Here is a 57,671-nt window from a genome sequence, read left to right on the forward strand (position 1 = left end):
ACATTGTCAATGCAACAGAAGCAGGGACAACCATTGCAGTCACTGGAACGGTAGGCGGAGATTTCAATACCGGCGACACGGTAACCTTAGTAATCAATGGAAACAACTACACCGGTACCGTAGATGCGAGTGGAAACTACAGCATCAATGTACCAGGGTCAGACTTAGCTGCTGACACAGACACGACAGTAGAAGCAAGTGTAAGTTCAATTGATAGTGATGGGAATAGAGGATCTGCTTTGAATACTCATAAATACTATTTACAAGACACGGATAATGATGGCATATCAGATGTTGTAGATGTAGATGATGATAATGATGGGATTCCAGATGTTGAAGAGGGAGATGGTTTAGTAGATACTGATGGTGATGGAATTCCAGATTCATTAGACCTAGATTCTGATAATGATGGTATTAATGATGTAATAGAAGGAGGAAATGGAGATTTAGATACCAACGAAGACGGTGTTATAGACTCTGGCGATTCAGGGTATACAGATGCTAATGGAGATGGACAAGCTGATGATTCTGTAGATGATGATGAAGAGCCAGATACGGATGGCGACGGTACTCCAGATTATCAAGATTTAGATAGTGATAATGACGGTATTAATGATGTTATTGAGGGAGGAAATGAAAGTTCCGATACTAATGGTGATGGAGTTATAGATTCTAATGATATGGGAGGTTCAGATTCTGATGAAGATGGAATTTCTGATAGTGTTGATGGAGATATAAATAATTTTGGTGAGGGAGGTAATGGAGATGATACTCCAGTAGATACAGATGGAGATGGTGTTCCTAACTATCAAGATTTAGATAGCGATAATGATGGAGTAAATGATGTTGTAGAAGGAGGGAATTTAGATGAAGATGGAGATGGACAAGTAGAAAACCCTTTAGATGATTCAGACGGAGATGGAATTTCTGATAGTGTTGATGGTTTAGATGGTTTTGGAGATGCTAATAATCCAGATAATAACTCTAGCCCTACAGATCCAAACGATGGAGGTAACGGAGTGATAGATGGAGAAGATACAGATGGAGATGGAATACCTGACATTATAGATGGTTTTGATGGGTTTGGGGATGCAATCAATGATGACACTTGTGTGAAAGTAAACAACTTAATGAGTCCTAATGGAGATGAAGCAAACAGTTACTTACACATTGATTGTATTGAAAATTTCCCAAATAATACTCTTGAAATTTTTAATAGATGGGGTAATACAGTATATAAAACTGAAGGATATAACAATAGCAGTGTTGTGTTTAGAGGAATTTCCGAAGGAAGAGCTAATATAAATGTAGGCGATAAATTGCCAGTTGGAACATACTTCTATATTTTAGATCTTGGAAATGGAAGTAAAGTTAAAAAAGGCTGGATTTACATTAATAGATAATCTGGATTTATAAAAAAGACTGATGAATAAAAGTATTAATCAAATGAAATTATATTTAAGTTTAATTATAATATGTACAATGAGTATTTGTATAACTACAAGTATTCATGCGCAACAAGATCCTCAGTACACACAGTATATGTACAATACAATGAATGTAAACCCTGCTTATGCAGGGTCTAGAGGGCATACAGTAATTACTGCATTAGGTAGAATGCAATGGGTAGGTTTTGAGGGAGCTCCCAATACTCAAAACTTATCATACGATACTCCTTTAGGATATTCTGGGTTAGGATTAGGGGTTAACTTAATGAATGACCAAGTAGGACCATCTAGTGAAATATATTTAGACGCTAATGTATCTTACAATATACAAACAGGTGCAGAAGGTAATTTAGCCTTTGGTTTACGTTTAGGAGGAAGGTTATTAAATATAGATTGGTCAAAAGGAACTTATAAAGATGATGAAGTTGTTTTTCAAGATAATATTAATAAGTTCTTACCAACTGTTGGAGCAGGTATTTATTATCATCAACCACAATGGTATGTTGGATTATCGGTACCTAATATTTTAAGAATGGAACATTACGATGCTGAAACTCCAGGAGAAGTAGCAGTAGAAAGAATGCACTTTTTCTTAATTGCAGGATATGTTTTCGATATAAATGAAGACTTAAAGTTTAAACCAGCAGCTTTGTTAAAAGGAGTTTCAGGGGCACCTCTATCATTAGATATTTCAGCTAATTTACTATTTAATGAGAAGTTTAGAGTTGGAGCTTCTTGGAGATGGGATGATTCTGTAAGTGCACTTTTAGGTTTTCAAGCAACAGACTCTTTACTTATAGGGTATTCATATGATTTAACAACATCAAACTATAATGTAACAAATTCTGGGACACACGAAATTATGCTACAGTATGAAATCTTTAAGGATATTAAATATAGGTCACCGAGATTCTTTTAAAAAGAGAGAAATGAAATTAAAAAAGATACTAACATTAACAATATTGTTAATGCTTACTGCAGTTGGATTTAGCCAAAGTAGAAAAGTAGCAGATCGTTATTTTGAAGAATTCTCTTATGTCCAATCGGCCAAATTATATAAAGATTTAGTATTAATTAAAGGAGATAGCTCTCAACATGTGTTAACTAGGTTAGCTGAGTCTTACTATAATAATTCAAATACAGAAGAAGCAGAAATATGGTATCAAAAACTTATTTCAAATTTTAATGAAAAAGTAGAAGAAAAACATTTGTTTAAATATGCTCAAGCTTTGAGGAGTAATGGAAAGTATAAAAAATCAGATTCTATATTTTTAAGATTAACTCAAGCTCAAAAAAGTAGTTTAAATAAGGAACTTAAAAAAGAAAACTATTTGTTAGACTACACTAATAAAGAGAAAAGAATAGGAGTAAGGAACTTAGCAATAAATACACCCTATTCAGAATTTGGAGGGTTTTTATTGAATGGAAAAGCATATTTCTCATCATCTGTAGCTAATGATTCAAAAAAACAAAAATTATATAAGTGGAATAATCAACCATTTTTAAATATTTATAAGGCAGAAGAAAGTATACAAACATTAGAAGGTAGTAAGCAAGACACTATCTTAGTTTTAGGAAACGTTCAAAAGCTAGGAGAGCCAATAGCTTCTGAATTACATGAGTCGACCCCTGTTTTTACAAAAGATGGAAAAACCATTTACTTTACAAGAAATAATTCTGAAGGAAAGAAAGTAAAGAGAAGTAAGAAAAACATATCTAATTTAAAAATTTATAAAGCCAGTTATATTAATGGTTATTGGGTTAACGTTAAAGAGCTACCATTTAATAAAGATGAATATTCAACAGGTCATCCAGCTTTAAGTCCAGATGAAAAAACATTATACTTTGTTTCTAATATGCCAGGAGGATATGGGCAGTCTGACATTTATAAAGTAGAAATAAAAGGAAATGATGAGTATGGAGAACCAGTAAATTTAGGAAGTGACATAAATACATCAGAGAAAGAAGTCTTTCCGTATGTAGGAAATGATAATGTATTATATTTTTCATCTAACGGGCATTTAGGTTTAGGACTGCTTGATATTTTTCAAGCAAAGATTAAAGAGGATGGTACATTTTTATCACCTGAAAACTTAGGGTATCCATTCAATAGTAAAAAAGACGACTTTTCATTTTTTATAAGTGAAAATGGAAAAAGAGGTTTCTTTTCGTCAAATAGAGAAAAAGGAAAAGGAGATGATGATATTTATAGCTTCTTTATTTATACGGACCCACCAATTTGTACACAAATTGTTAAAGGAGTAATAGAAAACAATAAAACAAATACTCCGGTAGATGCGGTTGTAGTAAAACTAATTAATAAAGAAAAAGAAGTTATAGCAGAAACAATTTCTGATAGTTCAGGTAACTATACTTTCAAAGATGTGCCATGTAATAATACCTATACAGTTACAGCAACTAAATTAGATCATAGATCAAATAGAAGTATAGTTCGAACTAATAATAAGAGAAATAAAGAAATTATAGCAAACTTAAAGTTAACACCATTAATAATAGGAAACCAAATAGTTATAAAACCTATTTATTTTGATTATGATAAGTATGATATTAGGGAGGATGCAGAGTATGAGTTAGAAAATATTGTAACAGTAATGACTAATCATCCTGAGTTAGTGATAAAAATAGAGTCACATACAGATAGTCGAGGTAGAAGAGATTACAATAGGTTTTTGTCAGATAAAAGAGCAAAATCTACGAGAGATTACATATTATCAAGAGGAATTGCAAGTAATAGAATTGAAAGTGCTATAGGTTATGGTGAAGACAACCCTTTAAATGATTGTGTAGACGGAAAAAAGTGTACTGAAGAAGAATATCAATTAAACAGACGTTCATATTTTTATATAGTAGAAGGGAGTGAATCTATAGAAATAAGACAGGAACAAGAAAAGAAAAGGATCAATAGAAGATTTACGACAAGAAAAAGTAATTTTTTAGAGTTTTTAAGCAAAAACTTAAAAAAAACTGATAGAAGCTTAAGACCAGAGGATAATAAATGTTTTAAAGAAAAAGATAGTGATTGTCAAAAGTTAAACAAAAACGTAAAATTAAACTATAAAAAATAAAATTTTATTTGAATAGTTGTAAAATCAACAAATAAAAAACTCCTTTAAATAAAGGAGTTTTTTATTTATACTGACATAATAATATATCGAAAATTAAGTTATAGAGTTACATTAACTTATTATCATTTATTATTAATTATGAAAAAATTATTTATTCCTTTAGCGGTATTGGCTTTAACAATGTCGTCTTGTGTATCAAAAAAGAAGTATGTAGAACTTGAACAAAAGTATAATGATACTAGAGGAAATTTACAAAAGACAACTCTAGAAAAAGAGCAATTAGAAGCTAAGTTTGCTAAAATAGAAAAGAGAGTTGATGATTACAATGAAAAAATTAACTCATTAAAGAGTGTAAACGAAACACTTCATGAAGAAAATAACATTAAGCTAGATATGGTTGGAAAATCAGCTGTAATCTCAAACTCTGTAAAAGAAAAAATGAGAGAAACGCTTAAAAATGTTGATCCAGCTGAGTTAGCTAATGTTAAAACGTTAAAAGACTCCATGAATGTAGCTATTGCTCACAACTTAAAAAAATCTATCAATACTTCAGAGTTAGAAAATGATGAAGATGTAAATATTGACATTGATCAAACAGTTGTGATGATTTCTGTTTCAGACAAAATGTTATTTAATACAGCTAGTTATAGAGTTAAAAAAAATGCACATAAATTAATAAAAAAATTAGCTGATGTGATTAACTCTGAACCAAGCATGGATGTTATGATAGAAGGTCATACAGACTCAAGACCTATTAGTAATGCAGTTGTACAAGATAACTGGGATTTAAGTGTTAAAAGAGCAACATCTATCGTTAGGCTTTTAGAGAAAAAATACAACGTTGATCCAAGTAGATTAATAGCTTCTGGTAGAGGTAGTTCTGTGCCACTTGTTGAAAATAACTCGGCTAGTAATAGAGCTAGAAATAGAAGAACTAGAATTGTAATTTTACCAAACTTAGATAAGTTTTTTGGTTTGTTAGCAACAGAAGAAAACATTAAGCTTTAATAAGAAAAAAAGACAAAAAAGTAAGCCAGCATTATTGCTGGCTTTTTTTATGCTCATTACTACCCCTTAATAACTTACCTATAAGTTCTATTAAATAATTAGAGAAAGTATGAAAACCTTCATTTATGCTTTAAAACAGGTAAAAGAAAAAGGTGTATATAAAGTAATTTTCTAATAAAGGATTAAAAAGAGGAAAACTCTACCTTAATAGGAGTAAAGGTATATAGGTGTTATAGTGAGATAAAAAAAATTAAAAGAGGAGAGTATTCTAGTAAATTTAAAAATTTTAAAAGAAATAAAACTAAAAAAAGCTTCTAATTATATAATTAGAAGCTTTTTTAAACACTTTTAAGAGTTATTTTATACCTTATTCATGAAGTTTAAAGTTAACAGGAATGTAGTACTCAACATTAGCTGTTTTTCCATTATGTTCTCCAGGAACGAATTTAGGTAACTTAGAAACCATTCTCTTAGCTTCTTGTTCTAATAAGTGACCATCTTTAGGTCCTTTCATTTTTATGTTAGTTACCTCTCCTTTTTTATCTATGATAAAGCGAACCCATACTCTACCTTCAATATTTTGTTCTGCAGCTGCTGCAGGGTAGTTAAAGTTTCTTTGAATATGACTAACCATTCTTTCATTGAAACAGGTTAATTTTTGCATATCAGGAACTTTTGTACAAGCTTTGAATTGAGGAATACTTTGTACCTCTACAAATTTTACAAAATCAGTAATAGTTTTTTCTTTTACTACATTAGAACTTTTTTTAGCTACGACTTTACTTGTTGTACTAGATGAAGAATTATTTGATGCTCCTGGAGCCTTGAAAGTGATAGGAACTCCGTACTTTACTTTAACAGTCCTACCATTATGTTTACCAGGAATAAAGTTTGGAAGGTTATTAATTATTCTTTCAGCTTCTTTTTCTAAAGACTCTCCACCTTTTGGCCCACGTAGTAAGATATCTTCAACATTTCCTTGCTCATTGATTGTAAATTGAACTAAAACTCTTCCTTGTATACCAGCTTCAATGGCGTCTTGAGGGTAGTTGAAATTTTTAATAATATGTTTAGTCATATTTGTTTCAAAACACTTTGCTTGCTTTATTAAAGGAACATTGTTACACTTACTAAACAATGGAATTTCTTCAACTAAATTAAAAGGTACTTTTTCAATAGTTGAAGAATTATCTTCTAACTCAAGTTTACCAATTAACAAAGACTTCTTTTTAATATCAGCTACTTTTTGTGAAGAATTAATACCTCCACCTATAGCAGAAACAGCCTCTTTGTTCTTACGAACAACACGTCTTCTGGTTGAGACTTCAATAGAAAGTTGTTTTTTTGCACCACTCTCGGTGTCTTCAATTGCACATTTTGTGATACTGTTTGGATCAGCGATTTGTTCATCTGGAGTAGTACATACTTCTTGTCCTACAGCCGCTAAAGAAAGTAGCATAGCAGCTACTACTAAGGGGAATTTTTTAATCATGTGTGCTCTATTTTTAAGTGTTTGGTTTAGTTATTAACACGTTAACTAACGCTGTAAATATAAGTAAAAAATAGAATATAGCAAATTATTTTATAATCTTGACCAAAAGATAGTTCCTTTAAAAAGAAAATATAAAGTTATGGAACTTTAAAAATTATAGGTAAAGCATATTTTACATTAACCGAGCTACCTTTATGACTTCCAGGAATAAATTTAGGGAGCAGTGAAATTAATCTTTCTGCTTCTTTTTTTAGAAGTGCACTGTTTTTAGGTCCTTTCTTTTTTATGTCAATTACTTTTCCTTGCTTATCAATAGTAAATTGAACTAAAATTTTACCTTCAATTTTTTTTCGCAAGGCCTCTTTTGGATAATCAAAATTTCTAACAATATGTTTAATCATTTCTTTTTCAAAACACTTAGATTGTTGTAGAATTGGAGTCTTTTTACACTCATTAAACAAAGGAATTTGTTCAACTAGATGAAAAGGAATTTTATCTAAAGAAGTTAAAATATCTTCTTTTAAGTTTAGTTTTTCTACAAGAGAATTTTTACTTTTTATTTCTTCTACTTTATTTGATTTTGCTGAAATAGTATTTGTTTTTCTAAGTTTACGATGTCTTTTTCTTGTCGAAATTTCTTTAGTTTTTTCAGTTTCTAGAGCTTCTTTTACATCTTCTATAGAGCACTTAGTAATACTAATGGTATTTAAATCTTGGATATTTTCATTTGGGGTTTCACATTTTTCTTGAGCATAAGAAAATGATATTGAAAATAAAAAAAAGGTAAAGATATGTTTCATTTGTGTGTGTTAAAGAGGAATTTTTAAGGAGCACGAAAATAAAATTATCTGAAAACCTAGATAAATATTTTATATTAATTTAAGATTAAATTTATAGGAAAAGAGTATGTAACATCAACAGGAATTCCTTTTTCCTTACCTGATTCTAACTGAGGTAACTTGTTAATAATTCGGTTGATTTCGTTGGTAATAATATCACTTGGTTTAGAGCTTACTACTTGAATGTTTTTTGGTAATCCATATATATCTATTGTGAATTGAATCAAAATTCTGCCACGTATACCTTCTTCTGAAAAGACTTCAGGATAATAATTTTTAGAAAAATGTTTTTGCATATTGTCTTTAAAACATTTTTTTGCATTTTCGTTAGAACTATTTTTACACTTAGGAAATAAAGGAACTTGCTCAACAACAGAAAATAAAATTTCTTTAGTTTGAGATTTTAAAGAATTTTGTATTGATAAGTCATTGTTTGTAGTAATAATAGAAACTTTTGAAGAAGCATTTAAGCTTGATTGATTTTTTTGAGTAATCTTTCTTACTTTTTTTATTCTGTTTCTAGCAGTTAGTGTTTGAGTTGTTTTTTTTCTAGGAATTTGATTTTCTTTACCAATTTCACATTTATCCATACTAATAATATTTAAATCAATAGTATTATCTTCAGGCGTAGTACATACTTCTTGAGCTTCGAGTGTAATTGAGATGAAAAGAAAAAATGTTAAAAAAAGGAAAGTTGTTTTCATAAGGCTTAAGAGCTTGTTTGATGACGTAAAAATCATTCTTTTTTACTCTTTTGTTCTTAAGTAATTATGATATATCTATTAAGTAATATGTTCTTTAATGTTATGAATATTAAGTAAATATTAAGTGAAATGAGATAATAAAAAAGCCTTCATAAATTTATGAAGGCTTTACTTACTTGTATAATAAATTGTAAGCTATTACTTTACATTCATTAACTCAACATCAAAAATTAAAGTAGCGTTCGGAGGAATTACACCACCAGCACCTTGTGCACCATATGCTAAGTCAGATGGAATTACTAAACGAGCTTTGTCGCCCACTTTTAACAACTGAATACCTTCATCCCAACCAGGAATTACCTGACCAACACCAATAGCAAAATCGATAGGTTGTTTGCGCTTATATGATGAATCAAATACAGTTCCATCTAATAACTGACCTTTATAGTGTACAGAAACCATAGCTCCTTTAGTAGCTTGTTTTCCGTCTCCATTTTGTAAGATCTTATAACGTAAACCGCTTGGAGTTTCGTCATATCCTGCTGCTACTTGATCTAATAACTCTTTTTGTTTAGCTTTTGCTTCAGCTTCACGTTTTTCACGAGCTCCTTCAAAAGTTCTAAAAGCTTCTACAGCATTAAAAGCTTCAGCATCACTACCAACACGAATAATTTCTACATCCATAGTATCGTCTTGAGCAATTGCATCAACAACGTCTTGTCCTTCAATAACACTACCAAAAACAGTGTGTTTACCGTCTAACCAAGGAGTAGCAACATGTGTAATAAAAAATTGAGAACCATTGGTTCCAGGACCTGCATTTGCCATAGATAATTTTCCTGGAGCATCGTGTTTTAATTCAGGGTGAATTTCGTCATCAAATTTATAACCAGGGTTTCCTGTTCCTGTTCCTTGAGGACATCCTCCTTGAATCATAAAATCAGCAATTACACGGTGGAATTTTAATCCGTTATAATAAGGAGTTCCTTGTGGTTTCGCTGAGTTTTCTAAATTTCCTTCTGCTAAAGCAACAAAGTTACCTACAGTTCCAGGAGTTTTTTCGTATTCTAAGTTTACTAAAATTTCACCTTTTGGAGTGGTGAACTTTGCATAAATTCCGTTATCCATTTTTCTCTTGTTTATTTATATATGTGTGATTCTAGTGTCCAAAATTTAAGGGAAAAAAGAATCTTTTTATTAAAATAGCTAAATCATTGTTTTTCTTAGCAATGACAAAGTTAATTTTTTACAGATAAAGTTGAAAGGTTAAAGCTTAAACCTATGTTAATATTGTTAGAGTTAACATTTCCAAAAGGAGAGTAATATCTACCTCCAGATGCAATTATAGAAACCTGATTTACGATATCATAACTCAATCCAAGAGTAGGACGAATAATGATTCCTTCGTCAGTATCTACACCAGCACCTCCACCAGCACCTGCCATAACTTCTATAAATCCACGCATTTTGTTGTTAAAAAAATACGGACTATATATACCACCACCGACTAATCCGTGAGCATATCCACCCGAACGACCGTCATATGCAAAACCAGCTTCTCCAGCAATGTATAGCGAATGATTTAAATCATAGTTAACTTTAAAACCAATTAATTGTAAATCAATTTCAGTAGCGTCGTAAATATCATCTGTTTTAGCAACATCAAAATAACTTTGATTTTGAACTTCAAAACGTAACCCTTTTGTAAGATAAGTACTGCTCTCTTCGGAAGATGTTCCGCCGTTAAATCCGAAGTACTTTAAACCAAATCCGAAAGTATAGGCTTCTAAATCACCAGCAATGGCACGATAATATCCACCATGACCACTAATAGCAATGTTTTTAAATAGTTTTAAGTCAATTCCTGCAGAAGGGTAGATCATTAACCCACCTTCAGGAGCTACACGACCACCAGCAGCACCAATACCTAATTTTCCGAAAATATTAACGTATTTTGATTGATATGGATGATACCCCGCACCAATAAATAAATCCATAAAGCCAGCGCGTAGCCCCCTGTAAATTGCATCGGTGTGAGCAAATAGAAAAGTATTTTCGTTCAAATATTTCTGATACTCAAATCCAAGTACATATAGTAATTCATTTAGGTCATCCCCATTATCTTTTTTCGAATTACCAATAGGTTTAAAGAAATCAAAACGAATTTGTTGTGCATTTTTAACCACTGGTTTACTCCAAAAACTATCTGGAGAAAGATTGTCTGCTACAAATTTTTGATGCGCTTTATCATAATCAGTAAAACGTAAAATACTTGGTATCTCTACAAAGAAAGAAACGGAATTACTTTTAATTTCTCCTGATAAAAAGTTAACATGACTGTATTGTATTCCGAAGGAGTAATCGTTCTTTTTGTACTGTAATCCGATATTCGGATTGATAAAACCGCCATCGTTTATCAAGTAACGATATCCGCCGCCGCCGCCAAAATGGAAGTTAGCATCAATATATAAGTTTTTGTATAGTTGTTTATTTATTCCTAATTCAGCACCTAAGGTAAATAATCCTCCTTGGTCTCCTGTTACTGCAAAATGAAATCCAGCACCTCCGTATAACCAGTTATTAATAGGGATTTGATAGTGCAAACCAGTCAAACCCATCGTTGGTTTTAAGTCAGTAAACTTATCCGAAGGCATTTCAACAGGAATAAAATTCAAACGAACTTTATTGTGTAATTCTTTTCCTTGTAAACTCGATAAATCCTCTTGACTATAAGTTATAAAAGAGAAAAGAGAGAATAGAAAAGAGAATATGTAGGGTTTGTTAAAACTCACTAGTGAAATGTAATTTTACTGTTGGATATTTGCTTTGTGTCATTTGAATTGTAAACGGAGAATCAGCTAAAAACACTAGTTGACCTTGTTTGTCTTTAGCTAAATAACGTTGTTTTACACGTTTAAACTCTTTGAATTCTTCATTTTTAGGGTCTTCTGGTTCAACCCAACAAGCTTTGTGTACTGCAATATTTTCATACGAACATTTAGCACCATATTCATGCTCTAAACGATACTGAATTACCTCGTATTGTAGAGCTCCAACTGTACCAATAATTCTTCGACCGTTCATATCTAAGGTAAATAACTGAGCAACTCCTTCATCCATTAACTGGTCTAAACCTTTATAAAGTTGTTTAGCTTTCATTGGGTCGGCATTATTTACATAACGGAAATGCTCAGGAGAGAAACTAGGAATTCCTTTAAAGTTTAATTGTTCTCCTTCGGTTAACGTATCGCCAATTTTAAAGTTTCCAGTATCGTGCAAACCAACAATGTCTCCAGGAAAAGACTCTTCAACAATTTCCTTCTTTTCAGCAAAAAAGGCATTCGGACTAGAGAATTTTACTTTTTTACCGTTACGAACGTGTAAGTAAGGGGTATTTCTTTTAAAAGTTCCTGATACAATCTTTACGAAAGCTAAACGATCACGGTGTTTAGGATCCATGTTTGCATGAATCTTAAATACAAACCCTGTCAATTTTTCTTCTTTAGAATCAACCAAGCGTTCTTCAGCTTGTTTTGGTTGAGGATTTGGAGCAATATCAATAAAACAATCTAACAATTCTTTTACACCAAAGTTATTTAAAGCAGAACCAAAGAAGACAGGCTGTAAATCTCCATTAACGTAAGCTTCTTGGTTAAAGTCTGGATATACTTCATTTACTAATTCCAATTCTTCACGAAGTGTATTTGCAGAATTTTCTCCAACAATTTTATCTAGTTCAGGGTTGTCTATATTATCAAATTCAACACCTTCTGAGATGGTTTGTTTATTGTCTCCAGAAAAAATGTTTAGTTTCTTTTCCCAAATGTTGTAAATTCCTTTAAAATCGTATCCCATTCCAATAGGGAAACTTAAAGGAGTTACTTTTAAACCTAGTTTTTGCTCAACTTCATCTAATAGATCAAAAGCATCTTTTCCTTCACGATCCAACTTGTTAATGAAAACAATCATTGGAATTTTTCGCATACGACAAACCTCTACTAACTTTTCGGTTTGTTCCTCAACCCCTTTTGCGACATCAATAACTACAATAACACTATCTACCGCAGTTAAGGTTCTAAAGGTGTCCTCAGCAAAATCTTTGTGACCAGGGGTATCAAGAATATTGATTTTTTTGTCTTTATAAATAAAAGCTAATACAGAGGTAGCAACAGAGATACCACGTTGGCGTTCAATCTCCATAAAATCAGAAGTAGCTCCTTTTTTAATTTTATTATTTTTTACCGCACCAGCTTCTTGAATCGCTCCACCAAAAAGTAATAATTTTTCAGTTAAGGTGGTTTTACCTGCATCTGGGTGTGATATAATTCCAAATGTACGTCTCTTCTGTATTTCTTCTAAAAAACTCATCTATAAATTTTAAGGTTGCAAAGATACATTTTAAAGCGAACTGTTCAAAAGGTTTTAATTGTTGAACTGGTCGCAATTTTGTAAGTTTGCTTTTCGTAAATTTTCTAGATGAAAGAGCAAGTAATTTTAGTTGATCAGCAAGATAATCCGATAGGATTAATGGAAAAAATTGAAGCACATGAAAAAGCTTTACTACACAGGGCTTTTTCGGTATTTGTTTTTAATAATAAAAAAGAATTGATGTTACAACAACGTGCTGCTGAAAAATATCACTCCCCTTTGTTATGGACAAATACTTGTTGTTCACACCAAAGAGATGGAGAATCGAACATTGAAGCTGGGAAACGTAGATTACAGGAAGAAATGGGATTTTCATGTGAGTTAGAAGAAGTATTCTCTTTTATTTATAAAGCTCCGTTTGATAATGGCCTAACAGAGCATGAATACGATCATGTAATGATTGGTCGATTTAACGACGAACCTATTGTAAACCCTGAAGAAGTGGCGTCATATAAATGGATGCCTTTAGAGGAGGTGAAAAATGATATAGATAATCATCCAGAAAAGTATACAGCTTGGTTTAAAATAATTTTTAAAGAATCGTACGATAAAATATCTAAGTATATTTAATTATGCCTAAAGTAACAGTTCACAGAAAAGCACATTTTAATGCAGCACATAGGTTATTTAACCCTAAATGGTCTGATGAGAAAAATTACGAGGTTTTTGGTAAGTGTAGTAACCCTAACTACCACGGTCATAATTATGAGCTAATTGTTTCATTAACTGGTGAGATAGATCAAGAAACAGGATATGTATATGATTTAGGTAAGCTGAAAGATTTAATTAAGTCGAAGGTTGAAGATCTATTGGATCATAAAAACTTAAATATTGAAGTAAAGGAGTTTAAAAATGTTAATCCTACAGTAGAAAACATATCAGTAGTAATTTATAATAAGTTACGTGTAAGTATTCCAGAAAAATTAGACTTAGCAATTACATTATATGAAACTTCAAGAAACTACGTAACTTATAGAGGTACATAATTTATGATAAACCAATTACTAAGATTTACTCCAATTTTAAAGCAAAAGGTTTGGGGAGGAAAAAAACTAAACCTACTACTTCATAAAAACTCAGACGGATCCAATATTGGAGAGAGTTGGGAAATTTCAGATGTTGATGGAGATGAATCGGTTGTTAGTAATGGTAACCTTAAAGGAAGAACATTAAGAAGTCTTTTAAAAGAGTATAAGCACGATTTAGTAGGTGAATATGTATATGAAACTTTTGGAGAGCAGTTTCCATTATTAATAAAATTTATTGATGCAAAAGAGGTTTTAAGTATTCAAGTACATCCTGATGATAAATTAGCAGAACTTCAAGAGTCTTTTGGGAAGACAGAGATGTGGTATGTAATGCAAGCCGATAATGAAGCTAATATTATTATAGGTTTTAAAGAAAACTCTAATAAAGAAGAATACGTATATCACCTAAATAACAAGACGCTCTTAAGTATTTTAAATGTAGATAAAGTGTCCAAAGGAGATGTTTATTTTGTGCCACCAGGAAGAGTACACGCTATTGGTGCTGGTTTACTGATTGCTGAAATTCAACAAACCTCAGACATAACTTACCGTATTTACGATTGGGATAGAAAAGATATAGACGGTAATTACCGAGAACTCCATACTGAAAAAGCATTAGAAGCTATTGATTTCTCAGCTAAAAGTTCCTATAAAACAACTTATAAGAAACAAAAAAATATAGCGAATAAAGTTGTTGCATGCCCTTATTTTACAACAAATATATTACCAGTGGAGGGAAAAAAAGAAATAGATTTATCTAAAAAAGATTGCTTCGTAATTTATATGTGCGTAGAAGGGGAGGTAACATTCTTTTATGAAAGTCAACAAGAAGTTGTAAGAAAAGGAGAAACAATCTTGGTACCAGCATGTATTGATAAAGTGGAAATTTTATCAGAAAATCCTTCAGAACTATTAGAAACGTATATAAAATAAGCTTAAGAGAAAAAAATCTCCTAAGCTTATAAACAAACCAAACTAACTTAACGATTGCTTAATTGATTGTAAAATCAATTTTTAGGAATAATTAAGACGCTTTTTTAATTGTATAGCCAAAAGTAGCTGTACATATAATATTTTGTTTCTTTTCTTCTTTTTTAGATACTGTTATATTGAAAATAATCTCAGTATCACTCAATTTTTTAATATTGTTTTTGATAACAAGTTTATCATTAAGGTATGCGTTGCCTAACAGATCAAACTCGATACTGTTAAAACTAAAATTAGAAGAGTCTGGATAAAAGCCTAAAGAAGTATTCGCGCTAGATTCAATTTTATCGTATAAAACTGAAGTTTTTAACACTTTGTTTTTGCTAACCTGCTTTTTGTTAACTATAAATTGATTTGGCTGACTGTTTGATGTGATATTTAATGTTTTCATGATAATTTTAAGGATTAAGTATTAGTAATTCCGGATCTCTGTAAAATGGATTTTGTACTGAGTACATTACAGTTGAGGCTACATGTTTTCTAATTGAGTTTCGATACTTAAAAGTGTTCATAATGTTTAAAATTTAAAATATTAGTAAATAAAAAAGGTGCTTTTTTAAAAAAGCACCTTTGGTTAAATTTATATTAAAATTGATTGTTTAAAATCGATGTTTAAATCTGTTTCTTTGGGTGCTTTTAGTTACATATACATATTGTTTATGCATGCGGGCAGTACACATAATCGAATTGATTGTGTTAAAAATAAACGTGTATGTACCTAAAAGCGTCTTCATAATGACTCAAAAGTAGTAAAAGTTTTTAATAATTGAACAAAACTAAAAAGTATTTAATGTTAAAGTTTTATCAATGTGAGTATTATCAGTTTTTATGATGGCAGTTTAAATACGTATCTTTGATACGTAAACACTTATGATTATTTATGAAGATAATAGCAATGATACCTGCACGTTATAGTGCATCACGTTTTCCAGGGAAATTGATGAAAGATTTAGGAGGAAAACCTGTAATTGTAAGAACCTATGAAGCAGCTGTAAAAGCAAACCTTTTTGATGAGGTATATGTGGTAACCGATTCCGAAGTAATTTACAACTCTATAGAAAAAGTAGGAGGTAAGGTTTTAATGAGTCAAAAAGAACATGAATGTGGCTCTGATAGAATTGCAGAAGCAGTTGAAAATTTAGATGTAGACATTGTGGTAAATGTACAAGGAGACGAACCTTTTATTGATACAGTTTCCTTATCAAAACTAATTAGTGTTTTTAAATCTGATATTCAAAAAGAAATAGATTTAGCATCACTAAAAGTAAAAATGACGAATAAAGAAGATATTCAAAATCCAAATAACGTTAAGGTAATTACTGATACAAATGATTTTGCTATTTATTTTTCAAGAAGTATAATTCCATATCATCGAGATAAAGAAGTTCCTGTAAACTATTATAAGCACAAAGGAGTTTATGCGTTCAGAAAAGAAGCGTTAATTGATTTTTATCATACCCCTATGACACCAATAGAGGCTGCTGAAAAAATTGAATGTATTCGTTATTTAGAAGTAGGAAAAAAAATAAAGATGATAGAAACTTCAGTGGAGAGTATTGGTATTGATACTCCTGAAGATTTAGAGAAAGCTATAAAACAACTAGAAAATGAATAATATTAAAATAATATCTTTTGATGCAGATGATACACTTTGGGTAAACGAGACTTACTTTCGTGATGCTGAAGATGATTTTGCTCGATTATTGTCCGATTATGAAACAGAGAATAAAATCCATCAAGAGTTATTTAAAAAAGAAATAGAAAATCTTAAAATATACGGGTACGGAGTAAAAGGTTTTATGCTGTCAATGGTTGAATGTGCGCTAGAAATTTCTAACTATAAAATTAGTCCTAAAAAAATGGAAGAAATTCTTGAAATAGGAAAAGATATGTTAGAAAAACCAATAGAACTCCTAGATGGGGTAGAAGAGGTGTTGCAAGAATTACATGGAAAATATAAGTTAATTGTAGTAACCAAAGGAGATTTGTTAGATCAAGAACGTAAGTTGGCAAAATCAGGAATTTTAAAATATTTTCATCATACTGAAGTGATGAGTGAGAAGAAAAAAACTGATTATAAAAAATTAGTAAAACGCTTAGATATTAATCCTTCAGAGTTTTTAATGATAGGAAACTCATTAAAATCAGATGTGTTACCGTTAATTGAAATAGGAGCAACAGCGATTCATGTTCCGTTTCATACAACATGGGCACACGAAGAGGTTAAAGAAGAGCAAAAATCAGATGCTTACAAAACAGTATCTAGTATTACAGATGTATTAAAATTTTTATAAATGAAATACCTAGATATTGAAAGTTGGAATAGGAAAGAGCTTTTTAAACATTTTAGAACTTTAGAAGATCCAACTTTTGGATTAGTTGCAGATGTAGATGTGTCTATAATCTATCAATTAGCAAAAGAAAAGAATCAGTCCTTTTTTGTCCGATACTTACATGCTTGCATGAAAGCTATAAATGCAGTTGAGAATTTAAAATATAGATTAGAAGGTGATAAAATAGCTGTTTACGAAGTAATCAACGCTTCAGCAACTATTGCAAGACCTGATAACACTTTTGGGTTTTCATATATAGCTTATTCTGAAAACTTTGAGGAATTCAATTGTAACTTTCAAAAGGAAAAAGAACGAATTTTAAATTCTAATGATTTGTTTCCGTCCAAGTACTCTTTAGGATGTATACATTGTTCGGCCATTCCTTGGGTAAGCTTTACAGGGCATAAAGAACCTTTTTCAGGAAATAAAAACGATAGCGTACCTCAATTAGCTTTTGGTAAAATAAAGGAGCAAAATAAAAAAATGTTAATGCCTGTGGCTGTTAATGTAAATCATGCTTTGGTAGATGGATATCATGTAGGGCAGTTTTTTGAGAAATTTCAAGAAGAATTGAATAAAATCGATTAATTTTGCATCAAAATTTATAATTATGGCAAGCATAAAAAATTTAAAGAAAGATATTAACTATACGTTAGGAGACATTATTAGTATTTGTCAAATAACAAAAGAGTTAAACCCTGAAGCAGATAAAGCAAAGGCAGATGCTATTGTAGATGAGGTTATTGTAACTTTTGATGATTTAGTAGCTAAAGTTAACGCAAAAAACGTTGAAAATAAGAAAGCTCACTATAAATCAATTAATACAGAGTTAGAGACTAGAGCAAATGCTTTAATAGAAAAAGTGAATAGTTTATAGTATTATAAATTATACGACTAAAAATGCGAGACTTGAATAAGTCTCGCATTTTTTTTGGATAAACTTTAACACTCTACTTGGAATAAAAATTTGTAAATTACGTTCAGTATTTAATAACAGATAACCCCAATAAAAATGGCAAGAGCTATGTATGAGTACACGAAAACTGTGCTTCAAAAGGTTAGTTTTAACGCTGATTTATTTTGTAAAGAGCTTGAAAAAGCTTTAGGTAGATTACTACCTTATGAAATAGATGAACTAACTATTTGGCTAAAACAATTTACGGCTAATAAACCAGATTTATATGTTTGTTTAGCCTTAGTCGATAAGTAAAAAAAGGAAGCTTTTAAAGCTTCCTTTTTTTACTTATCGATGTTTCTTTTTTTCACCCTTTAGCTTTTTTATGAGCTTTCGGTGAAATTCATGTTCAGCCACCTCCAAGGTGAGGATTTTTTTATCTGATAAAAAGGTAGAAAGTTTATCATAAAAATTAGTTTTAGTTTCATATTGTTCTTTTGAAACGGACTTAATTTTATTAACAATTTCTTTTGATTCTTTATCAGTTAAGCTATCAATTCCTCCACAACTAAGTATTTTCTTTTTAATACTGTAGCGTTCTGCTTTATGAAGTTCAATCATTTTTTTGTCATATACATTATATAGTGGCCAAAACTTATTGGCTTCTTCTTCTGTTAAGTTTAACTTTTCAGAAAGAAAAGCAACCTTAAAAGCTTTAACCTTTTCATAATTTCCTTTTCTTGTTTGCGCTTGAACAGAAAAAAAGGAAGTGAAAATTACGAATAATATAAATAATTTTTTTTTCATTATTGTTCTATTTCATTTATGAGTGTTGTTGTATCAACAGAATTTAAGTAGTCTTCTAGTGTTTCATCACTAATAGAGGCTAATATATCTTCATCTAGTTCAGACGTGTTTAATGTTGCTGCAAGCTCATTATTGTCAATATCACCGTATCCATTTTCATACCAAGATTCAATATCGGTAATGGTTATATCTTCGAAAGTAATTTTTTGAGTATTAAAATAATTAAAACCGATGAAAAGTAAAACTGAAGCTGCAGCGGCTAAAGGGATGTACTGTAAAATTCTTTTACGTAATGAAATTACTTTCGTTTCTGTAGTTTGTTCTGTAACTAATTTTGATAGAATTTGAGTTTCGATTGTGTCAAAATAATCATCAGGAGTATTGAACGTTTTCTTTTTTGGTAAACTATCTATAAAAATGGAAGTATTAATTTTTTCTTCAATTTCTTCAAAGTAGTTTTGAGGAATTGAAAAACCACAATTCTTACCAGCTTTTAGGCTTGAGAAATTTATAGTATGTTTATTTTTTTTATTCATTATACTTTAGTAAGACTATTCTTATAGTAAAAGGTTTAATTATAGTTCTTTATAAAATGTTCTATTTTTTTTGTTGCTATGTGATAAGAAGCTTTTAAAGCTCCAATAGATGTGTTAAGAATTTCAGAGATTTCCTCATATTTCATTTCATCGAAATACTTCATATTAAAAACTAATTGTTGTTTTTGAGGTAATGTAGCAATTGCTTTTTGTAAAATAAGTTGAATTTCATCACCTGAAAACCAATAATCGCTATCTAGAGTGGAAGTAATTTGTAGTTGATAATCAGAAATATGAATGTTTTTCTCTTTAGCTTTTTTATTGATGAAGGTAATAGCTTCATTGGTTGCTATTCGGTACATCCAAGAAAATAGTTTGCTATCTCTTTTAAATTGATTAATATTTTTGTAAACCTTTATAAAGGTGTTTTGTAAAACATCGTCAGCATCTTCATGAGAAATTACAATCTTTCGTATATGCCAATACAATCGCTCTTTATATTGCGATACTAGGTTTTTAAAAGCAACCTGTTTTGTGGTAGGCTGCTGCAATTGATCTATAAGTGTAATTTCGTCAATCAACTAAAAACTATTTAGCTGTTAGACTATAAAGATAGTTAAAGGTTTAAAAAGAGTAATAAAAAAATACTATTTAATTCTTTTTGTGCAACCAAATAAACGTTTTTCTTTGATAGTTTCAGAAACTCCTTTAGGAAGCATTTCTTCCCATCCATCTTCTCCGTTTTTAATCATTTTTAAAACTTTTCTAGAGAAAATATGTAAAATATCGGGATTAAAGTCTTTAATATCAATTAATCTACCGTTATTTTTGAAGAACTTATAAAGTTCTTTCATTCTAGGGTGCACTTTAAGGTTTTCACTAGTAATATATTCACCAGTTTCTTCATTTTTATAAGGATACATATAAACTTTTAAATCTCTGTAAAAAAGTTTTCCAAATGCTTCTAAAATACCTCCACTTAAATCACGGTAATATTTCTCGTTAAAAATTTGAATAAGATTATAAACCCCCATTGCAAGCCCCATACGTTCCTTAGTATATTCACTAAAATACTCTACAAGCTTAAAGTACTCTTGGTAGTTGGTGATCATAACATTCAAACCAAGAGAGCATAATAGTTCTGCTCTGTCTAAAAAGTCACGTTCATTAATTTCTCCTTCAGCACGAAGATTACTTAACGTAATTTCAAAAATAATTTTAGTTTTTTTAGGGTCTACCTTATTCTCGTCAAAAAACAATTGCTTAGCACTTTCAAACATGTCCATATTAACCTTTGTTACAGGTCTATAACTTCCTCTAAGGGCTAATATATTTTTTTTATAAAGTACTTGTGCAGGCAATAAGTTGTTTCCATCAGGACCAAACATTACAGCATTTGTCATTCCGTTTTTAACAAGTTGTAAGCTCATTAAACGGTTGTCAACATACATAAAACGAGGTCCAGAGAAATTAATCATATCAATTTCTAAACGATCTTTGTCAATATTATCGTAAAAAGATTTTAATAAATCTTTCGGATTATCATTTAAATAATAAGCACCATAAATTAAGTTTACACCTAAAACGCCTAATGTTTCTTGTTGTTGACGTGCATCTGTTTCTTTAAAACGTAGGTGTAAAACAATTTCGTTATAATCTTCTAGTGGATCTAATTGAAAACGAATTCCAACCCATCCATGACCTTTAAACTTTTTAGTAAAGTTAATCGTTGCCACTGTATTAGCATAGCTAAAGAACAATTTATCAGGATGTTTTTGACGATCAAGTCGCTCTTCAATTAAATCCATTTCGTGCTTTAGCATCTTTTTTAATCGAGGCTCTGTAACATAACGATTGTCTTTTTCAATTCCATAAATGGCATCAGAGAAGTCTTTATCATAAGCACTCATAGCTTTCGCTATTGTACCAGAGGCTCCACCAGCCCTAAAAAAATTACGAACAGTTTCTTGACCAGCTCCAATCTCTGCAAAAGTTCCATATATGTGTGCGTTTAAGTTAATCTTTAACGCTTTCATTTTGGTAGTTGGTACAGTGTTTATTTTTTGATCTCCTTTTAACGTAATTGCCATTTTGTTATTTTTTGTTACGTAGTACAAATGTACTGAAATTACAAACGAACAGACAATTTTTGTTGTATTTTTGTGATGAAAATGAAGAAAAAAAATCAAGTAAAAATAACTTTTTTAGGAACGGGAACTTCTACTGGAGTTCCAATGATTACCAGTAAACATCCTGTGGCATTATCTAAAAATCCGAAAGACAAAAGATTACGATCTTCGGTGTTAGTTTCATGGAGTGATATTAACTATGTGATTGATTGTGGTCCAGATTTTCGTCAGCAAATGATGCGTGAAGAGGTGGCTTCGATTAAAGGGATTTTATTTACCCATGAACATGCAGATCATATAGCTGGTTTAGATGAAATTCGTCCGTACTGCTTTCAAATAGGACCAGTACCTATATATTTAACAAAAAGAGTGCTAGGAGTTTTACAAAAGCGATATGATTATATATTTGCAACAGAAAATCGATACCCAAGTGCACCAAGTGTAGCTCCAACGATTATTTCACATAAAGAAAGTTTTGAGTTAGAGGGAGTAGAGGTTACTCCAATTGAAGTAATGCACGGTAATTTACCGATTCTCGGATATCGTTTTAATAACGTAGCATATATAACCGATATTAAAACTATTTCAGAAGGAGAGAAAGAAAAACTAAAAAACCTTGATGTTTTGATTGTGACAGGTTTACGAAGAGAACCTCATAAAACACATTTTAACTTAGAAGAATCGTTAAGTTTTATAGAGGAAATTAAACCTAAAAAAGCATATTTAACACATATTAGTGAGCTTTTAGGATTACATGATGAGGTTGAAAAAGAATTACCAGAGAATGTGTTTTTAGCTTATGACGGATTACAAGTTTAGTATTAAAAAAATTAATACTATAATCAATTTAAATTACCTGAAGTAATTGATGATTTTAAAATAGCTTCTTATTTTTACTTTAAATTTTATAGCATGAAAATTATAATATCACCAGCAAAATCGTTAGACTTTGAAAGCAAAGCTACTACTGATGTATATACACAACCTAGGTTTTTAGAGCAATCTGAAAAACTGAATAAGAAGTTAAGAACATTGTCAAGAAAAAAATTAAGCGAGTTAATGAAGATTTCTGATGATTTAGCAAGTTTAAATTATGATAGAAATCAAGATTGGCAACCTCCTTTTTCTTTAGATAATGCAAAACAAGCAGTATTTGCATTTACAGGTGAAGTGTATAGAGGTGTTGATGCCAGTTCTATATCAGAAGATAAGATTCCTATTTTACAAGAGAAATTAAGAATTTTATCAGGGTTATACGGTTTGTTAAAACCGTTGGATTTAATTCAACCTTATCGTTTAGAAATGGGAACTAAATTAAAAGTAGGTAGAAGAGAAAACTTATATAAGTTTTGGGATACTACATTGGCTGAGTCGCTAAATGAAGAATTAGGAGATGGAGAGTTGTTAATTAATTTAGCAAGTACAGAATATTTTAAGGCGCTTCCTAAAAAAGCATTAAAAGTACCTATGATAACTCCTGTTTTTAAAGATTTTAAAAATGGACAGTATAAAACTATTATGACGTTTGCTAAAAAAGCACGTGGATTAATGGTACGTTATATTATAGATAATAATGTGGAAACTTTAGAAGATTTAAAAGGTTTTGATGTTGAGGGATATGGTTTTTCTGAAGAAATGTCTACCGAAACTGAATTAGTATTTACAAGATAGATGAAACGAAAAAAAGTTGCTATTATTTTTCTTTTAGGTTGTTTACTAGTTGTCACTTCTATTTATGTTTCAAACAAAGTAATAATTAATAATGCAGAAGGAAAATTATTTAATTCTACAGAAAATATATCTAAAAATAAAGTAGGGCTGTTATTAGGTACGGTAAAGTATTTGTCTGATGGGAGAATAAATCTGTATTATCAATTTCGTTTGAATGCTGCTGTGGAGTTATACAAAGCTGAAAAAATTGATTTTATTTTAGTAAGTGGCGATAATGGCTCCGAAGGATATGATGAACCAACTGATTTTAAAAATGATTTGATTGAATCAGGAATTCCTGAGAGTAAAATTTATTTAGATTATGCTGGTTTTAGAACCTTAGATTCGATGGTAAGGGTTAAAGAGATTTTTGGTCAAACCTCAGTAACAATAATATCTCAACAATTTCATAATGAAAGAGCATTGTATTTGGCAAACCATTTTGATATTGAAGCAATAGGGTATAACGCCAGAGGCGTTTCAGGAAAAAAAGCTATGAAAGTTAAATTAAGAGAATATTTAGCAAGGGTAAAAGTATTTGTAGATATTCTCTTAAATGTTAATCCCAAGTTTTTAGGAGAACCTGTTGAAATAAAATAACTCTTAACAATCAGCTAAACGAACAGTAACAGCTAAACCACCTTCTGAAGTCTCTTTGTAGTTTCTATTCATGTCTTTAGCCGTTTCCCACATAGTATCTACTACTTTGTCTAAAGGAACTTTAGATTCTTTTGGATTGGTTTCTAAGGCTAATTCAGCAGCATTAATAGCTTTAATTGCCCCCATAGCGTTACGTTCAATACAAGGTACTTGTACCAATCCGCCAATAGGATCACAAGTAAGTCCTAAATGATGTTCCATGGCAATTTCAGCAGCAACTAAGCATTGTGACGGAGTTCCGCCTAACAATTCTGTTAATGCAGCAGCGGCCATGGCAGAGGATACACCAATTTCAGCTTGACAACCACCCATAGCAGCAGAAATTGTTGCATTTTTCTTAAAAATACTTCCTATTTCTCCAGCAACTAGCAAGAATTTTTTAACATGTTCAAAAGTAGCATCGTGGTTTTCTATTACTAAATAATACATTATTACAGCAGGAATAACTCCAGCACTTCCGTTGGTTGGAGCAGTAACAACTCTACCCAAAGAAGCATTCACTTCGTTAACAGATAAAGCTAAGCAGCTTACCCATTTTAAAATTTCACGGAATTTTACTTCTGTACTTCTAATAGCAGTAATCCATTCTTGTTGGTTCGTATATTCAGCTTCTTTAATAAGTCTTTGGTGTGTTTCAAATGCACGTCGTTTTACATTTAATCCGCCAGGTAAAATTCCTTGAGTGTGACAACCTATGTACATACATTCTAACATAGTGTTCCATATGCGATGCAATTCTTTGTCGATGTCTTCAGCAGAATTAATTACAAGTTCATTTTGGTAAACAATGTCAGAAATATTTAATTCTTCCTTTTCGCAATAGGCTTCAAGCTCAGTAGCTCTGTTGATAGGGAACGGAAAGTTTTGCTTATTAATCTCAATATCTTCAGCAAGATTATCGTCTTCTTGTACAATGAACCCTCCACCAATAGAATAGTATGTTTCTGTAGAAATTTCTACACCGTTAGCATATCCTCTAAAAGTCATTCCATTAGCATGAAAAGGTAAAAACTCTTTATTGAATGTTACTGAGCCGTTGGCAAAAGCAATATTTCTTTCATTATTAAAAAATAAAAGTTCTTTAGTTTTAATATCATTGATAATAACATCAATTGTTTCAATTGGAATATATTCAGGATCAGCTCCACTTAAACCTAATAAAACAGCTAAATCTGTTGCGTGCCCTTTGCCTGTTAATGAAAGAGAACCATATAAGTCCACTTTTATTTCTTCAATTAAAAGAAATTCATTTGTATCTTTTAATTTTTGAATCCATTGTTGAGCCGCTCTCCAAGGGCCTAGAGTATGAGAACTAGAAGGTCCCACCCCAATTTTAAGCATGTCAAAAACACTAATAAATTGCGACATAAATATAAGTTGTTTGTTGGCGGCTAAAATAAAAAAATCCTGTATTTAAAACTTAAATACAGGATTTATATTTTTTAGAAAGAGAGGTTATTACATTCCGTAAACAGACTCTTTATCAAATTTCTTAACCAACATGTAGTATACAACCGCACGATACTTATTTCTTTCCGACTTTCCAATTCTTTCCATTACTTCTCCAATAGCTTTATCTAATTCAGGTCCATCAGCTAAACCTAATTTTTTCATTAAGAAGTTTTTCTTAACAGTTTCTAGTTCTTTAGGGTCACTTCCTGATACGGTTTCAGCATCTTTTTTATAAATAGAAGGGCCTAGTCCTTTTGTTACAGCAGTTAATAAATCAGTGTTAGAACGAATATCTCTATCGTCCATAAACTTTTTATAAAGCGCCACTTTTTCGTCAAATTTACTCATGATTTTTTGTTTAAAATTAGATATTAATTTTTATGTTCTTTCAAAGATAGAAAAATAATTAACTCTTTCAAATAACTTATTTTTAATAAAAACGAATGTTTTATATTGTTAATTAAATTGTTGAAAAGAAATAAACATACCAGTAAATAGGTATTATTCTTGCAGTAACTTTATATAAATTCAAATCTGTAGCCCATGTCAATATCAAAATTTGAATCTATGTTGAAAACCAACGAGGTATATTTTTTCGATGCTGTAGAGTTTGAGACAATTATAGAGCATTATTTAAATATAGGTAAGCAGTCGTTGGCAAAAAAAGCCGTACAGTTAGGTTTAGAGCAGCATCCGTCTTCAATTCAATTAAAATTAATGAAAGTAGAAATTTTAATTTTTGAAGATGAATTGCATGAAGCAATTAAGATGTTGTCTAATATCGAAGCTGTAGAACCTCATAATGATGAAGTATTTATCCAAAAAGCAATAATCTTATCTAAAAAGAAACAGCACACAGAAGCAATTGCTATTTTAAAAGAGTCTTTACAGTATATAGAAGATCCATCTGATGTTTGGTCTATGATAGGTATGGAGTACTTGTATCTTGATGATTTTGAAAATGCACGTTTGAATTTTGCAAAGTGTATTGAGGTAGATTATGAAGATTATTCATCGTTGTACAATATAGTTTATTGTTTTGATATGGAGGGTAGTCATGAAGACGCAATAAAATTTTTAAATTCGTATTTAGATAAAAATCCATATTGTGAAGTCGCATGGCATCAATTAGGAAGACAATATTTTGAACTAGGAATGTTTAAAGAAGCATTAACAGCTTTTGATTATGCAGTATTGATTGATGATAGTTTTATAGGGGGGTATTTAGAAAAGGCAAAATCCTTAGAAGAATTAAAGCGCTATGAAGAAGCAATAGATAATTATTTGGTTACACTAGAATTAGATGACCCAACGGCTTATGCTTATATAAGGATTGGGGAGTGTTATGATAAACTTGAAAACACACAAACAGCAATACACTTTTATAAAAAGGCAGTACATGAAGACCCTCTTTTAGATAGAGGCTGGGTTTTACTAACAAATGCTTGTTATAATCAAGGAAATTATGAAAAAGCATTGTACTATATAAATAAAGCAATTCATATAGATGAATCAAATGTTTTATATTGGAGGCGTTATGGAGATATTAATTTAAAACTTAATTTTTACGAAGAATCAGTTAAGGCTTTTAAAACCTGCTTATCTTTAGGAGATAAAGAGATTGAAATTTACATTGCTTTAGTAGATATTTTATTGTTTTTAGGAGAATTTAATCAAGCACTTAAGATATTAATTCAAGCAAAAAAAACGTATAAAGAATTTGCAGAAATTGAGTATAGACTTTGCGGATTGTTTATGATTCTAGGAAAAGAAGAGTATGGAGTGGCTCATTTGAATAATGCTTTAGCCATCGATTTTGAATATCATACAATTGTTAAGGACTTATTTCCTTCTGTTTTTGAAAATAAAAGAATAAAAAAAATTATATCTAATTACGATAAAGCTGTTCAATAAAGGCTTTCATGTTTAACACTAGTAAGTATTAATTGCGTTAAGAAACAAACTTCCATATTTTTCTTAAAATTAAAATACAAATTAAGGAGATTGTTGAAAGTGTTGCAGCTAGAGTTGTTTCACCATAAATCCAATTTCCAGAGGCGAATAAGAAGCTGTAAATACCTATAGTTCCAGTTATAAACCCTAAAATTTTATATCCAACATTTTTAAATTTATTTTCGTTCTCAAAAATAAGACTATCAAATTTTTCTAAGGTTTTAGTATTGGTGGGGTTTGTTAAAAGAGTTACAATAACCCAACCTACAGTAGTAACCAAAACGCCAATGATTAATTGCCAATATCCCGCAATTTGAGTAAATGGAATCTCCATTTTTCCATTGATAAAAAAGAAAACAGCAATTATAAAAGATATGGCCATTGCAGCAATTTCACTATATGGATTAATTCTACTCCAAAACCAACGTAAAATAAATAACAGTCCAGTTCCTGCACCAATTTGTAGCAGCAAATCGAAAACTCCTTTAGCTGATTGTAAATAGAAAGAAAAAAGAGCAGCACACAACATTAAAACTATAGTTGATATTCTTCCAACTACTACCTTTTGCTTTTCAGAAGCATTTTTATTGATAAACCTACTGTAAAAATCATTTACGATGTATGAACTTCCCCAATTTAATTGAGTAGAAATTGTACTCATAAAAGCAGCTATTAAAGAGGTTAATACAATTCCTAATAATCCAGCAGGTAAGTAGGTCATCATTGCAGCATAAGCCACATCGTGTCCTTGCATTTCAGTTGTTAAACTAGGAAATGCTTGATTCATACTATCCAAACTTGGAAAAATAATTAATGAAGCAAGTCCAACAATAATCCATGGCCAAGGTCGTAATGCATAATGGGCAAAATTGAAAAATAAAGTAGCCCAAGTAGCATTTTTTTCATCTTTAGCAGCTAACATACGTTGCGCAATATAACCACCACCACCAGGTTCAGCTCCAGGATACCAAGTACTCCACCATTGTACAGCAAAAGGAATTATAAATAAAGTAATTAATGCTTCTTTATCTGAGAAATCAGGAAACATTGCTAGTTTGTCACTTACGTTAGGATGTGTCAATAAATTTGAAAGTCCGTCAATTTCTGGTAAACCAACAATATATATAGTAGCCCAAATAGAACCAACCATAGCAATTAAAAACTGGACAAAATCAGTAAGTAAAACACCTTTTAATCCACCTAAAGAAGAGTAAATAACAATAACTATTGAAGAATAAAAAAGTGTTTCTTCTTGTGATATGCCTAATAAAATATTAGCAATTTTAGCTCCGGCTAAACAAACCCCTGCCATTGTAATTACGTTAAAAATTACACCTAAATAAATAGCTCTAAAGCCTCTTAAAAAGCTAGCCATCTTACCAGAGTAACGTAGCTCATAGAACTCTAAATCGGTAGTTATTCCTGATTTTCTCCATAGTTTAGCATAAAAAAATACGGTAAGCATTCCTGTAAGAAGCATTGCCCACCAAACCCAGTTACCAGAAACACCGTTTTCTCTAACTAATTCAGTAACCAATCCAGGAGTATCAGCAGCAAATGTAGTTGCAACCATAGAAACCCCTAACAACCACCATGGCATATTTCTTCCTGATAAAAAGAATTCGGAACTGTTCTTTCCTGCTGATTTTGAACTCCAAAGACCAATAAGCAATGAAAGAATAAAAAAACCGAAAATAATAATATAATCAAGAGAGGTTAATAACATAGTTTGTTTTATTTGTTGGCTAAAAGTAACCAAATAATATTAAACGTTAAACTTCAATTAAAAAGCAAAATGAATTTATTGTTTTTTATTAAAAAATGACTAAAATTGAGTAAATTTGATATTCGTTTTATGAGAAAAATTAAAAAAATAGCAGTGATGACTTCTGGAGGGGATGCTCCAGGAATGAATGCCGCGATACGATCTGTTGTAAGGACTTGTGCTTATTACAGAACGGATTGTATGGGAATTTACAGAGGATATCAAGGGTTGATTGAAGGAGATTTAATTCCGTTGACCGCTAGAAGTGTTAATAATATTATTCACAAGGGAGGTACCATTTTAAAATCGGCTCGTTCAAAAGATTTTAGAACTAAAGAAGGACGTCAAAAAGCCTATGAAAGTCTAAAAAAGAACAATGTAGATGCCTTAGTGGTGATTGGTGGAGATGGTTCTTTCACAGGAGGAGTGATTTTTAATCAAGAGTTCAATTTTCCTATAATAGGAATTCCTGGAACCATAGATAATGATATTTCAGGAACAAGTCATACACTTGGTTACGATACAGCTTTGAATACAGCTGTAGAAGCAATTGATAAAATTAGAGATACTGCATCTTCTCATAATCGACTTTTCTTTGTTGAGGTTATGGGGCGTGATGCAGGATTTATAGCATTAAACGCTGGTGTTGGAGCAGGAGCAGAAGAGATTTTAATTCCTGAAGAAGACTTAGGGTTAGAAAGAATGTTGGAATCTTTGAAGAAGAGTAGAAGGTCAGGGAAATCGTCAAGTATCGTAGTAGTTTCGGAAGGAGATAAAACTGGTAAAAATGTATTTGAATTAGCTGATTATGTGGAAGAAAACTTACCTGAATATGAAGTAAGGGTTTCTGTGTTAGGACATATGCAGCGAGGAGGTTCTCCATCATGTTTTGATCGAGTTTTAGCAAGTAGATTAGGAGTAAGTGCTGTAGAACTTTTACTTGATGGAAAGACAAACTTGATGGTAGGGTTAAAAGATAATAAAGTAATTTCTACCGATTTAGAAAAAGCAATCAAAGGTCAACATAATATTGATACCGAATTATTACGCGTATCAGATATTATGACCACTTAAACAAGAATATAAAATTTTAAATAATGATAAAAATAGGAATTAACGGATTTGGAAGAATTGGTCGATTAGCATTCCGTTCTGCAATAAAAAGAGACAACATTCAAGTTGTGGCTATTAACGATTTGTTAGATGTAGATTATTTAGCCTATTTGTTGAAGTATGATTCTGTTCATGGACGATTTGAAGGAGATGTTGAAGTGAAAGATGGAAATTTAGTTGTAAATGGACAAACAATAAGAATCACTGCTGAAAGAAACCCTGAGAACCTTAAATGGAATGAAGCAGGAGCAGAATATGTAATCGAATCTACAGGTTTTTTTACTGATAAAGATAAAGCAGCAATGCATATTACAGGTGGAGCGAAGAAAGTAATTATTTCAGCACCTTCAAAAGATGCTAATATGTATGTAATGGGAGTAAATCATAAAGAGTTAACAGCTGATGAAACTATTTTTTCAAATGCTTCATGTACTACAAACTGTTTAGGACCATTAACAAAAGTTATCCACGATAATTTTGGATTGAAAGAGGGATTGATGACTACAGTTCATGCTGCGACATCAACACAAAATACCGTTGACGGACCTAATAAGAAATGGAGAAGAGGACGTTCGGTAGTAAATAATATTATTCCTACGTCAACAGGGGCGGCAAAAGCAGTAACGAAAGTTATTCCAGAGTTAGAAGGTAAATTAACGGGTATGGCAGTTAGAGTTCCTGTGGCAGATGTTTCTTTAGTAGATTTAACGTTTAGAACAGATAAAGCGACTTCGTTAAAAGAAATTTTAGCAACATTAAAAGAGGCTTCAGAAGGAGAGTTTAAAGGGATTATTGGATATACTGAAGATGAGGTGGTGTCACAAGACTTTGTTTCAGAAACAAGAACATCTGTAATTGATGCTGATGCTTGTTTAGAGTTAAACGAGAACTTTTTCAAGGTAATTTCTTGGTATGATAATGAGTATGGATATGCTACTAAAATTGTAGATTTATTAGAGTATTCGGCTTCTTTAATAAAAGCATAAAATATTTTGTAATATTGTATTCCCGCTTTTGGCGGGAATACTTTTTTAAACACTATTTATGGAAATAGCAATTATAGCACATGATGGAATGAAAGCTGAAATGGTTCAGTTTTTAAATGAACACAAAGAAGTTTTACGTCAAAAAAATGTTCGGTTAATAGCTACAGGTACAACAGGAGAAAAAGCAGAAAAAGCAGGTTTTGAAGTAATAAAATTTTTATCAGGACCTATTGGAGGTGATGCGCAAATTGCTGGTAGAGTAGCAGAAGGGAAATGCCAAATGGTATTGTTTTTTAGAGATCCTTTAGCAAAGCATCCACATGAACCAGATATTTCTATGTTAATGCGTTTGTGTGACGTGCATGATGTGCCGTTAGCAACAAATCCATCAACGGCGGAATTATTAATAAAAGCGATATAATAAAAAATCCACTTTCAAAAGTGGATTTTTTATTTATTCATGTTTTGAGATTGTCTTACTTAACAGCAATCATACTAATTTCTACATTTACAAACTTAGGGAGGTTAGCAACTTCTACTGTTTCACGAGCAGGAGCTGTAGCGTCATTAAAATACTCACCATAAACAGCATTAATTTTTGAAAAGTTATGCATGTCTGAAATAAAAATAGAAGTTTTAATAACGTTTTCAAAAGTCATACCAGCAGCAGCTAATACTTCTTTCATGTTTTGCATTACTTGTTTGGTTTCTGCTTCAATAGAATCTAAAACTAATTCACCAGTTTCAGGGTTAATAGCTATTTGTCCAGAAGTGTATAAAGTATTTCCACTAAGTACAGCTTGGTTATATGGACCAATTGGAGCTGGAGCTTTGTCTGTTGTGATTATTTTTTTCATTTTAGTTTGAGTTTATAAAGTTGTTTGCTTTGTTAAAAGGGAAAAGTTAGATTTTTCTAACTTCTAAAATAAAACTCTATCTGGTGGTTTATTTTTATCCCACTTTAAATCGCTCAATACTGAAGATTTCACTCCAATAAAGAAATTGTATGAAGAATTAACACCAAAAGGAGTCCAATTAAAATTAAATCGCCAACTATCTAAATCTCTAGAAAAGTTTAATCTAGTGTAGGTGAAAGCGTTGTCTTTAATATCGTAACCAGAAGAAAAACCAACTTTCCATTTAGGCGAAAGTTCAACATCGCCGCTAAACATTAATGTATTATTACCTATTTGACTTGTTAACCCGTTATTTGTATAACTCATACTGTAAGCTAAATTAAGAGTCCAAGGTATTTTGGCTTTGTATAGTTCTGTTTCTTTTGTTTCGCTTTCTTCATTTTTGTTATTAGTGTTGTTAGGAAATCCATTAGTAGGTCCTATACCTTCCCCAAAAACATCAGGAGTGTCTTGTGCTCCATTACCGTTTTTATCATCATCATTATCTCCACCATCTTTGTTTTTTTCAAAATCTTTACTAGAAATAGAGTAATTAGCTGTTACTCCCAAGTTAGTCATTCTAAAGATATTGCCATTAATTTTATTTATTCTTTGGCCTTTACTGTTTACTTGATACGGGTCGAAGGTAGCATTCATATTTAAAGCTAGTTTGTCTTTAAAAAGACGTGTACCAGCGTTGGCTCTTACAGGAGACCAACGTAAACTGTCAGCAGCTATGTTATAGCTTGTGCTAAAATTTAAGTTGTTAAGAATGGTGATTTTTTTATCTTCTTCATCACTATCGGGGTCTTTTGGGGCTACTTTAGCTTCTAAAACATTGTTTACAGAAATACCAATAGAGTTTGAAACTCCACTTCCAGGTGTTCCATAAATACCGCCTTCAAAGGGAGAGTAGGTTAGTAAGTCACTTGGATCAGAACTTTGGCGTACTGTTAAATCGTAATCATCAGCAAAATTTGGACGATATCCGTATGAAATAGAGGGTCTAATTGTATGTCGAATAGCCTTTAAACGTCCTTTTTTAAAGTTAAATGTACCATAAATATTGGTAGATAAAGAAACACCAAAATTATATTCATTATAACGTGTAAAACCACTAATAGTGTCGTTAACTGCCGCTCCTAAATTACCGTCTTTGTTTACTGCGGTAGGATCATATCTCTTTTTAATTTGGTCAAAATACCAAACATCTTTATAATTTACACTAGGTGATAATGTAAAATATTTAAAAGCTTTTAAACTGGTATTGGTGCTTAAATTATGTTGAATCCCTTTTTTTGCCGTTTGAAACATTTTAGAAGTGAAAAACTCGTCATCTGTGGTGTTAATTTGATATTGCCCCTGCATACTATAATTTAATCCCATTTTTTGAATAGGATTCTTTTTAATTCCTCCTTTACCTGCAAATGGATAAATACGATCCATATTAAGTTGTAAAGAAGGAAGCGTCATAGTAATTGATTCTGTATTGGTGTTTTGTGAATGAGTAGCAGTTACGCTAAGGTTAAAAGGAGTGCCTACAAAATTTTTATAATAAGAAATAGACGAATTTAATGTGTTGTTTAAGAACTGAGAACTATTAAATTCATTTAAAGATTGACGGTAGTACTTACTGCTACCTAAGTTAACAGAGGCAGAAAAACGAGAGTTTGGACTCGCCTTAGAATCTTGACTATGACTCCATCTAAGGTTAAAATTGGTGGATTTTTGATAATCGCTGAGACCACGTATTCCTTGAATAATGTTTTCAAAACGAGCACTAAAACTTCCACTAAATTTATAGCGCACATAATAGTTAGAGGAAGCATTTAACCCCCAACTGCCATTGGTGTATAAATCTCCTAATACAGTTAAATCAAAGTAATCACTTAGTGCAAAGTAATAACCTCCATTTTGCATAAAAAAACCTTGGTTATTACTTTCCCCCCAAGAAGGAATAATAAAACCAGAAGTTCTTTTGTCTGTTAAAGGAAAATAAGCAAAGGGTAAATATACAGGAGTAGGAACATCTGCTAATACTAAATTACTACCACCAACTATAATTTTCTTACCAGGTACTAGTTTTGCTTTATTTGTTTGAATATAATAATCTGGTATTTTCTTTTTTGAAGTGGTAAATCGTAACCTTCTCATGTATATAGTGGAGTCATTTACTCGTTTTGTTTTTTCACCATAAGTAATAATTCCACCTTGATTTGTTTTAACACCGTAAACTAAAGCTTTTTTAGTTTTAAAGTTAAATAAAATAGAATCTTGTTCCGATTCTTGTCCACCTTGTTTAAACTGAGGTCTTTGATGGTATCCTGTACTATCTTTTATACCTTTAGCATATACCATATTATTCTTATAGTCTAAAATAATAATTCCAGCTTTTAAATCAATATCGGTGTATGTTACATGAGCTTTGTTGTATAAAGTAATTGTTTTATTTTTAGTACTTTGTATGGTGTAATCTTCAGCATCATGGGTAATAATACCATCAATAACTTCTTTAGGCTTAATAGAGTCATTAACAATTGTGTCTCTTTTCTTATAAACAAGGTCGTTATTTTTTAACCCTATTAAAGTATCTTTAGCAGTATTATATGTAGAATCTTTATTAGTTTTTTGAATATTTATAGCCTCCTTAATAGGTTCTTGGGCAATACTTAATTGAAAACAAAAAAGAGATAGGGCTAAAAGTATGTAAGTTGGATTTGCTCGCAATATTATTAATACTATTTTTGTGTTATATTTAAAAACTTTGGCGTGTTATTTGAATGCCTATATTTTAAAAACCAAAAATAGTTAAATTTTATTGATGCAATTCTTAAATTTCCGTAAATATAATATATCAAAATCATGCTTAATTATTCTTACTTCTTTAACAGTTTTGTTAGGGAGTATAGCGTCGGTTTCAGCTCAAAAAAAGTATACTGTTGTTTTAGATGCTGGTCATGGAGGTAAAGATCCTGGAAACTTAGGGAATGGTTACAGAGAAAAAAACATAGCTTTAAGAGTAGCATTAGATGTAGGAAAAGAGCTATCAACATCAAAAGATATACAAGTAGTTTATACTCGAAAAAAAGATGTTTTTGTAGAATTACATAATCGAGCTAAAATTGCAAATGATAAAAAAGCAGATTTATTTGTATCTATACATTGTGATGCTTTTAGAAGATCTGATCCGCATGGAGCAAGTACGTTTGTTTTAGGATTGAGTGGAAACAAAGAAAACTTAGAGATTGCTAAAAAAGAGAACTCGGTAATATTATTAGAAGACAATTATAAACAAAATTACGATTATGATCCGAATTCACCAGAATCAGTTATTGGATTATCTGTACTTCAAGAAGAAAATTTAGAAAATAGTTTAGGTATTGCAGGTTTGGTACAAAATAACTTTGTAGCAATAAAAAGAAATAATCGAAAAGTAAAGCAAGCAAATTTTTTAGTTTTAAGAGAAACAGTAATGCCCAGTGTTTTAATAGAACTAGGGTTTTTAACAAATAAAAATGAAGGAAAGTTTTTAAACTCTAGAAAAGGGCAGCTAAAGATGGCAAAATCAATAGCGCAGGCAATTAGAAAATACTTTGAACGTTTAAAATTAAATACAATTAGTGAAACTATAACGGTAAACGCACCGCTAGTTGAAAATGAAGTAGTAAATAAGGTTGCAGAAAAAGATATACAAGTTGTAAAAAAAGATAACATTTTAGAAAAAAAAGCATCTCTATCAAAACCTGTATCTGCTAAAGTGATGTTTAGAATACAAGTAGCAGCATCAAGAAAAAAACTTTCAACAAGTAGTTTTAAAGGATTAGAAAATGTAGAGTATTTATTTATAGATAATTATTATAAATATTATTATGGAAACTTACCAAGTTTGTCTGAAATAAAAAAAGTTTTACCCAAAGTAAGAAGTAAAGGTTATAAAGATGCTTGGATTGTAGCTTTTAAAAACGGAAAACGAATTTCAATAAAAGAAGCATTGAAAAACCGTTAATTTAGAGGTATTCTATATATATACTCGCAAAATTATTATTATTTTCGCTCGTATAAATATATTCTATGTCTAAAGAACTAAAAACAGGAATTGTTGCTGTCGTTGTTATTGCACTATTTATTTGGGGTTATAATTTCTTAAAAGGACAAGATTTGTTCAGTGCAAACACAAGGCACTTTTTTGTAGAGTACAATAATATCAATGGTCTAAATGAAGCAAGTTCAGTTACTATTAATGGATTGAAAGTTGGAAAAGTTGATGAAATTCGTTTCAATCAAAACCCAGATAAAAAAGGAAATTTAATAGTGAAAATTTCATTAGACACTGACTTTAATTTTTCTAAAAACAGTATCGCTAAAATATATTCGGCAAGCTTAATGGGAGGGCAAAACTTAGCAATTGTGCCTAAGTATGACGGAGAAGTAGCAAAATCAGGAGATTATTTAAACGGAGAAGTTGAATCGGACATATTCTCATCTGTTGGAGAGAAATTAAACCCCATTCAAGCTAAATTAGAAAACGTATTAGTAGGAGCAGACTCCTTACTTATTGGGTTTAATCAAGTATTAGATGAAAAATCAAGAAAAAGCTTAAATAGAAGTATATTAGGCTTAGAAGGTACCATATATGATGTACGTAAAACTTTAGCTTCGGTTAATACATTATTGGCAAATAATAAAGAAAATTTAAATAAAACCTTTGAGAATACTAAAAAAATTACAGATAACTTTTCAAAAGTATCTGATGATTTGGCGAAAGCTAATTTAGGAGAATCGGTAAAAAAGCTTGAAGCAACTCTTGCAAATGTTAATGGCTTGTTAGCCAACATGAAATCAGGAAAAGGAACTTTAGGAAAGTTAATGACTGATGATAAAATGTATACTAATTTAACAAATGCCTCAAAAGAATTAGAAGAACTATTAAGAGAAATGAAATTAAACCCAAAACGTTTTGTACATTTCTCATTATTCGGAAAAAAACCAAAACCATATAACGAAGAAAACAATCAAAGCAATACAAGTAACAACTAAATAAAACAACAACTAAAAATATTCTATAACCTCTTAAAAACTGAAGAAGTAAATAGTTATAAATAGAGTAAAAAAATTAATTAAAGACAATGGAGAATTACTTGCCAAACCTCTTTTTTGCAATTATTTTAATTGCAGCTATAGGGTATTTTGTAATGAATGTTCGTAAGCTAATACGAAACATTAAATTAGGAAAAGATGTAGATAGAACTGATAGAAAACCAGAACGATGGAAAAATATGGCTAAAATAGCTTTAGGACAATATAAAATGGTACGTCGTCCTGTTTCAGGTATTTTACATGTTGTTGTATATGTTGGGTTTATTCTAATCAATATCGAAATGTTAGAGATTGTTATTGATGGATTATTAGGAACACATCGTGTTTTTCAACCAATAATAGGAAATACATTATATGGTTTCTTAATAGGAAACTTTGAAGTATTGTCAGTACTTGTTTTAATATCTGTAACGATTTTTTGGTTCCGAAGAAATATAGAAAAAGTGAAACGTTTTTGGAATAAAGAAATGGAAGGTTGGCCTAAGAATGATGGAAATATTATTCTATATTTTGAAATGGTGTTAATGAGTTTATTCTTAGTAATGAATGCTACAGATGTTACTTTTCAAGAGGCTGGAGTAGGAAATGTAGTTTCTCAATTTATAGCTCCTTGGTTTGATGGTTTTTCTAATGAATCTTTACACACTATTGAGAAAACAGCTTGGTGGCTACACATTATAGGAATTCTAATATTCTTAAACTATTTATATTATTCTAAGCATTTACATATATTACTAGCTTTCCCAAATACATTCTATGCAAATTTAAAACCCAAAGGACAGTTTAATAATTTAGAAGCTGTAACAAAAGAGGTAAAGATGATGATGGATCCAGATGCTGATCCGTATGCTATGCCTGAAGATGGAGAAGAAGAAGGAGAACCTGAGAAATTTGGTGCTTCTGATGTGACTGATCTAAATTGGGTACAGTTAATGAATGCTTACACATGTACTGAATGTGGACGTTGTACTTCATCTTGTCCAGCAAACTTAACAGGAAAAGAATTATCACCACGTGCAATTATGATGAAAACACGTGACCGTTTAGAAGAAGTAGGAAAAAATATTGATGCAAATGGAGGTACATTTAAAGACGATGGAAAACAATTATTAAATGATTATATAACACCAGAAGAATTATGGGCTTGTACAAGTTGTAATGCCTGTGTACAAGAGTGTCCTATTGGTATTGATCCATTATCTATTATTATGGATATGCGTCGTTATTTAGTAATGGAAGAATCTGCAGCTCCGCAAGAGTTAAATATGATGATGACCAATATTGAAAATAACGGAGCACCATGGCAGTATAGTCAAATGGATAGATTAAACTGGAAAGACGAAGAATAATTTTTTAATAATTAATTATGAATTACGAGTAAGAAATAAAGCGTAAGTCATAATTTAAAAACTCACAATTTATGGTAGTACCAACAATGGCAGAAATGATGGCTCAAGGAAAACAACCTGAAGTGTTATTTTGGGTAGGAGCCGCAGGAAGTTACGATGATAGAGCAAAAAAAATAACAAGAGCCTTCGTAAAAATATTACAACAAGCAGGAGTTGACTTTGCAGTATTAGGCACCGAAGAAAGTTCAACAGGAGATGCAGCAAAACGAGCAGGGAATGAGTTTTTATTTCAAATGCAAGCTGTTACAAATATTGAAATTTTAAACGCTTACGAAATAAAAACAATTGTAACTTGCGATCCGCATTCATTTAATACATTAAAAAATGAATATCCTGAATTAGGAGGAAAGTATAAAGTATATCATCATACTCAATATATTAGCAAGTTAATCAAAGAAGGACGTTTAACTATTGAAGATGAAAATTTAAACGGTAAGCGTTTAACGTATCACGATCCATGTTATTTAGGACGTGCAAATGATGTATATGAAAGTCCACGTGAATTAATTCGTCGTTTAGGAGTAAAAATGACTGAGATGAAACGTCATAAGTCAACAGCATTATGTTGTGGAGCTGGAGGAGCACAAATGTTTAAAGAACCTGAAAGAGGAGATAAAGATATTAACGTGTTAAGAACAGAAGATGCTTTAGAAACAAATCCACAAATTATTGCTACCGGTTGTCCTTACTGTAATACCATGATGACTGACGGTGTAAAATTCAAAGAAAAAGAATCGCAAATACAAGTAAAAGACATTGCAGAGTTAATTGCAGAAGCAAATAACCTTTAGTAAAGAAATATAAAGTTTTCTTAAAAGTGTGTTACGAGAGTAGCACACTTTTTTCTTTGTAGTAAGTTTGTTGAAAAATAATTCGAAAACAAAAAAGAATGAGACACCTTTTTACCTTTTTATGCTTAGTGTTATTAATATCGTGTGATGACACCGATTTATCTCTTGACGGAAATGGAAACTTGGCAACAATAACATTTAATATTACAAGTACAAGTAATGACAACAATGGAAGAATTAAAACTGTTTTTCTAGAATCAGGTTTCTTTAAGTATGATAACACTATAACAACTAATGTTTTTCCTTATAAGAAATCGTATACAGATGAAATTAATTTTGCAGCTAATTTAGCTTTTGAATATGAAGATAAAGCCACAGATAATTTTAGTGTTTATACAATAACAATGGAAATTCTTAGAGATAATGTTTTGGTAGACAAAAGAGAATATTTTATAGATAAACCAGGAACAAAAGTAGGTTTTGATGCTGTAGTAAATAAATAAACGATTCATATAGTTGAAGATAAAAGGAAAGCTTAGCTTTCCTTTTTTTATGTCTAAAAAACTTATCTTTGAAAATCATACTATCTCAATGAAAAACTATATAAAAGCAGCACGTTTACGTACATTACCCTTATCGGTTTCAGGAATTATTTTAGGAAGTTTTTTAGGGGTTTGGCAACCTATACAAACTTCATTAGCTGAGCTTGATGTTGTTGATAAAACATATTTTAAAGTTAAACATATCGAGGTTTTTCCTTCAATATATATATTTTTACTTGCTATACTAACCACTATTGGTTTTCAAGTACTATCTAATTTTGCTAATGATTATGGAGATGGTGTAAAAGGGACGGATAATGAAAGAGAAGGAGAAGCACGTATGGTAGCTTCAGGAGCGATTACTCCAAAACAAATGAAAAATGCAATGATTGTTACAGGAGTTATTACAACTATTATTGCACTACTACTAATTTATGTTTCCTTTGGAAAAGACAACTTTTTGTATTCAATAATTTTTTTCGGGTTAGGGATAGCTTCGATAGTAGCAGCCATAAAATATACCGTTGGGAAATCAGCTTATGGTTATAGCGGATTTGGAGATGTTTTCGTTTTTATCTTTTTCGGGTTGTTAGCAGTTGTTGGAACTTACTTCTTATACACCAAACAGTTAAACTTTATCATTTTTTTACCAGCAATTACAGTTGGATTGTTGAGTACAGCGGTATTGAACTTAAACAATATGCGAGATAGAGAGAATGATGCGGTATCAGGAAAAAATACGCTTGTGGTAAAAATGGGAGCAGAATCTGCAAAAATGTATCATTACTTTTTAATTGTAGCGTCTTTTATAGTTGCATTACTGTACACGGTAATTACGTTTAAATCACCATATCAATTCTTATTTATTATAGCTTATATTCCTCTACTAAAACATTTAGTTTTTGTCTATAAAAACAAAGAAGAAACCTTGTTAGATGGAGAGTTAAAAAAAGTAGCTCTTAGTACCTTTTTATTTTCAATTTTATTCGGATTAGGTCAAATTTTGTAACTTCCCAAGAAAATTTAACACTATGAGAACTATTTTAGTCTTTTTCGGAACGTTTCTATTATTTATTAGCTGTAATAGTAAAGGAGCGAATCCAACCTCTTATGGAGAGCTTAAAACTTCAGGAAATTTTGACATTACCAAAGAAATTGTAGAAGCATCAGAAGTTGTATCAGAGAATAAAGAAGTAACAATTGAAAGAAAACTTATTAAAACAGGCGATATTTCTTTTGAAACAGATAATTTATTAGAAACAAGAAATTATATAGAGCAAGCAGTAAAAAAATATAACGGATACATTTCTGCTGATAACGAGTACAAATCTTCTCAAAATATTACTTCAAATTTAACGGTTCGAATTCCTTCAGAAAGTTTTGATACTTTTTTAAATGAGATTTCATCAAAAGTAGCAAGGTTTGATAATAAGAATATCTCTGTTAACGATGTAACAGAGCAATTTTTGGATGTACAAGCACGTTTGAAGGTAAAAAAAGAATTAGAACAACGATATAGCGAAATACTAAAAAAGGCTAGTTCAGTAAAAGAAATTTTAGAAGTTGAGCGAGAATTAACAAATGTAAGGTCTGAAATAGAATCGATGGAAGGACGTTTGAAATACTTACAAAATCAAGTGTCTTTCTCAACTCTAACAATTCGATTTTATAAAGAAGAAGTAAGTAAAGCTTATTCAAAAACTTTTGGAAGACGTATAGCAGATGCTTTTGCCAACGGAATAGACAATATAAAATGGTTTTTTATCGGTTTGGTAAACATTTGGCCATTTATACTTTTAATAGTTTTATTAATAATACTCATAAAGAAACGAATTAAACGAAAAGAATAAATACATGAAAATTACTTTTTACGGTCACGCATGTTTTGGTATTGAAATTAACGGAACACATGTGTTAGTTGACCCTTTTATAACAGGAAACCCTCTAGCATCAAATATAGATGTAGATAAAGTAAAAGCAGATTATATTTTACTTACACATGCGCATCAAGATCATGTATTAGATGTAGAACGCATAGCAGAAAGAACAGGAGCTACAATAATTTCTAATTACGAAATAGTAATGTATTATGAAACGAAAAAACTCAAAGGACATCCAGTAAATCATGGAGGTACATATAAAAATGATGTGTTTTCTGCAAAGTATGTAAATGCTATTCACACTTCTTCATTTGCAGATGGAAGTTATGGAGGGCAACCAGGAGGGTTTGTAGTAACAGCAGGAGAAAAATCCTTGTATATTTCTGGTGATACAGCAGTAACTATGGATATGAAGCTAATACCGATGTCAACAAACTTAACAGCTTCAATATTTCCGATTGGTGATAATTTTACCATGGGAGTTGACGATGCTATCATAGCCAGCGACTTAGTAATTTGTGATAAAGTAATAGGGTGTCATTTCAACACCTTTCCTCCTATAAAAATAGATATAGAAGAAGCTAAAGAAAAGTTTTCACAAGCAAAAAAAGAATTAGTGATTTTAGAAATTGGACAAACAATAACTATTTAAGCAACCTCTTTTATAAAGGTATTATGAAAATAATCAAAATAATTTTAGGTGTTATAACAGTTTTAATTCTTACATTTTTCTTAACAGGATTAGTGGTACAAGAAGTTGTTTATACCAATGAAGTAACAATTAATAAGCCTGTGAAAGAAGTTTTTTCGGATTTTCAGGATGAAGAATTGATGAAAAAATGGATGCCAGAGGTGAAATCAATTGAAACTCTAGAAGAACAACCTAATAAAATAGGTAGTAAATATAAAGTGGTTGTTGAAAATCAAGGTAAATTGGTAACTATGACAGAAGAAGTATTAGCGTATAAAGAAAATGAAAAACTTACTCTTCACTTTGATGCAGAAAATATGCTAAAAACAGATGATTATACATTTATTTCAGAAGGAAACTCAACTAAGATATTACAAACTACTACCTGTATTAGTGAATCGTATATAATGAGTTGTTTATTCCCGTACTTTAAAGGAGCTCTTAAAAAAATGAGTCAACAATATTTAGAGAACTTTAAAAAAGCATCTGAAGCTCATAATTAAAACACTTACAATTGATAAAAGCTACCTACCATAAATACTTACTGAATTTTAAACAAGCAAGTGGTACCTCTCGTGGAATTTTAAGAACTAAAGAAACTTGGTTTATAATTTTAGAAAAAGAAGGAAAGAAAGGTTTTGGAGAATGCGGTTTGTTCAGAGGTTTAAGTGCTGATGATAAACCTAATTATGAAGAGAAATTACAGTGGGTGTGTAACAATATTAATTCTGGCTTAGAGAAATTATTATTTGAACTCAACGAGTTCCCATCGATACAGTTTGGATTAGAACAAGCATTTTTATCCTTAGAAAGCAAAACACCGTTTGAATTATTTCCTTCTGACTTTACTAAAGGACAACAACAAATTTCTATAAACGGATTAATTTGGATGGGAGATAAAGTCTTTATGCAGCAACAAATAAAAGATAAGTTGCAACAAGGTTTTACTACCATAAAAATGAAAATAGGAGCGATTGATTTCGATACAGAGATAGCTTTGTTACAATCAATACGAAAAGAATTTTCAGCCAAGGAAATTGAACTTCGTGTAGATGCCAATGGAGCATTTTTGCCACAAAATGCCTTAGAAAAGTTACAAAGACTATCTGAATTAGAACTACATTCTATAGAGCAACCAATAAAACAAGGACAATGGCAAGAAATGGCAAGTTTATGTGAAAAAACACCATTACCAATTGCGCTTGATGAAGAATTAATAGGTGTATTTTCTTTAAAAGAGAAAGAAAAATGTATAGCTACAATTCAACCTCAATACATTATTTTAAAACCTAGTTTGGTAGGAGGGTTTAAAGGAAGTAACGAATGGATTCAAATAGCATCCAACCATAACGCAGGTAATTGGATAACCAGTGCTTTGGAAAGCAATATAGGGCTAAATGCAATAGCACAATGGACGCATACCTTAAATAATCCGTTGCCGCAAGGTTTAGGAACAGGTAGTTTGTTTACCAACAATTTTGAAAGTCCGTTGGAAGTTTCAAATGGAAGTTTAGGGTATAATACGAACAAAAAATGGTACTTTAATATATAACAATGAATTTTATACAACAAGCATATAAAGGAGAAAATAGCTGGTGGAGATGGTTGCTAACAGTTTTGATAGTAATGTCACCATTTATATTAAATTTTTCCATTTATTTTTTATTACCAGAAGTATATAATGAGTTAATGGGTCAAACTGCTAATTTTCAAGGGAATAAAAATATTTTTTTACTTGAAAATCTAATACCATTCGCAGTATTAATGATATTATTGTTAATTTTTGTAAAACTTTTACATCAACGATCAATTACTTCATTGATAACGAGTAGGAAAAGAGTAGATTGGAACCGTTTTTTTTATGGATTTACTACTTGGTTTTTAATAACTGTGTTTTTTCTTTTGATAGGTTATTTATTAGCTCCTGAAGATTTTGTGTGGAATTTTAAACCAGTTCCGTTTTTTCTATTATTAACGATTTGTATCATTTTAATTCCAATTCAAACATCGTTAGAAGAATTGTTGTTTAGAGGTTATTTAATGCAAGGAATTGGAATTTTAACTAATACTAGATGGGTTCCACTTATCGTAACTTCAGTATTGTTTGGTTTTATGCATATTTTAAATCCTGAGGTATCCAAATTAGGTTACGGAATTATGGGGTTTTATATTGGTACAGGTTTTTTATTTGGTATTATTACGTTGTTAGATGAAGGAACAGAATTAGCTTTAGGAATTCATGCAGCAAATAATATTGCAGCGGCTATTTTAGTAGCTTCAAATTGGGCTGTTTTTCAAACAGATGCTTTGTTTATTGATTATTCAGAACCTAATTTAGTGTTTCAAATGATAATTCCAGTATTTTTAATTTATCCACTATATATTATAATATTACAAAAAAAATATGGCTGGAAAAATTGGAAAGAAAAACTATTTGGTAACATAGAGAAGCCGGTAATAACAACAAAATAGTACTCCAAATAAAGTGGACAACCTAAACTTTCATAATAGTTTTCAGTTAAACGGAAAGTCTTTTTCTAATGAAGATGAATTATTGACTTTTTCGAAAACTATAAACGATTCCGTATATCAATTTTTATCAGATTGGTTTAATGCAGAAGATTTTGTAGTAGTAAAAACATCAGGTTCTACGGGAAAACCTAAACCGATTCGGTTGAAAAAAGAGTTTATGATAAACTCAGCAAAAGCCACTGGAACTTTTTTCAGATTAAAAGAAAATACTACAGCTTTATTGTGCTTATCAACTGGTTATATTGCTGGGAAAATGATGCTAGTTCGTGCATTAACCTTAGGGTGGAGTATGGATGTGGTTGCTCCAACATCTGAAGTTGAAATTCTAAAAGAGTATGATTTTTCCGCGATGGTACCTTTGCAGTTAAGAAGCTCTTTGTCTAGTATTCATAAAATAAAGAAACTTATTGTAGGAGGAGGTGTTGTAGCAAATGATTTAATTGAAGCTATTCAAAATAAATCAACTGAAATTTATGCCACTTACGGAATGACAGAAACAATTACACATATTGCTGTTAAAAAGTTAAACAATATCATTTCGAACGATAGTGAGAAACCTCACTACAAGACACTTCCTAATGTACAACTTTCTCAAGACAATCGAAATTGCTTAGTGATTGATGCGCCAAAAGTAGCCGAAGAAAAAATTATAACAAACGATGTAATTCGTTTGATTTCTGATACCGAATTTGAATGGTTGGGACGTTATGACAACGTGATTAACTCTGGAGGAGTAAAGCTACATCCAGAGAAAATAGAAGAAAAACTCTCTAAAATTATTTCAAATCGCTTTTTTGTTGCAGGTATCAACGATAAAAAACTAGGAGAGAAGCTAGTTTTGATAGTAGAAGGAGAGGAAAACGACGCTATTTCAAACGAAGTTAGAAATCTATTGGGGCTTACGAAGTATGAAATTCCGAAAGCAGTTTATTTTGTGGATAAATTCATAGAAACGGAGACACAAAAAATCCAACGTAAAAAAACACTCGCTAAAACTTTACCTCACTAAAAAGTATCGTTCACTTTTCTAATAAACTTGTTTACTCATTTATAGTTTTATAAAAATATAGTGTTAGCTAGTTTTATGTAAACTTTAAAACGAAAAACTATGTTTAAAAAACTATTTTATGCAATGATATTGTTGAGTTCAATAGCACTTGCAGCACAACAAAGAACAATAACAGGTGTAGTTTCAGATGAATCAGGTCCGTTACCAGGAGTTACTATTGTGGTAAAAGGAACTACTATTGGAATTGAAACTGATTTTGATGGTAAATACTCTATTTCAGCTACACAAGGAGATGTTTTAGTGTTTTCTTTTGTAGGAATGAAAACAGAGATGAAAACAGTAGGAAAAAGTCCGGTAATAAATGTTGTAATGAAGGGAGACAATGTATTAGATGAAGTTGTAGTGACAAGTTATGGTACTTTAAAAGGTAAAAAGGCTTTTTCTACTGGAGCTATTAGCATTAGAGGACATAATCAAATTGAAAATAGAGATTCTTATGCAGGAAGAAGTGAAAATATTTTCAGAAGCCCTGTAAACTCTCCCTTGTCTACATTTTCTATTGATGTTGATAAAGCTTCTTACAGTAATATAAGAAGAATGATTAATAGCGGTCAAAAAGTACCAAAGGAAGCAGTTAAGATCGAAGAAATGATTAATTACTTTGATTATAACTATCCGCAACCTAAAGGAAAACATCCTTTTTCAATCACTACAGAAATTGTTAGGACTCCATGGAATAAAGACACTCAGTTGATAAGAATTGGATTAAAAGGAAAAGAGTATAAACAAGAAAATTTACCAGCATCAAACTTAACTTTTTTGATAGATGTTTCAGGCTCTATGTCAGATCATAATAAATTACCTTTATTAAAATCTGCTTTTAAATTATTGGTAAATCAGTTAAGAGAAAAAGATAAAGTAGCAATTGTTGTATATGCAGGAGCAGCAGGGGTAGTTTTAAAACCTACATCAGGAAATGAAAAAGAAACAATATTAGAGGCTTTGAATCAATTAGAAGCAGGAGGCTCAACAGCAGGAGGCGAAGGAATTGAGTTAGCTTACAAACTAGCAAAGGAAAATTATATAAAAGATGGAAATAACCGAGTTATTTTAGCTACAGACGGTGATTTTAATGTAGGAGCTTCAACCAATGCTGAAATGGAAGAGTTAATAGAAGAAAAAAGAAAATCAGGAGTATTTCTATCAGTGTTAGGTTTTGGTTACGGAAACTACCAAGATGATAAATTAGAAATTTTAGCAGATAAGGGAAATGGAAATCATGCGTATATCGACACTATGCAAGAAGCGCAAAAGGTATTTGGTAAAGAATTTGGGGGTACTTTATATACCATTGCAAAGGATGTGAAAATTCAGGTAGAATTTAATCCAGAAAAAGTAAAAGCATATCGTTTAATAGGATATGAAAACAGATTGTTAAATGATGAAGATTTTGTAGATGATACAAAAGATGCTGGTGAGTTAGGTAGTGGTCATACAGTAACAGCATTGTATGAAGTAATTCCTGTAGGAGTAAAAAGTAAATTTTTGAAGAAACTACCCAAATTGAAGTATACTCAAAATAAACAATTAAATAGTTTTAATAATGAATTATTAACGGTGAAGTTTAGGTATAAATTACCAAAAGGGACTAAAAGTATAGAGTTGGTAAAAACGGTTAAAAATGAAGTATTGGCACCAACGAATGATATGAATTTTATTTCAGCAGTAGCTTTATTTGGAATGCAATTAAGTAAATCAAAATTTAAAAATAAGACAAAAATTGAAGATGTACTTAGTTTGACAGAGGGAGAAATAGGAGAGGATAAAGATGGTTACAAAGCAGAGTTCGTTAGATTAGTAAAAACGTATAATTAAGAATAAAAAAACAGGGTTAAATGCCCTGTTTTTTCTAAAAAATCTTTAGCGTCAAAAGCTTTTTTATAATCAGCTAAACTCATTCCGAATCGTTAAGCATTGTAGTTTTCTTCTTTATCTGTTTTGTAAAGTTTGCTTTATATGCTTATTTCTATTGATTCGATTCTTTTGTTTTGTAGAAAATAGTAATAGTGAGAAGTTTGGTTGAGATAAATATATAAAAAAATCCAACGATTTTTATCGTTGGATTTATATGTTTTGAATAAGAAGATGTTTGTTATTCTTCCATAGAGTGGTAGACATTGTTTACGTCATCGTCTTCTTCCAGTCTTTCTAAAAGCTTGTTTACCTCTTCTTTTTGTTCTTCTGAAATCGCAGTAGTGGTTGTTGGAATACGTTCAAATTCCGAAGAAAGAATTTCAATATTATTTTCTTCTAAATATTTTTGAATAGCGCCAAATTGTTCAAAAGGAGCATAAAGCATTACCGAACTATCTTCTTCGTCGGCAAAAACTTCTTCCACTTCAAAGTCGATCATTTCCATTTCAAACTCTTCTAAATCCATTCCTAAGGAATCTTCTTTTACTTTAAAGTTAACCACGTGGTCAAACATAAAAGCAACTGATCCAGAAGTTCCTAAATTTCCGTTACACTTGTTAAAAGCAGCACGTACATTAGCTACTGTACGGTTATTATTATCAGTAGCAGTTTCTACTAAAACAGCAATTCCATGAGGAGCATATCCTTCAAATAATACTTCTTTATAGTTTTCAGTACTTTTATCAGATGCTTTTTTAATAGCGCGCTCAACATTATCTTTAGGCATGTTGGCAGCCTTTGCATTTTGAATTACAACACGTAAACGAGAGTTGGTTTCGGGGTTTGGACCACCTTCTTTAACTGCCATAACGATATCTTTACCAATACGAGTAAAGGTTTTAGCCATAGCTGACCAACGTTTCATCTTTCTTGCTTTCCTAAATTCGAATGCTCTTCCCATGTGTATTCTGTTTTAATTTTGCTTGGCAAATGTAACTAATGCTATAAAATATTGCAATTAAAAATGTTTTTTGAAAATTACATCACCTGTTTGTTTATCATAAGCTTTCCAAGTTCCACTTTGTTTATCATTTTTATAATGCCCTTTAACTTTTACGTTTCCGTTTTCATAATAGGACTTATAAGAACCATCTTTTAAGCCATCTTCTAAATCAACTTCAAATTTTAGTTTTCCGTTTTTATAAAACTCTTTGTATGATTTAGCGCTTAGGTCAGAAGGATGTATTGGCGGAAGCTTAAAAAATGTTGTGGAATTTTGAGTACTTGTAGAATCTTTGTGGGGAGCTAACTCTAATAGTAGTTTCTCTTTTAATTCTTTATCTTTTTTAGTGTTTATGTCAATGTTTTTAGGATCTTCAAAAACAAGAGAAATATTACTTTCAAATAAGTCATCAGAAGCAATTAGCTGCATTCCAATTTGTGAAAAGCAAGTAATATAAGGTTTGTTTTTTTGAAGTTCACGTCGAGTTTTGTTATCAACTAAACTTAAAAGATCTTTGTAGGAATTTGGAGTGTTTACATAAGCAAAGACACTAGATTTTTTCTCAAAATGATAATTAAAATCATCGAATTTTTCAGAGTTTTCTAGGGTGTATCCTATTAAGTGGTTGTTAATAATTTCTTTAATAGTATTTGGACTAGTACTAAAAACTACAAAATCATCAATAATGGTAAAGTAAGGTTTCTCCATTTTAGAAAACATGTTTCCTGCTAACATTTTAAAGAATCCTTTTAAATCAAAAAAGTTAATAGGATAACCTCTGTAATCGATTTGCTTGTATTTTAAAGGGGTGTTTTCTTTAATTTTTGAAAGGACAAGCTGAAGATTTTCTTTAGCATCATCAATATCATCAGCTTTAATAATAGCAGCGATATCTTTCTTGTTTTTTGAAAGCTCAGTGTTAAAATGAATTAAAGCTATTTCACTACCAATCCAACTATAAATGTTTTCAGAAACATTAATATCTAATTTATCCTCAATCATCGCAAGTTGATCAGAATACACCTTAAAATCAGCAGGATTTTCTTGTTGAAGCTTTTCTAAATTGCTATTGAATGTTTTAAAATCATCAAAAGCAAAGCTAAGATATAAAGAGGTGTTCTTTGGAGCTACTTTAGCAACGCTACGCTTACCAGCCCCAGACTTTTGTAATACCTTTAAATAAGTTTGTGAATTAGTGTCAACGTTTGTGTAACCAGTAGCTTGAACAATAACTCCTTCCACAATGGATATGTCTAAACCAGAGTAGAAGAATGCTTCTTTATTTAAAAAATCTAAATTGCTAGAACTGGTAAAACAATTTAAATAATCTTTTAGATATTTATGTTGTAAATAGATATTAAAAAATCCATCAGTATCTGTTTTTTTTTTTATTTCTATAAAATTTATATCTCGTCCAATAACAGGATTCAAGTATTGGTCAATTGATTGTTCAACCAAAAGGTGAGTATAAGAAGCTATAACTTGGTTTTTAATAAAAGAAAGGTGTAAAGTTTCTCTAGTCTTCTTATTATACAGTTCTATAATTTCGTGTTCTTTGTATACTCGTTTTGTTACCTTATAGTCTTCTCCAGCCAAATTACTTATAGCTCTTTTTAGAAAAATAAGTTTAGAGAATTTTTGTAAATCCGCAACGTATAATAACCCATATTTTCTAGGACTAAATACATGTACTGAAATAACCAGATTACGTTCCCCAATAAAGTCAAAAATTTCCTTTTTTGCTTTAAAAGTTTCATCTAAACTATGTAGGCCTTCAGATAGTTTATTGATTTGTTGATTCTTTTGAAGATGCGTCCAAATTTCACTTGAGCTTATTTCATCCCAAGTGTCAATAGGTCTTTCAGTATCAACTATGAAAACAGCATCATCAGGAACTAGGTAAATAGACTTGATATTATCATTTTCAGATAAGGTGAAAATATACACTTGATAGATTACAAAGCCTATAACAAGGGCAATAATGCCCCAAAACACTTTCCTCTTCATGCTGTTTTCTGTGTTTTAAACTTGTAAAACTCCTAAATTAAAAGGCTTTTCAATAGGAGCGTGGTCAGCAGCTTCTATTCCCATAGAAATCCATGTTCTGGTATCTAGAGGATTAATTACAGCATCAGTCCAAATTCTTGCAGCAGCATAGTAAGGAGATATTTGATTATCGTATCTCGATTTAATTTTATCAAATAATTCTGCTTCTTTTTCAGGAGTAATTTCTTCTCCTTTTTTCTTTAAAGCGGCAGTTTCAATTTGTAATAATACTTTGGCAGCAGAGGCTCCACTCATCACAGCTAGTTCAGCACTTGGCCATGCAAAAATAAGACGTGGATCATAGGCCTTACCACACATAGCGTAATTTCCTGCACCGTAAGAGTTACCAATAACTACCGTAAATTTAGGAACTACAGAGTTACTAACAGCGTTCACCATTTTAGCACCATCTTTAATAATTCCGCTATGTTCAGATTTACTTCCTACCATAAACCCAGTAACATCTTGTAAGAAAACTAACGGGATTTTCTTCTGGTTACAGTTGGCAATAAATCGAGTAGCTTTATCAGCTGAATCGTTATAAATTACCCCACCAAATTGCATTTCGCTAGGTTTGGTTTTTGCTCCTTTTGATTTTACAATTTTACGTTGGTTAGCAACGATACCTACTGCCCATCCATCAATACGAGCATATCCAGTAATAATGGTTTGACCATAGCCTGCCTTGTATTCTTCAAATTCAGAATTATCAACCAAACGCTTGATGATTTCCATCATGTCGTATTGCTCATTACGAGCTTTTGGTAAAATTCCGAAAATATCATCTTCATTTTCTTTTGGAGGAAAAGCTTCTTTACGATTAAATCCAGCTTTGTCATAATCTCCAATTTTATCCATTAAGTTTTTAATGGTATCTAAAGCATCTTTATCATCTTTTGCTTTATAATCGGTAACCCCAGATACTTCACAATGTGTGGTTGCTCCACCTAATGTTTCATTATCAATAGTTTCGCCAATAGCGGCCTTAACTAAATAACTACCCGCTAAGAAAATACTTCCTGTTTTGTCTACAATTAGTGCTTCATCACTCATAATAGGTAAGTAAGCACCACCAGCAACACAACTTCCCATAACGGCAGCAATTTGGGTAATTCCCATGCTACTCATTACCGCATTGTTTCTAAAAATTCTTCCGAAGTGTTCTTTATCAGGAAAAATTTCATCCTGCATTGGTAAATAAACCCCAGCAGAATCTACCAAATAAATAATAGGTAGTTTATTTTCAATTGCTATTTCTTGAGCTCTTAAATTTTTCTTTCCTGTAATAGGGAACCAAGCACCTGCTTTTACGGTAGCATCGTTAGCAACAACAATACATTGTTTTCCACTAATATATCCCATTTTTACAACCACACCACCTGAAGGACATCCACCATGTTCTTGATACATGTCTTCACCTGCAAAAGCAGCAATTTCGATAGACTTAGACTTATCGTCTAATAAATAATCAATACGTTCACGAGCTGTTAATTTTCCTTTCTCATGATGTTTGTCAATACGTTTTTGTCCACCGCCTAATTTAACTTTGGTTAAGCGTCTACGTAAATCTGATACTAAAAGTTTATTGTGGTCTTCGTTTTTGTTGAAGTTAAGATCCATGGTAAGTTATTTGTTTGCGTATGCTAAAATAAGAAAAACAACGTACAAAACAAGGTGTTTAGGTATACGATTGAATGATGTTTTCAACAGTGTTTTCTATTTCTTTATTTCTAGATTGTTTTAGTAAAATATAAGGTTCTGCCACCCGTTCATTACAGTTTTGTACTGCGCATGTTTCGCAAGTAACACCTACTGTTTTTTTAGTGAAAGTATCTTCATTAAAAAAATGAAGTTTTCTTTTTAAGTGTGGAGAAAGCAACATACCTATGCTAACACTACGATTAATTTTTTCTTTAAAAGGATCGGCAGTAGCCGCAGAAAGTACTAAATACTCTTTTTGAGAATTTTCGTACGACGAAATTTGAATTCCGTAAGCAGATTTTTTTTCTTCTGAAACTTCTAAATCCTGAATTGTTTTAATGGCAATCCACCTTCTACAATAATGTTCGTTATTACGATTGGCGTGAGGAGACTGTTGTTGTGTAATATGTAGTTCTTTAGAAAGTCTATGTGCCAGAGAACCTTCTTTATGAGTAAAACGTAAAAAGAATAGGTTTTTAATATTAAAGTGTCTTGGTAAAATGTTCGTTAAACGTTGATAAAACGTTTCGTCTGAACAATTATAACTTCTAATAATTTTGTGCAATTGTATAGGTTGCCAAGTTTTTAAAGAAAAAAGTTGTGTTAGTTTTTGAATTAAATCATCTTTCGGAATAATTAAAGCACCTGCAAAGTAAGAAGCTACAAAATTATTTAATACTTCATCAAAACTGTCAAATTTAATCCATGGAAATGTATATAACCTGTTTTCAATTTGTAAATAATTATAAGCTATTTCTTTAGCAAAAATGAATGTTCTCTGTGCTTCGTTTATATCGTTATATATAAGAAGTGTTTTGTTTTTTGGAATATAGATGTTTCTTAATTCAGATAATTTTTGATGTTTAGATAGTTCTTCGCTATCAATCGTATAACCGTATTCTTCAATTAAAATTTCTTCTAAGTCTTTTGAAGAAATAGGTTTGTTTGGATTTATTTGATAAGCCTTAATAAAATCTGTAACCTTTGTTTCAATATCCTCAAAATAGTTGTTGTGTGCTTCTTGGTACGAACGTAATGCAGCAAGAAAAAAGCTTTCTCTTGTTAAATTGTAGTTTTGAGAAATCTTAATAATGGTACTTATAAAAGCATTAACCTTTGCAGGAGCATTGGCAATGATGTCAATTAGATTATTTTCTTTAATACCAAATAGGTCAAGAGGAATCTCTTTTAAAATTTTCGATTGTAAAATTTCACCAATAGGGGCTAGGTTTTTATCTAATTTTAGAGATACCAAATGATCATAAGGTACTTCTAGCTTCTCAGAAAGAATAACAATTTTATCAGTTTTTGGATACTTTTTTCCTTTCTCAATTTCGTTTAAATACGATTTTGATAATCCTGTTAGTTTAGCTAATCCAAAGAGTGATAGGTTTTTATCTGTACGTATTTGTTTCAGTTTTAACCCAAAAACTAATCTGATATATTCTTCTTCCAATGTGTTTTATTAAAATATTCGTAATTCAAAGGTATAAAAATTAGCGAATTAATAAAAATTTGTAATTTATATGTTTTTAGCGAACGTTCGCTTTTTTGTTTGAGTTCTTTTTTTTAATATTGAACTGTCAATCAATAAGTAAAAAATAAATAGATATGAATCAAGATGTTTTAGCAAAAGAAATTCAATGTGTAGGTTTTGATCAAACCGAGTATAAAAGTGTTTTGACCAATGAAGCCAAAGCATTTTTAATTCAACTTCAAGAAAAATTTAATCCTCAAAGACTTCAATTATTAGCTGAAAGAGAAATCGAACAAGCTTATTTTGATGCAGGAAACTATCCTTCTTTTCCTTTGGAAACGAAAGAGATAAGAGAGAGCGATTGGGTATGTGCTCCGTTACCTGAAGATTTGTTAGATAGGAGAGTAGAAATAACAGGGCCAGTAGAGCGTAAAATGATTATCAATGCTTTAAATTCTGGAGCAAAAACGTTTATGGCAGATTTTGAAGATAGTAATTCACCTACAATTCAAAATATTTTAGATGGTCAGGTAAACTTACGAGATGCAGTAAATAAAACAATTTCATTTTACAACGCTGCAAAAGATAAAAGTTACAAGTTAAATGAGAAAGTAGCTACCTTGTTAGTAAGACCAAGAGGATTGCATTTAAATGAAAAACATTTGTTGATTGATGGCGTAGAAATGTCAGGTTCTTTGGTAGATTTTGGATTGTACTTTTTCCATAATATCAAAACCTTACGAGAGCAAGGTAGTGCAACCTATTTTTATTTACCTAAACTAGAGCACTACAAAGAAGCACGTTGGTGGAATGATGTCTTTGTGTTTGCACAAGAGTATATGGAGGTACCACAAAAAACCATTAAAGCAACAGTATTAATAGAAACAATTACGGCAAGTTTTCAGTTAGATGAAATTATTTATGAGTTAAAAGATCATATGGCTGGCTTAAATTGTGGTCGTTGGGATTATATCTTTTCATACATTAAAAAGTTCAGAAATCATTCTGGTTTTATTGTGCCAAACCGTTCACAAGTAACCATGAGTAGCCCATTTATGAAGGCGTATTCGTTACGAGTTATTCAGTCGTGTCACAAACGAGGTGTACATGCTATGGGAGGGATGGCTGCACAAATTCCAGTAAAGAATAACGAAGCGTTAAATAAAGAAGCTTTTGCAAAGGTTAAGAAAGATAAGGAGCAAGAAGTTAGGAATGGTCATGACGGAACTTGGGTGGCGCATCCTGGTTTAGTAGCAATTGCAATGGACGTTTTTAATACAACAATGCCCAATGCGAATCAGATAGATAAAAAGCTAGAAGATCTAACAATTACAGAAAAAGATTTAGTAGAATTACCAGAAGGTACTATTACTGAGCAAGGAATACGAGAAAATATCAATGTTGGTATTTTGTATGTAGAGTCGTGGTTAATGGGACAAGGAGCAGCTGCCTTGTATAATTTAATGGAAGATGCAGCAACTGCTGAAATATCTCGAACACAAGTATGGCAATGGTTACATAAAAACGTAATGCTTGAAGATGGTAGAACGTTTACAGAAGGAATGTATGAGCAATTTAAAAAAGAAGAATTAAAAAAAATAAAAAGTTATGTAGGTGAAGACAGATACAATAACGGAAAGTTTGAGTTAGCTATTCAATTATTTGACGAGTTGATTTTAAACAAAGAATTTGTAGAGTTCTTAACCTTACCGGCAAATAAATATTTATAGAGAAAAGCAATTTAAATTAAAAACTAGACTTGAATATTTAAATCTCGATTATCGAGAAAAAAGCCCTCAAAAATGCGGCAACATTTAAGAGGGCAAGCTATCAATAAAAATTAATAACCTTATCAATTACAAAATTATGAAAAATTTAGCACACGCTAATTATAGTTCTGCTTTACAAACAGTGAAAGAATTAAAGAAAAAGTTCGGAGCAACTTGGAATTCAGTTTCTCCAGAGAATGCTGCTAGAATGGTAGCACAAAACCGTTTTAAAACAGGTTTAGATATCGCTAGATACACCGCTGCAATTATGAGAGAAGATATGGCGGCTTACGATGCAGATTCATCTAATTATACACAGTCATTGGGGTGCTGGCACGGATTTGTAGCACAACAAAAAATGATTGCAGTAAAAAAACATCACAAAACAACAAGTAAACGTTATTTATATCTTTCAGGATGGATGGTAGCTGCTTTGCGCTCAGAGTTTGGTCCATTACCAGATCAATCGATGCATGAAAAAACAGCAGTTCCTGCGTTAATTGAGGAGATTTATGATTTTCTACGTCAAGCAGATGCTATTGAATTAAACGATTTATTTAGAAGATTAGAAAACGGAGAAGATGTACAGAGTGAAATTGATAATTTTGAAACACATATAGTTCCAATTATTGCTGATATTGATGCTGGTTTTGGAAATGAAGAAGCTACGTATTTGTTAGCTAAAAAAATGATTCAGGCTGGTGCTTGTGCTATTCAGATAGAAAATCAAGTTTCAGATGCTAAACAATGTGGACATCAAGACGGAAAAGTAACTGTACCACACGAAGACTTTATAGCAAAATTAAATGCAATTCGATATGCCTTTTTAGAGTTAGGCGTAGAAGATGGAGTTATTGTAGCAAGAACCGATTCGGAAGGAGCAGGATTAACTCAAAAATTACCTGTAAGTCAAGAACCAGGAGATTTAGCTTCTCAATATTTAGCCTTTGTAGAAGCTGAAGAAATTACAATTGATGAAGCAAAAGAAGACGATGTATTACTAAAACGTGATGGAAAGCTAGTGCGTCCTGTACGTTTGGCTAATGGTTTGTATAAGTTTAGAGAAGGAACGAATATTGATAGGGTAGTGCTAGATTGTATTACAAGCTTACAAAACGGAGCCGATTTGTTATGGATTGAAACGCCTACACCACACGTTGGTCAAATAGCCAATATGGTAAATAGAGTGAGAGCAGTAATACCAAATGCGAAATTGGTATACAACAATTCACCATCGTTCAATTGGACGTTAAACTTCCGTAATCAAGTGTATGATGAAATGGTTGCAGAAGGAGAAAACATGACAGGGTACGACAGAAATAATTTAATGAATGCGGCTTATGATGGTACAGAATTGTGTCATAGAGCGGATGAGAAAATCCGTACTTTCCAAATAGATGGGGCAAGAGAAGCAGGTATTTTCCATCATTTAATTACCTTACCAACCTACCATACAACTGCGTTACATATGAATGATTTAACAGAAGGTTATTTTGGAGAAGATGGAATGTTAGCGTATGTAAGAGGAGTACAACGACAAGAAATTAGAAAAGGA

At 31.2% G+C, this 57,671-nt stretch carries 54 protein-coding genes (1 of these 54 running past the window's edge); 34 read left to right on the top strand and 20 right to left on the bottom strand.

What is annotated here, in order from left to right; translation table 11 throughout:
• From NH341_RS14075 to NH341_RS14090, 4 genes are all read left to right on the top strand, one after another.
• On the top strand, window positions 1–1,403 hold a 1,403-nt coding region (locus NH341_RS14075; RefSeq protein WP_253057294.1), incomplete at its 5' end, for a gliding motility-associated C-terminal domain-containing protein.
• 43 nt (window positions 1,404–1,446) lie between these two features.
• Window positions 1,447–2,367 carry a type IX secretion system membrane protein PorP/SprF gene (locus tag NH341_RS14080; RefSeq protein ID WP_256471531.1) on the top strand — a complete coding sequence of 307 codons (921 nt, stop codon included), beginning with the start codon at window positions 1,447–1,449 and terminating at the stop codon, window positions 2,365–2,367.
• A gap of 10 nt (window positions 2,368–2,377) precedes the next feature.
• Complete coding sequence (locus NH341_RS14085) at window positions 2,378–4,534, top strand: OmpA family protein (protein WP_167713568.1); 2,157 nt, start codon at window positions 2,378–2,380, stop codon at window positions 4,532–4,534.
• A 138-nt stretch (window positions 4,535–4,672) separates the two neighbouring features.
• Window positions 4,673–5,542 (top strand): OmpA family protein, encoded by an 870-nt coding sequence (locus tag NH341_RS14090; protein ID WP_047789147.1) that lies wholly within the window; start codon window positions 4,673–4,675, stop codon window positions 5,540–5,542.
• Window positions 5,543–5,909: 367 nt separating this feature from the next.
• On the opposite strand, the gene NH341_RS14095 is transcribed toward NH341_RS14090, so the two are convergent.
• The 6 genes from NH341_RS14095 to NH341_RS14120 form a co-directional block, all read right to left on the bottom strand.
• Window positions 5,910–7,034, bottom strand: coding sequence for an energy transducer TonB (locus NH341_RS14095; protein WP_053056675.1), 1,125 nt, complete (start codon window positions 7,032–7,034; stop codon window positions 5,910–5,912).
• 137 nt (window positions 7,035–7,171) lie between these two features.
• A complete protein-coding gene (locus NH341_RS14100) occupies window positions 7,172–7,834 on the bottom strand; it encodes an energy transducer TonB (protein ID WP_047789146.1) in 663 nt (220 codons plus the stop codon).
• Between the two features lie 74 nt (window positions 7,835–7,908).
• Complete coding sequence (locus tag NH341_RS14105; protein WP_159614739.1) at window positions 7,909–8,577, bottom strand: energy transducer TonB; 669 nt, start codon at window positions 8,575–8,577, stop codon at window positions 7,909–7,911.
• A 198-nt stretch (window positions 8,578–8,775) separates the two neighbouring features.
• Window positions 8,776–9,705 (bottom strand): peptidylprolyl isomerase, encoded by a 930-nt coding sequence (locus NH341_RS14110; RefSeq protein WP_173361048.1) that lies wholly within the window; start codon window positions 9,703–9,705, stop codon window positions 8,776–8,778.
• Window positions 9,706–9,815: 110 nt separating this feature from the next.
• Window positions 9,816–11,369 carry a hypothetical protein gene (locus NH341_RS14115; protein WP_253057298.1) on the bottom strand — a complete coding sequence of 518 codons (1,554 nt, stop codon included), beginning with the start codon at window positions 11,367–11,369 and terminating at the stop codon, window positions 9,816–9,818.
• Window positions 11,359–12,945 carry a peptide chain release factor 3 gene (locus NH341_RS14120; RefSeq protein WP_167713571.1) on the bottom strand — a complete coding sequence of 529 codons (1,587 nt, stop codon included), beginning with the start codon at window positions 12,943–12,945 and terminating at the stop codon, window positions 11,359–11,361. Before NH341_RS14120 ends, NH341_RS14115 begins: the two co-directional genes overlap by 11 nt.
• A 108-nt stretch (window positions 12,946–13,053) precedes the next feature.
• On the opposite strand from NH341_RS14120, the gene idi reads away from it, so the two are divergent.
• From idi to NH341_RS14135, 3 genes are read left to right on the top strand one after another with little or no spacing between them, the layout of a single operon-like run.
• Window positions 13,054–13,575: an isopentenyl-diphosphate Delta-isomerase gene (gene idi / locus NH341_RS14125; RefSeq protein WP_159614745.1), complete on the top strand. Its 522-nt coding sequence runs from the start codon at window positions 13,054–13,056 to the stop codon at window positions 13,573–13,575.
• 2 nt (window positions 13,576–13,577) lie between these two features.
• Window positions 13,578–13,991 carry a 6-carboxytetrahydropterin synthase gene (locus tag NH341_RS14130; RefSeq protein ID WP_047789142.1) on the top strand — a complete coding sequence of 138 codons (414 nt, stop codon included), beginning with the start codon at window positions 13,578–13,580 and terminating at the stop codon, window positions 13,989–13,991.
• Window positions 13,992–13,994: 3 nt separating this feature from the next.
• Window positions 13,995–14,966 carry a type I phosphomannose isomerase catalytic subunit gene (locus NH341_RS14135; RefSeq protein ID WP_159614747.1) on the top strand — a complete coding sequence of 324 codons (972 nt, stop codon included), beginning with the start codon at window positions 13,995–13,997 and terminating at the stop codon, window positions 14,964–14,966.
• Window positions 14,967–15,057: 91 nt separating this feature from the next.
• On the opposite strand, the gene NH341_RS14140 is transcribed toward NH341_RS14135, so the two are convergent.
• Window positions 15,058–15,411: a hypothetical protein gene (locus NH341_RS14140; RefSeq protein ID WP_159614749.1), complete on the bottom strand. Its 354-nt coding sequence runs from the start codon at window positions 15,409–15,411 to the stop codon at window positions 15,058–15,060.
• Window positions 15,412–15,900: 489 nt separating this feature from the next.
• On the opposite strand from NH341_RS14140, the gene kdsB reads away from it, so the two are divergent.
• From kdsB to NH341_RS14165, 5 genes are all read left to right on the top strand, one after another.
• Window positions 15,901–16,635, top strand: a complete 735-nt coding sequence (gene kdsB / locus NH341_RS14145; protein WP_073183808.1) for a 3-deoxy-manno-octulosonate cytidylyltransferase — start codon at window positions 15,901–15,903, stop codon at window positions 16,633–16,635.
• Window positions 16,628–17,314: an HAD family hydrolase gene (locus NH341_RS14150; protein ID WP_253057300.1), complete on the top strand. Its 687-nt coding sequence runs from the start codon at window positions 16,628–16,630 to the stop codon at window positions 17,312–17,314. The genes kdsB and NH341_RS14150 overlap by 8 nt, the downstream gene beginning before the upstream one ends.
• Window positions 17,315–17,941 (top strand): chloramphenicol acetyltransferase, encoded by a 627-nt coding sequence (locus NH341_RS14155; RefSeq protein ID WP_253057302.1) that lies wholly within the window; start codon window positions 17,315–17,317, stop codon window positions 17,939–17,941.
• 22 nt (window positions 17,942–17,963) lie between these two features.
• Window positions 17,964–18,230, top strand: coding sequence for a hypothetical protein (locus tag NH341_RS14160; protein WP_047789136.1), 267 nt, complete (start codon window positions 17,964–17,966; stop codon window positions 18,228–18,230).
• Between the two features lie 135 nt (window positions 18,231–18,365).
• A complete protein-coding gene (locus tag NH341_RS14165) occupies window positions 18,366–18,563 on the top strand; it encodes a hypothetical protein (protein WP_047789135.1) in 198 nt (65 codons plus the stop codon).
• Window positions 18,564–18,596: 33 nt separating this feature from the next.
• Here the strand turns inward: NH341_RS14165 and NH341_RS14170 are convergent, their stop codons facing one another.
• The 4 genes from NH341_RS14170 to NH341_RS14185 all read right to left on the bottom strand — a co-directional run bounded on the left by NH341_RS14170 (window position 18,597) and on the right by NH341_RS14185 (window position 21,681).
• Window positions 18,597–19,055, bottom strand: coding sequence for a hypothetical protein (locus NH341_RS14170; protein WP_047789134.1), 459 nt, complete (start codon window positions 19,053–19,055; stop codon window positions 18,597–18,599).
• Window positions 19,055–19,591 carry a hypothetical protein gene (locus NH341_RS14175; protein WP_047789133.1) on the bottom strand — a complete coding sequence of 179 codons (537 nt, stop codon included), beginning with the start codon at window positions 19,589–19,591 and terminating at the stop codon, window positions 19,055–19,057. Before NH341_RS14175 ends, NH341_RS14170 begins: the two co-directional genes overlap by 1 nt.
• 35 nt (window positions 19,592–19,626) lie before the next feature.
• The gene (locus NH341_RS14180) at window positions 19,627–20,172 is read right to left on the bottom strand and encodes an RNA polymerase sigma factor (protein ID WP_047789132.1); all 546 of its coding nucleotides are present in this window, start codon (window positions 20,170–20,172) and stop codon (window positions 19,627–19,629) included.
• 66 nt (window positions 20,173–20,238) lie between these two features.
• Window positions 20,239–21,681: a hypothetical protein gene (locus tag NH341_RS14185; protein WP_047789131.1), complete on the bottom strand. Its 1,443-nt coding sequence runs from the start codon at window positions 21,679–21,681 to the stop codon at window positions 20,239–20,241.
• Between the two features lie 75 nt (window positions 21,682–21,756).
• Here NH341_RS14185 and NH341_RS14190 point away from each other — a divergent pair, with 75 nt between their 5' ends.
• From NH341_RS14190 to NH341_RS14200, 3 genes are all read left to right on the top strand, one after another.
• Entirely contained in the window at window positions 21,757–22,539 is a 783-nt protein-coding gene (locus NH341_RS14190; RefSeq protein ID WP_047789130.1) for an MBL fold metallo-hydrolase, read from the top strand.
• A gap of 93 nt (window positions 22,540–22,632) precedes the next feature.
• Window positions 22,633–23,391 (top strand): peroxide stress protein YaaA, encoded by a 759-nt coding sequence (yaaA, locus tag NH341_RS14195; RefSeq protein ID WP_253057304.1) that lies wholly within the window; start codon window positions 22,633–22,635, stop codon window positions 23,389–23,391.
• The gene (locus tag NH341_RS14200) at window positions 23,392–24,030 is read left to right on the top strand and encodes a vancomycin high temperature exclusion protein (RefSeq protein ID WP_253057306.1); all 639 of its coding nucleotides are present in this window, start codon (window positions 23,392–23,394) and stop codon (window positions 24,028–24,030) included.
• 3 nt (window positions 24,031–24,033) lie between these two features.
• On the opposite strand, the gene NH341_RS14205 is transcribed toward NH341_RS14200, so the two are convergent.
• Together NH341_RS14205 and NH341_RS14210 are read right to left on the bottom strand one after the other, a co-directional pair.
• Window positions 24,034–25,458, bottom strand: coding sequence for an L-serine ammonia-lyase (locus tag NH341_RS14205; RefSeq protein ID WP_047789127.1), 1,425 nt, complete (start codon window positions 25,456–25,458; stop codon window positions 24,034–24,036).
• Between the two features lie 90 nt (window positions 25,459–25,548).
• On the bottom strand, window positions 25,549–25,890 hold the full coding sequence (locus NH341_RS14210; protein ID WP_047789126.1) for a DUF2853 family protein: 342 nt from the start codon (window positions 25,888–25,890) through the stop codon (window positions 25,549–25,551).
• A 195-nt stretch (window positions 25,891–26,085) separates the two neighbouring features.
• On the opposite strand from NH341_RS14210, the gene NH341_RS14215 reads away from it, so the two are divergent.
• Window positions 26,086–27,456 (top strand): lipopolysaccharide assembly protein LapB, encoded by a 1,371-nt coding sequence (locus NH341_RS14215; protein ID WP_159614760.1) that lies wholly within the window; start codon window positions 26,086–26,088, stop codon window positions 27,454–27,456.
• Between the two features lie 37 nt (window positions 27,457–27,493).
• Here NH341_RS14215 and NH341_RS14220 read toward each other — a convergent pair whose 3' ends face one another.
• Window positions 27,494–29,221 (bottom strand): sodium:solute symporter family protein, encoded by a 1,728-nt coding sequence (locus NH341_RS14220; protein ID WP_073183855.1) that lies wholly within the window; start codon window positions 29,219–29,221, stop codon window positions 27,494–27,496.
• Between the two features lie 129 nt (window positions 29,222–29,350).
• On the opposite strand from NH341_RS14220, the gene pfkA reads away from it, so the two are divergent.
• The 3 genes from pfkA to NH341_RS14235 are packed head-to-tail and all read left to right on the top strand — an operon-like array spanning window position 29,351 to window position 31,780.
• On the top strand, window positions 29,351–30,334 hold the full coding sequence (gene pfkA, locus NH341_RS14225; RefSeq protein ID WP_047789124.1) for a 6-phosphofructokinase: 984 nt from the start codon (window positions 29,351–29,353) through the stop codon (window positions 30,332–30,334).
• A gap of 23 nt (window positions 30,335–30,357) precedes the next feature.
• Entirely contained in the window at window positions 30,358–31,359 is a 1,002-nt protein-coding gene (gene gap, locus NH341_RS14230) for a type I glyceraldehyde-3-phosphate dehydrogenase (RefSeq protein ID WP_253057308.1), read from the top strand.
• A gap of 58 nt (window positions 31,360–31,417) precedes the next feature.
• The gene (locus tag NH341_RS14235) at window positions 31,418–31,780 is read left to right on the top strand and encodes a methylglyoxal synthase (protein ID WP_253057310.1); all 363 of its coding nucleotides are present in this window, start codon (window positions 31,418–31,420) and stop codon (window positions 31,778–31,780) included.
• A gap of 55 nt (window positions 31,781–31,835) precedes the next feature.
• Here the strand turns inward: NH341_RS14235 and NH341_RS14240 are convergent, their stop codons facing one another.
• Window positions 31,836–32,216: a RidA family protein gene (locus NH341_RS14240; RefSeq protein WP_159491503.1), complete on the bottom strand. Its 381-nt coding sequence runs from the start codon at window positions 32,214–32,216 to the stop codon at window positions 31,836–31,838.
• Window positions 32,217–32,279: 63 nt separating this feature from the next.
• Complete coding sequence (locus NH341_RS14245) at window positions 32,280–34,982, bottom strand: putative LPS assembly protein LptD (RefSeq protein ID WP_239180808.1); 2,703 nt, start codon at window positions 34,980–34,982, stop codon at window positions 32,280–32,282.
• Between the two features lie 94 nt (window positions 34,983–35,076).
• On the opposite strand from NH341_RS14245, the gene NH341_RS14250 reads away from it, so the two are divergent.
• The 13 genes from NH341_RS14250 (at window position 35,077) to NH341_RS14310 (ending at window position 48,081) form a co-directional block, all read left to right on the top strand.
• Complete coding sequence (locus NH341_RS14250; protein WP_073183796.1) at window positions 35,077–36,261, top strand: N-acetylmuramoyl-L-alanine amidase; 1,185 nt, start codon at window positions 35,077–35,079, stop codon at window positions 36,259–36,261.
• A 65-nt stretch (window positions 36,262–36,326) separates the two neighbouring features.
• On the top strand, window positions 36,327–37,292 hold the full coding sequence (locus NH341_RS14255) for an MlaD family protein (protein WP_047789120.1): 966 nt from the start codon (window positions 36,327–36,329) through the stop codon (window positions 37,290–37,292).
• 89 nt (window positions 37,293–37,381) lie between these two features.
• Complete coding sequence (locus NH341_RS14260; protein WP_047789119.1) at window positions 37,382–38,701, top strand: 4Fe-4S dicluster domain-containing protein; 1,320 nt, start codon at window positions 37,382–37,384, stop codon at window positions 38,699–38,701.
• A gap of 71 nt (window positions 38,702–38,772) precedes the next feature.
• On the top strand, window positions 38,773–39,552 hold the full coding sequence (locus NH341_RS14265) for a (Fe-S)-binding protein (RefSeq protein ID WP_073183794.1): 780 nt from the start codon (window positions 38,773–38,775) through the stop codon (window positions 39,550–39,552).
• Between the two features lie 98 nt (window positions 39,553–39,650).
• Entirely contained in the window at window positions 39,651–40,055 is a 405-nt protein-coding gene (locus tag NH341_RS14270) for a hypothetical protein (protein WP_047789117.1), read from the top strand.
• 88 nt (window positions 40,056–40,143) lie between these two features.
• Window positions 40,144–41,103 (top strand): 1,4-dihydroxy-2-naphthoate octaprenyltransferase, encoded by a 960-nt coding sequence (menA, locus tag NH341_RS14275; RefSeq protein ID WP_256471529.1) that lies wholly within the window; start codon window positions 40,144–40,146, stop codon window positions 41,101–41,103.
• Window positions 41,104–41,125: 22 nt separating this feature from the next.
• On the top strand, window positions 41,126–41,944 hold the full coding sequence (locus NH341_RS14280) for a DUF4349 domain-containing protein (protein WP_253057312.1): 819 nt from the start codon (window positions 41,126–41,128) through the stop codon (window positions 41,942–41,944).
• Between the two features lie 4 nt (window positions 41,945–41,948).
• Window positions 41,949–42,626, top strand: a complete 678-nt coding sequence (locus NH341_RS14285; RefSeq protein WP_047789115.1) for a metal-dependent hydrolase — start codon at window positions 41,949–41,951, stop codon at window positions 42,624–42,626.
• 23 nt (window positions 42,627–42,649) lie between these two features.
• A complete protein-coding gene (locus NH341_RS14290; protein ID WP_253057314.1) occupies window positions 42,650–43,168 on the top strand; it encodes an SRPBCC family protein in 519 nt (172 codons plus the stop codon).
• Window positions 43,169–43,179: 11 nt separating this feature from the next.
• Window positions 43,180–44,217, top strand: coding sequence for an o-succinylbenzoate synthase (locus NH341_RS14295; protein ID WP_253057316.1), 1,038 nt, complete (start codon window positions 43,180–43,182; stop codon window positions 44,215–44,217).
• 2 nt (window positions 44,218–44,219) lie between these two features.
• Window positions 44,220–45,137: a CPBP family intramembrane glutamic endopeptidase gene (locus NH341_RS14300; protein ID WP_253057318.1), complete on the top strand. Its 918-nt coding sequence runs from the start codon at window positions 44,220–44,222 to the stop codon at window positions 45,135–45,137.
• A gap of 13 nt (window positions 45,138–45,150) precedes the next feature.
• Window positions 45,151–46,206, top strand: coding sequence for an AMP-binding protein (locus NH341_RS14305; RefSeq protein ID WP_253057320.1), 1,056 nt, complete (start codon window positions 45,151–45,153; stop codon window positions 46,204–46,206).
• Between the two features lie 99 nt (window positions 46,207–46,305).
• Window positions 46,306–48,081 carry a von Willebrand factor type A domain-containing protein gene (locus tag NH341_RS14310; protein ID WP_239180813.1) on the top strand — a complete coding sequence of 592 codons (1,776 nt, stop codon included), beginning with the start codon at window positions 46,306–46,308 and terminating at the stop codon, window positions 48,079–48,081.
• 277 nt (window positions 48,082–48,358) lie between these two features.
• On the opposite strand, the gene NH341_RS14315 is transcribed toward NH341_RS14310, so the two are convergent.
• Genes NH341_RS14315 through NH341_RS14330 form a run of 4 tightly spaced genes read right to left on the bottom strand, consistent with a single transcriptional unit; the run spans window position 48,359 to window position 54,326 of the window.
• Complete coding sequence (locus NH341_RS14315) at window positions 48,359–49,081, bottom strand: YebC/PmpR family DNA-binding transcriptional regulator (protein WP_047789109.1); 723 nt, start codon at window positions 49,079–49,081, stop codon at window positions 48,359–48,361.
• A gap of 57 nt (window positions 49,082–49,138) precedes the next feature.
• Window positions 49,139–51,130, bottom strand: a complete 1,992-nt coding sequence (locus tag NH341_RS14320) for a DUF3352 domain-containing protein (protein ID WP_253057322.1) — start codon at window positions 51,128–51,130, stop codon at window positions 49,139–49,141.
• A gap of 15 nt (window positions 51,131–51,145) precedes the next feature.
• Window positions 51,146–52,789, bottom strand: a complete 1,644-nt coding sequence (locus tag NH341_RS14325; RefSeq protein WP_253057324.1) for an acyl-CoA carboxylase subunit beta — start codon at window positions 52,787–52,789, stop codon at window positions 51,146–51,148.
• 58 nt (window positions 52,790–52,847) lie between these two features.
• Entirely contained in the window at window positions 52,848–54,326 is a 1,479-nt protein-coding gene (locus NH341_RS14330) for a helix-turn-helix domain-containing protein (protein WP_047789106.1), read from the bottom strand.
• 155 nt (window positions 54,327–54,481) lie between these two features.
• Between NH341_RS14330 and aceB the strand changes: the two genes are divergently transcribed.
• Window positions 54,482–56,077, top strand: a complete 1,596-nt coding sequence (aceB, locus tag NH341_RS14335) for a malate synthase A (RefSeq protein ID WP_253057326.1) — start codon at window positions 54,482–54,484, stop codon at window positions 56,075–56,077.
• A gap of 136 nt (window positions 56,078–56,213) precedes the next feature.
• On the top strand, window positions 56,214–57,671 hold the 5' portion of the coding sequence (locus NH341_RS14340) for an isocitrate lyase (protein ID WP_173361011.1). Its footprint extends 174 nt past the window's final position; 1,458 of the gene's 1,632 nt are visible here — the first part of the coding sequence; the start codon lies at window positions 56,214–56,216; its stop codon lies off the right edge, out of view.

The organism is Tenacibaculum sp. XPcli2-G (assembly GCF_024124505.1).
GTDB classification, from domain to species: Bacteria; Bacteroidota; Bacteroidia; order Flavobacteriales; family Flavobacteriaceae; genus Polaribacter; species Polaribacter mesophilus.

Excerpts from the sequence above, each read along its gene's own strand:
- NH341_RS14080 (WP_256471531.1), top strand. The coding sequence starts at position 1,447 with ATGAAATTATATTTAAGTTTAATTATAATATGTACAATGAGTATTTGT.
- NH341_RS14085 (WP_167713568.1), top strand. The coding sequence starts at position 2,378 with ATGAAATTAAAAAAGATACTAACATTAACAATATTGTTAATGCTTACT.
- NH341_RS14090 (WP_047789147.1), top strand. The coding sequence starts at position 4,673 with ATGAAAAAATTATTTATTCCTTTAGCGGTATTGGCTTTAACAATGTCG.
- NH341_RS14095 (WP_053056675.1), bottom strand. The coding sequence starts at position 7,034 with ATGATTAAAAAATTCCCCTTAGTAGTAGCTGCTATGCTACTTTCTTTA.
- NH341_RS14100 (WP_047789146.1), bottom strand. The coding sequence starts at position 7,834 with ATGAAACATATCTTTACCTTTTTTTTATTTTCAATATCATTTTCTTAT.
- NH341_RS14105 (WP_159614739.1), bottom strand. The coding sequence starts at position 8,577 with ATGAAAACAACTTTCCTTTTTTTAACATTTTTTCTTTTCATCTCAATT.
- NH341_RS14110 (WP_173361048.1), bottom strand. The coding sequence starts at position 9,705 with ATGGATAACGGAATTTATGCAAAGTTCACCACTCCAAAAGGTGAAATT.
- NH341_RS14120 (WP_167713571.1), bottom strand. The coding sequence starts at position 12,945 with ATGAGTTTTTTAGAAGAAATACAGAAGAGACGTACATTTGGAATTATA.
- idi (WP_159614745.1), top strand. The coding sequence starts at position 13,054 with ATGAAAGAGCAAGTAATTTTAGTTGATCAGCAAGATAATCCGATAGGA.
- NH341_RS14130 (WP_047789142.1), top strand. The coding sequence starts at position 13,578 with ATGCCTAAAGTAACAGTTCACAGAAAAGCACATTTTAATGCAGCACAT.
- NH341_RS14135 (WP_159614747.1), top strand. The coding sequence starts at position 13,995 with ATGATAAACCAATTACTAAGATTTACTCCAATTTTAAAGCAAAAGGTT.
- NH341_RS14140 (WP_159614749.1), bottom strand. The coding sequence starts at position 15,411 with ATGAAAACATTAAATATCACATCAAACAGTCAGCCAAATCAATTTATA.
- kdsB (WP_073183808.1), top strand. The coding sequence starts at position 15,901 with ATGAAGATAATAGCAATGATACCTGCACGTTATAGTGCATCACGTTTT.
- NH341_RS14150 (WP_253057300.1), top strand. The coding sequence starts at position 16,628 with ATGAATAATATTAAAATAATATCTTTTGATGCAGATGATACACTTTGG.
- NH341_RS14155 (WP_253057302.1), top strand. The coding sequence starts at position 17,315 with ATGAAATACCTAGATATTGAAAGTTGGAATAGGAAAGAGCTTTTTAAA.
- NH341_RS14160 (WP_047789136.1), top strand. The coding sequence starts at position 17,964 with ATGGCAAGCATAAAAAATTTAAAGAAAGATATTAACTATACGTTAGGA.
- NH341_RS14165 (WP_047789135.1), top strand. The coding sequence starts at position 18,366 with ATGGCAAGAGCTATGTATGAGTACACGAAAACTGTGCTTCAAAAGGTT.
- NH341_RS14170 (WP_047789134.1), bottom strand. The coding sequence starts at position 19,055 with ATGAAAAAAAAATTATTTATATTATTCGTAATTTTCACTTCCTTTTTT.
- NH341_RS14175 (WP_047789133.1), bottom strand. The coding sequence starts at position 19,591 with ATGAATAAAAAAAATAAACATACTATAAATTTCTCAAGCCTAAAAGCT.
- NH341_RS14185 (WP_047789131.1), bottom strand. The coding sequence starts at position 21,681 with ATGGCAATTACGTTAAAAGGAGATCAAAAAATAAACACTGTACCAACT.
- NH341_RS14190 (WP_047789130.1), top strand. The coding sequence starts at position 21,757 with ATGAAAATGAAGAAAAAAAATCAAGTAAAAATAACTTTTTTAGGAACG.
- yaaA (WP_253057304.1), top strand. The coding sequence starts at position 22,633 with ATGAAAATTATAATATCACCAGCAAAATCGTTAGACTTTGAAAGCAAA.
- NH341_RS14200 (WP_253057306.1), top strand. The coding sequence starts at position 23,392 with ATGAAACGAAAAAAAGTTGCTATTATTTTTCTTTTAGGTTGTTTACTA.
- NH341_RS14205 (WP_047789127.1), bottom strand. The coding sequence starts at position 25,458 with ATGTCGCAATTTATTAGTGTTTTTGACATGCTTAAAATTGGGGTGGGA.
- NH341_RS14210 (WP_047789126.1), bottom strand. The coding sequence starts at position 25,890 with ATGAGTAAATTTGACGAAAAAGTGGCGCTTTATAAAAAGTTTATGGAC.
- NH341_RS14215 (WP_159614760.1), top strand. The coding sequence starts at position 26,086 with ATGTCAATATCAAAATTTGAATCTATGTTGAAAACCAACGAGGTATAT.
- NH341_RS14220 (WP_073183855.1), bottom strand. The coding sequence starts at position 29,221 with ATGTTATTAACCTCTCTTGATTATATTATTATTTTCGGTTTTTTTATT.
- pfkA (WP_047789124.1), top strand. The coding sequence starts at position 29,351 with ATGAGAAAAATTAAAAAAATAGCAGTGATGACTTCTGGAGGGGATGCT.
- gap (WP_253057308.1), top strand. The coding sequence starts at position 30,358 with ATGATAAAAATAGGAATTAACGGATTTGGAAGAATTGGTCGATTAGCA.
- NH341_RS14235 (WP_253057310.1), top strand. The coding sequence starts at position 31,418 with ATGGAAATAGCAATTATAGCACATGATGGAATGAAAGCTGAAATGGTT.
- NH341_RS14240 (WP_159491503.1), bottom strand. The coding sequence starts at position 32,216 with ATGAAAAAAATAATCACAACAGACAAAGCTCCAGCTCCAATTGGTCCA.
- NH341_RS14250 (WP_073183796.1), top strand. The coding sequence starts at position 35,077 with ATGCAATTCTTAAATTTCCGTAAATATAATATATCAAAATCATGCTTA.
- NH341_RS14255 (WP_047789120.1), top strand. The coding sequence starts at position 36,327 with ATGTCTAAAGAACTAAAAACAGGAATTGTTGCTGTCGTTGTTATTGCA.
- NH341_RS14260 (WP_047789119.1), top strand. The coding sequence starts at position 37,382 with ATGGAGAATTACTTGCCAAACCTCTTTTTTGCAATTATTTTAATTGCA.
- NH341_RS14265 (WP_073183794.1), top strand. The coding sequence starts at position 38,773 with ATGGTAGTACCAACAATGGCAGAAATGATGGCTCAAGGAAAACAACCT.
- NH341_RS14270 (WP_047789117.1), top strand. The coding sequence starts at position 39,651 with ATGAGACACCTTTTTACCTTTTTATGCTTAGTGTTATTAATATCGTGT.
- menA (WP_256471529.1), top strand. The coding sequence starts at position 40,144 with ATGAAAAACTATATAAAAGCAGCACGTTTACGTACATTACCCTTATCG.
- NH341_RS14280 (WP_253057312.1), top strand. The coding sequence starts at position 41,126 with ATGAGAACTATTTTAGTCTTTTTCGGAACGTTTCTATTATTTATTAGC.
- NH341_RS14285 (WP_047789115.1), top strand. The coding sequence starts at position 41,949 with ATGAAAATTACTTTTTACGGTCACGCATGTTTTGGTATTGAAATTAAC.
- NH341_RS14290 (WP_253057314.1), top strand. The coding sequence starts at position 42,650 with ATGAAAATAATCAAAATAATTTTAGGTGTTATAACAGTTTTAATTCTT.
- NH341_RS14300 (WP_253057318.1), top strand. The coding sequence starts at position 44,220 with ATGAATTTTATACAACAAGCATATAAAGGAGAAAATAGCTGGTGGAGA.
- NH341_RS14310 (WP_239180813.1), top strand. The coding sequence starts at position 46,306 with ATGTTTAAAAAACTATTTTATGCAATGATATTGTTGAGTTCAATAGCA.
- NH341_RS14315 (WP_047789109.1), bottom strand. The coding sequence starts at position 49,081 with ATGGGAAGAGCATTCGAATTTAGGAAAGCAAGAAAGATGAAACGTTGG.
- NH341_RS14320 (WP_253057322.1), bottom strand. The coding sequence starts at position 51,130 with ATGAAGAGGAAAGTGTTTTGGGGCATTATTGCCCTTGTTATAGGCTTT.
- NH341_RS14325 (WP_253057324.1), bottom strand. The coding sequence starts at position 52,789 with ATGGATCTTAACTTCAACAAAAACGAAGACCACAATAAACTTTTAGTA.
- aceB (WP_253057326.1), top strand. The coding sequence starts at position 54,482 with ATGAATCAAGATGTTTTAGCAAAAGAAATTCAATGTGTAGGTTTTGAT.